The sequence below is a fragment of the Aetokthonos hydrillicola CCALA 1050 genome (assembly GCF_017591665.1).
Taxonomy (GTDB): domain Bacteria; phylum Cyanobacteriota; class Cyanobacteriia; order Cyanobacteriales; family Nostocaceae; genus Aetokthonos; species Aetokthonos hydrillicola.
This window is the reverse complement of record NZ_JAAKGC010000018.1, coordinates 57672-115342: the sequence shown is the minus strand read 5'-3', so window position 1 is coordinate 115342 and position 57671 is coordinate 57672. Positions and strand designations below refer to the sequence as shown.

At 41.0% G+C, this 57671-nt stretch carries 45 protein-coding genes (2 of these 45 cut by a window edge); 24 read left to right on the top strand and 21 right to left on the bottom strand.

The window, feature by feature from the left end; genetic code table 11:
- The 4 genes from G4P69_RS12020 to G4P69_RS12005 form a co-directional block, all read right to left on the bottom strand.
- Positions 1–130, bottom strand: the start of a protein-coding gene (locus tag G4P69_RS12020; RefSeq protein WP_208349974.1) for an SDR family oxidoreductase. It extends 620 nt beyond the left edge of the window; only the first 130 of its 750 coding nucleotides appear in the window; it begins with the start codon at positions 128–130; its stop codon lies off the left edge, out of view.
- Complete coding sequence (locus tag G4P69_RS12015; RefSeq protein ID WP_208344996.1) at positions 114–1157, bottom strand: SGNH/GDSL hydrolase family protein; 1044 nt, start codon at positions 1155–1157, stop codon at positions 114–116. Before G4P69_RS12015 ends, G4P69_RS12020 begins: the two co-directional genes overlap by 17 nt.
- Positions 1158–1222: 65 nt before the next feature.
- On the bottom strand, positions 1223–2338 hold the full coding sequence (locus G4P69_RS12010) for a 3-oxoacyl-ACP synthase III family protein (RefSeq protein WP_208344995.1): 1116 nt from the start codon (positions 2336–2338) through the stop codon (positions 1223–1225).
- A 19-nt stretch (positions 2339–2357) separates the two neighbouring features.
- Entirely contained in the window at positions 2358–4175 is a 1818-nt protein-coding gene (locus G4P69_RS12005; protein WP_208349970.1) for a thiamine pyrophosphate-dependent enzyme, read from the bottom strand.
- Between the two features lie 1620 nt (positions 4176–5795).
- On the opposite strand from G4P69_RS12005, the gene G4P69_RS12000 reads away from it, so the two are divergent.
- Both G4P69_RS12000 and G4P69_RS11995 read left to right on the top strand, forming a co-directional pair.
- On the top strand, positions 5796–6362 hold the full coding sequence (locus tag G4P69_RS12000) for a hypothetical protein (RefSeq protein WP_208344993.1): 567 nt from the start codon (positions 5796–5798) through the stop codon (positions 6360–6362).
- 198 nt (positions 6363–6560) lie between these two features.
- Positions 6561–7226 carry a helix-turn-helix domain-containing protein gene (locus G4P69_RS11995; RefSeq protein ID WP_208344992.1) on the top strand — a complete coding sequence of 222 codons (666 nt, stop codon included), beginning with the start codon at positions 6561–6563 and terminating at the stop codon, positions 7224–7226.
- A 113-nt stretch (positions 7227–7339) separates the two neighbouring features.
- Here G4P69_RS11995 and G4P69_RS39920 read toward each other — a convergent pair whose 3' ends face one another.
- From G4P69_RS39920 to G4P69_RS11975, 4 genes are all read right to left on the bottom strand, one after another.
- Complete coding sequence (locus G4P69_RS39920; protein WP_208349968.1) at positions 7340–8776, bottom strand: ATP-binding protein; 1437 nt, start codon at positions 8774–8776, stop codon at positions 7340–7342.
- Between the two features lie 178 nt (positions 8777–8954).
- Entirely contained in the window at positions 8955–11606 is a 2652-nt protein-coding gene (locus G4P69_RS11985) for an MGH1-like glycoside hydrolase domain-containing protein (RefSeq protein ID WP_208349964.1), read from the bottom strand.
- Between the two features lie 74 nt (positions 11607–11680).
- A complete protein-coding gene (locus G4P69_RS11980; protein WP_208349962.1) occupies positions 11681–12454 on the bottom strand; it encodes a glucose 1-dehydrogenase in 774 nt (257 codons plus the stop codon).
- A gap of 42 nt (positions 12455–12496) precedes the next feature.
- Entirely contained in the window at positions 12497–13306 is an 810-nt protein-coding gene (locus G4P69_RS11975) for an MIP/aquaporin family protein (RefSeq protein WP_208349959.1), read from the bottom strand.
- Between the two features lie 1014 nt (positions 13307–14320).
- On the opposite strand from G4P69_RS11975, the gene G4P69_RS11970 reads away from it, so the two are divergent.
- The 14 genes from G4P69_RS11970 to G4P69_RS11905 all read left to right on the top strand — a co-directional run bounded on the left by G4P69_RS11970 (position 14321) and on the right by G4P69_RS11905 (position 28884).
- Positions 14321–15349 carry a Vgb family protein gene (locus G4P69_RS11970; RefSeq protein WP_208349957.1) on the top strand — a complete coding sequence of 343 codons (1029 nt, stop codon included), beginning with the start codon at positions 14321–14323 and terminating at the stop codon, positions 15347–15349.
- A gap of 702 nt (positions 15350–16051) precedes the next feature.
- A complete protein-coding gene (locus G4P69_RS11965; protein WP_208349955.1) occupies positions 16052–17608 on the top strand; it encodes an EthD domain-containing protein in 1557 nt (518 codons plus the stop codon).
- A gap of 1 nt (position 17609) precedes the next feature.
- Positions 17610–19592: an EthD domain-containing protein gene (locus G4P69_RS11960; RefSeq protein ID WP_208349946.1), complete on the top strand. Its 1983-nt coding sequence runs from the start codon at positions 17610–17612 to the stop codon at positions 19590–19592.
- A gap of 44 nt (positions 19593–19636) precedes the next feature.
- Positions 19637–20704, top strand: a complete 1068-nt coding sequence (locus tag G4P69_RS11955; protein ID WP_208345890.1) for an aldose 1-epimerase — start codon at positions 19637–19639, stop codon at positions 20702–20704.
- A gap of 120 nt (positions 20705–20824) precedes the next feature.
- On the top strand, positions 20825–21598 hold the full coding sequence (locus G4P69_RS11950) for an SDR family NAD(P)-dependent oxidoreductase (RefSeq protein ID WP_208344044.1): 774 nt from the start codon (positions 20825–20827) through the stop codon (positions 21596–21598).
- Positions 21599–21801: 203 nt separating this feature from the next.
- Positions 21802–22248 (top strand): VOC family protein, encoded by a 447-nt coding sequence (locus tag G4P69_RS11945; RefSeq protein WP_208344045.1) that lies wholly within the window; start codon positions 21802–21804, stop codon positions 22246–22248.
- A 53-nt stretch (positions 22249–22301) separates the two neighbouring features.
- Complete coding sequence (locus tag G4P69_RS11940; RefSeq protein ID WP_208344046.1) at positions 22302–22739, top strand: GlcG/HbpS family heme-binding protein; 438 nt, start codon at positions 22302–22304, stop codon at positions 22737–22739.
- 117 nt (positions 22740–22856) lie between these two features.
- The gene (locus G4P69_RS11935; protein ID WP_208344047.1) at positions 22857–23252 is read left to right on the top strand and encodes a nuclear transport factor 2 family protein; all 396 of its coding nucleotides are present in this window, start codon (positions 22857–22859) and stop codon (positions 23250–23252) included.
- A 97-nt stretch (positions 23253–23349) separates the two neighbouring features.
- Complete coding sequence (locus G4P69_RS11930; RefSeq protein WP_208344048.1) at positions 23350–24294, top strand: aromatic alcohol reductase; 945 nt, start codon at positions 23350–23352, stop codon at positions 24292–24294.
- 37 nt (positions 24295–24331) lie between these two features.
- A complete protein-coding gene (locus tag G4P69_RS11925) occupies positions 24332–24754 on the top strand; it encodes a nuclear transport factor 2 family protein (RefSeq protein ID WP_208344049.1) in 423 nt (140 codons plus the stop codon).
- A gap of 178 nt (positions 24755–24932) precedes the next feature.
- Positions 24933–25955 carry a Vgb family protein gene (locus G4P69_RS11920; RefSeq protein WP_208344050.1) on the top strand — a complete coding sequence of 341 codons (1023 nt, stop codon included), beginning with the start codon at positions 24933–24935 and terminating at the stop codon, positions 25953–25955.
- A gap of 95 nt (positions 25956–26050) precedes the next feature.
- Positions 26051–27076 (top strand): Vgb family protein, encoded by a 1026-nt coding sequence (locus G4P69_RS11915; protein WP_208344051.1) that lies wholly within the window; start codon positions 26051–26053, stop codon positions 27074–27076.
- Between the two features lie 61 nt (positions 27077–27137).
- On the top strand, positions 27138–27758 hold the full coding sequence (locus G4P69_RS11910; protein ID WP_208344052.1) for a DJ-1/PfpI family protein: 621 nt from the start codon (positions 27138–27140) through the stop codon (positions 27756–27758).
- A gap of 127 nt (positions 27759–27885) precedes the next feature.
- Positions 27886–28884 (top strand): Vgb family protein, encoded by a 999-nt coding sequence (locus G4P69_RS11905; RefSeq protein ID WP_208344053.1) that lies wholly within the window; start codon positions 27886–27888, stop codon positions 28882–28884.
- 184 nt (positions 28885–29068) lie between these two features.
- Here G4P69_RS11905 and G4P69_RS11900 read toward each other — a convergent pair whose 3' ends face one another.
- Entirely contained in the window at positions 29069–29374 is a 306-nt protein-coding gene (locus G4P69_RS11900) for an antibiotic biosynthesis monooxygenase family protein (protein ID WP_208344054.1), read from the bottom strand.
- Between the two features lie 300 nt (positions 29375–29674).
- On the opposite strand from G4P69_RS11900, the gene G4P69_RS11895 reads away from it, so the two are divergent.
- The 7 genes from G4P69_RS11895 (at position 29675) to G4P69_RS11865 (ending at position 37928) form a co-directional block, all read left to right on the top strand.
- Positions 29675–31417: a multicopper oxidase family protein gene (locus tag G4P69_RS11895; RefSeq protein WP_208344055.1), complete on the top strand. Its 1743-nt coding sequence runs from the start codon at positions 29675–29677 to the stop codon at positions 31415–31417.
- A 65-nt stretch (positions 31418–31482) separates the two neighbouring features.
- On the top strand, positions 31483–32535 hold the full coding sequence (locus G4P69_RS11890; RefSeq protein WP_243902559.1) for a hypothetical protein: 1053 nt from the start codon (positions 31483–31485) through the stop codon (positions 32533–32535).
- Positions 32536–32579: 44 nt separating this feature from the next.
- A complete protein-coding gene (locus tag G4P69_RS11885; protein WP_208344056.1) occupies positions 32580–34199 on the top strand; it encodes an FAD-dependent monooxygenase in 1620 nt (539 codons plus the stop codon).
- 27 nt (positions 34200–34226) lie between these two features.
- Complete coding sequence (locus G4P69_RS11880; protein ID WP_208344057.1) at positions 34227–35174, top strand: NADP-dependent oxidoreductase; 948 nt, start codon at positions 34227–34229, stop codon at positions 35172–35174.
- 15 nt (positions 35175–35189) lie between these two features.
- Positions 35190–35795 (top strand): isochorismatase family protein, encoded by a 606-nt coding sequence (locus tag G4P69_RS11875; RefSeq protein ID WP_208344058.1) that lies wholly within the window; start codon positions 35190–35192, stop codon positions 35793–35795.
- Between the two features lie 177 nt (positions 35796–35972).
- Positions 35973–36875 carry a nuclear transport factor 2 family protein gene (locus G4P69_RS11870; RefSeq protein ID WP_208344059.1) on the top strand — a complete coding sequence of 301 codons (903 nt, stop codon included), beginning with the start codon at positions 35973–35975 and terminating at the stop codon, positions 36873–36875.
- A gap of 117 nt (positions 36876–36992) precedes the next feature.
- Positions 36993–37928, top strand: a complete 936-nt coding sequence (locus G4P69_RS11865) for an aromatic alcohol reductase (RefSeq protein ID WP_208344060.1) — start codon at positions 36993–36995, stop codon at positions 37926–37928.
- Positions 37929–38038: 110 nt separating this feature from the next.
- Here the strand turns inward: G4P69_RS11865 and malQ are convergent, their stop codons facing one another.
- From malQ to dapF, 10 genes are all read right to left on the bottom strand, one after another.
- Positions 38039–39541, bottom strand: coding sequence for a 4-alpha-glucanotransferase (malQ, locus tag G4P69_RS11860; RefSeq protein WP_208344061.1), 1503 nt, complete (start codon positions 39539–39541; stop codon positions 38039–38041).
- A 129-nt stretch (positions 39542–39670) separates the two neighbouring features.
- Positions 39671–39964: a DUF1816 domain-containing protein gene (locus tag G4P69_RS11855; protein WP_208344062.1), complete on the bottom strand. Its 294-nt coding sequence runs from the start codon at positions 39962–39964 to the stop codon at positions 39671–39673.
- Positions 39965–40209: 245 nt separating this feature from the next.
- On the bottom strand, positions 40210–41271 hold the full coding sequence (locus tag G4P69_RS11850) for an SMP-30/gluconolactonase/LRE family protein (RefSeq protein WP_208349943.1): 1062 nt from the start codon (positions 41269–41271) through the stop codon (positions 40210–40212).
- A 67-nt stretch (positions 41272–41338) separates the two neighbouring features.
- Positions 41339–42835 carry a sensor histidine kinase gene (locus G4P69_RS11845; RefSeq protein WP_208345056.1) on the bottom strand — a complete coding sequence of 499 codons (1497 nt, stop codon included), beginning with the start codon at positions 42833–42835 and terminating at the stop codon, positions 41339–41341.
- 285 nt (positions 42836–43120) lie between these two features.
- Entirely contained in the window at positions 43121–44149 is a 1029-nt protein-coding gene (locus G4P69_RS11840) for a bestrophin family protein (protein ID WP_208345057.1), read from the bottom strand.
- A 26-nt stretch (positions 44150–44175) separates the two neighbouring features.
- Positions 44176–44850 (bottom strand): carbonic anhydrase, encoded by a 675-nt coding sequence (locus tag G4P69_RS11835; protein WP_208345058.1) that lies wholly within the window; start codon positions 44848–44850, stop codon positions 44176–44178.
- A gap of 74 nt (positions 44851–44924) precedes the next feature.
- Positions 44925–46586, bottom strand: coding sequence for an FAD-dependent oxidoreductase (locus tag G4P69_RS11830; RefSeq protein ID WP_208345059.1), 1662 nt, complete (start codon positions 46584–46586; stop codon positions 44925–44927).
- A gap of 191 nt (positions 46587–46777) precedes the next feature.
- Positions 46778–48949: an AGE family epimerase/isomerase gene (locus tag G4P69_RS11825; protein ID WP_208349940.1), complete on the bottom strand. Its 2172-nt coding sequence runs from the start codon at positions 48947–48949 to the stop codon at positions 46778–46780.
- 38 nt (positions 48950–48987) lie between these two features.
- Positions 48988–51108 (bottom strand): glycogen debranching protein GlgX, encoded by a 2121-nt coding sequence (gene glgX / locus G4P69_RS11820; protein WP_208349937.1) that lies wholly within the window; start codon positions 51106–51108, stop codon positions 48988–48990.
- Positions 51109–51817: 709 nt separating this feature from the next.
- Positions 51818–52660, bottom strand: a complete 843-nt coding sequence (dapF, locus tag G4P69_RS11815) for a diaminopimelate epimerase (protein ID WP_208345931.1) — start codon at positions 52658–52660, stop codon at positions 51818–51820.
- A gap of 84 nt (positions 52661–52744) precedes the next feature.
- Between dapF and G4P69_RS11810 the strand changes: the two genes are divergently transcribed.
- A complete protein-coding gene (locus G4P69_RS11810; protein WP_208345930.1) occupies positions 52745–52960 on the top strand; it encodes an Hfq-related RNA-binding protein in 216 nt (71 codons plus the stop codon).
- An 89-nt stretch (positions 52961–53049) separates the two neighbouring features.
- Here the strand turns inward: G4P69_RS11810 and G4P69_RS11805 are convergent, their stop codons facing one another.
- Together G4P69_RS11805 and G4P69_RS11800 are read right to left on the bottom strand one after the other, a co-directional pair.
- Complete coding sequence (locus tag G4P69_RS11805; RefSeq protein ID WP_208349934.1) at positions 53050–55446, bottom strand: two-partner secretion domain-containing protein; 2397 nt, start codon at positions 55444–55446, stop codon at positions 53050–53052.
- Between the two features lie 209 nt (positions 55447–55655).
- A protein-coding gene (locus G4P69_RS11800) for a cation:proton antiporter (protein WP_208349931.1) crosses the window boundary here: on the bottom strand, positions 55656–57671 show its 3' portion. The gene runs 321 nt beyond the window's last position; only the last 2016 of its 2337 coding nucleotides appear in the window; its start codon lies beyond the right edge, outside the window — the gene reads right to left on this strand; its stop codon occupies positions 55656–55658.

The window sequence follows — 57671 nt, the reverse complement described above, 5'->3', positions numbered from 1 at the left end:
CTTTGGTAACCCGACGACTGGCAAGCACAACCTTTGCTCCAGAACGTGCAAAAGCGATCGCAGTTGCCTGACCAATGCCTGATGAAGCACCAGTCACAAGTGCAACCTTTCCATCAAGTTGGCATTCCATAAGTGTGATCCTGACCGATTAGGTTCCTGTATTCAGGACTAACTTGTTGATACTTACGTTTCAGTAAAGAAACTACACCCAAAGCACCAAACAACAACATTCCAAATGCAGTAGACGCTTCAGGAACAGACACAGGCTGAACCACTGAAAAAGCAAACTCTCCAATTAGCTTATGAATGACTGTTGTTGGATGAACAGGATCCCAAAACAAAAATTTATTCGGGTCACAAGTTGATGGTTGTGTAGCAAGAACTACAGAGACGACAGAGAAGTCCTGTATACAATAACCGCTTACATTCGTGAAGCCGAATTCATCTGGAGCAGAAATGATCCGATTAAATAGGGAATTTAGATCAAGAGGGATGATGTTTACATCAGAACTCAACTTTTGGCTCAAAAAGTTCAAGGTAGCTGCCAAGTCAGAGTTGTATATACTGATATCAGCACTGAGTAAGTTCGAAATCTCACTGTCTGAGCGCGCAATTGGAAACATTCCTAAATCTGGCAGATTAGCTACCACGATATCTTTTGCACCGACAGCAGCAAGTGACGTCACTGCAGCTGATTCATTCGTTACTACTTGGAGAGTGTCGGGGACACCACCAAAAAAGGAATTCAAGTAATCGTTAGCACCAATCCACAGGATATAGAGGGCGTCTGAATCGGCAGAGGGATTTACTGCTATGAAGCTATTGATCTCCTGCTGCAATCCTGGTAAGCCACTCATACCGATATTCTCAAATCCCGTAGTTGCACCACCAAAGGCAAAGTTACTGTCCGAATTGAAAGTTAACCCTAGATCAGAGGCTAGATATTCCACCCAAACTGGACCATTGGAAAAACGTCCATTAAAGTATGGTGGACTTGGAGGAATAATTTGTGATGTAGTATTGTATACATTTCCAGTGTCAGAAAAGCTGTCACCAAAGATGTATATCTGATCATAATTTTTTGCTAAGACTTTCAATGGAAATATGAAAGACAACAAGACAAATAAAGTTGTTAGAATTCTTCTGTGGACCTGCATCGTCAACTTTGAAGTAAATTTTCAATCTGAGTATATACCCTTTCGGAAATAAATAAGATTCTTGATCAGTTTTTATTTAGAACGTCAAGTTCTTGGAGTGGGTCAGGACCTAATGCCACCTTACTCCAGCGCATCACGCTTGCAGAGGCAGCACCAGCTGTACCAAAGCCGTAAACAAGAACAAGGTCGTTTTCCTGAATTTTGCCCAAGCGTTCAGCATAATATAGATTCACTATGCTCAATACTGGTCCAATGTTTGCAAACTGTGGATAAAGGTCTATTGTACGCTTTGGGTCAATACCCAGTACCCGTATACAAAACCTTGCAAACCAAGCAGTGGGTGTGTTAAAGATAAAAAAGTTGATCTCCTCAAAAGTGACACCTGCGGCGCTAAGAGCACCTTCACAACATGTACGGAGGAACTGTACAGATGTTTCACGAGTCAGTTGGCCTGCATTTTTACTCACTTGCATATAAAGTCCTGGATTGCCTTCTCTGTCAGTTTTTAGTGTGGGGTAGATGAGATCGCATAATCGATCAGTATGAATGGTCTTAGTACCAAGAACACCCTGCTGTGATTCGAGCGGACTAATGACCAAAGCTCCAACGCCATCACTAAGAAACCACGAAGCCGTATCATCTTCCGCAACAAAGTGAGAGTAGCTACATGAGATCACTACCAATATGTTGCGATACTCTCCGGCTCGAACAAATGCACAAGCACTTTGCAATGCAACTAAAGTGCTACCACAAGTAGCATCGAGATTCCAAGCTGCACCCTGCAGCTGAAGCTGACGTGCAAGAAAAGCAGCATCACCAAGTCCAAGTTTTTCTGGCCAGACTGAAGCAACAATCATCAGATCAACGTCATCCAGAGAAAGCTTTGCAGCAGCAAGACCATCTTTGACTGTGCGACATTGCAGCATTAACTGCGACTCATTTGGAGCAAGTACCCAGCGTTGAATAGTCCCTCGGAAGGGATCTGTGAGATAAGGCATCATCTCTAAGTCAAACTCGTTGCTAGGGATAGATCCATCAAACGAAAACCACCTTGCCAAACTTTTTTGTTCTGCTTGAGCAATCAGATCAGGATATTTTTTTCTGTAATAGTCATTTGTACGTCTGATGCTTGGTAAGCTGATAGCAAGTGAGCGAATACCTACTGGGTAATGATGCGTCACAAACAATCTCCTTGGTTACTCAAAACTTGCCAGTATTCTGAGCAATTAAGTTTTCAATACGATCTTTGATTGGAATAGGCTCAGTGGCGTCGACGAGTACGTCAACGACGAATGGACCTGCTGCTGCCATTGCCTTCTTTAGTGCTGGCAGGATATCAGCCTCTGTTTCAACGCGAATGCCATCGGCTCCCATACCGTAGGCGATTTTGACAAAATTGGTCTGCGGAATCTCTGCGTCCATATCTTTAAACCCCTGCATTTTTGTGCCTTGAACACACATATTGTAAAGTCCGTTGTTGAGGACGATCCAAACGGCAGGAATTTGATATTTGACTGCTGTGCTTACCTCACTGTTCATTAGCATAGCACCATCACCCACAATAGCAACAACCTTACTATTACGGGCTAGTGCAGCACCTACAACGCCAGTAGTAATCTGCCCCATAGATGAGAAACCGCTACAATTTCGGTAACGATTCGGTTTAGTAAACTGCAGCATATAATTTCCCCAAGCAGATGCGCTGCTTGCTTCAGTCATTACTAATGCGTTACTTCCTTCAACTATCACCTGTTGAATCGCACCCATAAGAACTGCTGGACGTACTGATCTATTTGTACGTGGATTAATATTAATCACGTTTTGTTCGGGTTGAGGTAGCACCTGTTTCATAGTAAGATTTAAATGCTTCGGTGAGAAGTACTTTAACAAACCCATTACAAACAGTTTTATCTCAGACTGGATGGCAAATGTTTCGGCTGATGGATATGCAGTTCCTGGAACCTCTGGATCAAGATCAACATGCAAGAAGCCTCTACGGGGAACCATTACAGGCTTCCAAAGTGATGAGCGCTCGCCTAAGCGTGTTCCCAGAACAAGTGTGCGCAAAGGACGGTGCTGTTGCATGTACTTTACCACTGACTCATGTCCACCAAAGCCAGTGACTCCAACAAACTGAGGGTGATTTTCAGGAAAAATTCCTTTGCCACGGGGTGAACACATCACAGCAGCCCCTGTTCTTTCAGCAAGTTCACGAATCTCCTCTGCTGCAAAGCGTGCACCAAAGCCAACCCAAATAGCAAATGGTCCTTCAGATAGTAACCGTGTACATTCTGATATAGTTGTCTCACTAGCAGTTACAGGAGCAGTAGATATAATCTCTCGTGACAAAGATATCTTAAGTGGACTTGTTTGGATGGCTGTAGGAATACTAAGATGAGTAACAAAACCGCCTGGTCGTGTTAAGCCTCCTGCTAGCCTTCTATAAATTACTGGTAGCTCATCGCTAGATTCCAGAGTCGTAGCATAGTCGAATAGCGACCCTGATGAAAAAATTCCTTCAGGCATGGTGTATGTGCTAGTCTCTTGGCAAGCCCACCGTCCACGTTGTCCTGTTGAGGTAGACGCTGACAGGAAAATAACTTTTGCACCTTCCCATACAGCAGCAAATAATCCAGTGAGAGCATTCGTGATCCCTGGACCTGTTGTGGTGAATACTACGACTGGGCGATCGCTTGCAAAGTAAGCCTCAGTAGCTGCGAACGCCGCTCCTGCTTCATGACGAAAGTGAAGTACCTTTATTGAACTGTGTTGCAGTGCATGCCATAATGGTGCGATCGCACCTCCCGAAACACCAAACGCATATTCCACGCCTAGATCTTCCAGCATCTTGACAACTGCTTCAGCTACTGAAGCCGCTGTTATTTTCTGACTTGGTGTGAGATCCAATGGCTCTAAATTTAGTTGGACATCTGCAACAGGCGAAGGGATCAAATAAGAATCAGATCCTAATTTTTGAATCTTATTTTTTTTGTTGACAGGAAATGATTCAGTTTCCATAGAAAGGTACATACAGATATGTTTACGAAGAGCTTTAAATTGGTGTGAGATATTTAGACCATTGGAGAAAGCTTTAGAATTCAGGCATTTACAAAACTCTATAATGTGCTATATGTTGAACGATCTCTGTTTGACCGAGTGAAAGTTCCCTTAAAAAAGCTAAGCTTCTTCTCTTATTGATAGGTGCGGGATCTCATCAACTTAACTTATGAAATAAATGTGCGTAAAAGTACCAGAACTATCACTTATATCTTAACAACTAAATATTGATATGTTACACACAACATTGTAAACGTAAGCCATGTTATTACTATCTGGTAGAATTTTTGCAACTTTAATTGGTAAATTCAGCGAATAACTTAAAGACTGTGAGTAATAGTAAGATTTTTAGTTTGTGGTGAGTAACAATACTTCTGGCTTTGGAACTCTTTAAAACACCAGAAAAAGCGATTAGCTAAATTTAACACTTCCACGACTGAGAGAAATTAACTAAACCCTTACATTTCTAATTCTCAATGAAATTAAGTTTTCCTTAAGAACCTCAAGGGTTGAGCGGTCATAATATCTATAATATCACCATGCCTATACAACAGTGCCTAGTATCTGATTAAGACAACTATCTAATAAATGTTGGCTAAATGTCAGTGGGGCCTGGCTGAGTTGCTCACTAATCAACCCGAATTTCTCACAAACATTTAAATGAATGTTTCAAAATCCTTATGGTGCCTAGATTTGATCTCAAATACCCCATCGACGTACTGTCATAATTCACTCCAGATCTAAAAGACTCAAACTCGTACGAGATAAAGGTTTTGGTCATAACGACAGCGTTTGCTCAGTATACTGGAGCAAACTGGTTGCACGGTCTTAGATCTCGTCGCAACGCTTGTAAAAAATGCCGGAATCAGCGACGGTAAGGGAAGCCAACGTAGAGGAGTTAAGCATTTAGTACCATTGCTTATTAGTCTTTTCATGGCTTGTCAACTCAACTTAGCTACCTGTTATGACGGAGTTTCCCAATTTCGCTAAACTTTTGCAACTCAAGATAAACAACTTAAAGAAAAGTTAAGTTATTTTAAGTTTGATCTTCTCCTCCAGCACTATCTGGTTAGGGTTGCGCTTAGACTACAGTGCCTGACAAACTTTAGCACTCAGTGAAGGAAGCTTATCTGATTGGCGCGGGTAGTTCAGATAAGTTTTACTTTTACACTTGCTGTTTCTTGACAAGACTGTGATTACAGTTTTGCGTAAATTACGACAGCAAACACTTAAAGTTTTTTCTTAAGTTTTCTATCTTAACTTGTTAAACTCTGGTATGAAATAGAAAATCATTATAGATCAAGTACAGCAAAAACTCTGCTCCTTGATTCTATCAATGACTCTTTTACCACATTTTATCCTCCAGGTGGGAACTGGAGCTTTCGTAAAAACCTCAGGTGTGTCGTATATCTATAATTCTAAATTACAATATTTTTGTTTGATGAATCCGTTAGAATATGACTTATCTGTTAAAAGAGCATTGTAGCATCTTAGGTTAGGCATAACTAGGCTATAGCTCCCTTAAAAACTATATATCTAACGCCTTCAAAAAGGGCTGTTGTAGAGGCTCACAATTGATGAATGACAAGACTAACCAATTACTACAATGAGCTATGCGCTGATTATTCAAAACCAGGGCTAGTCTCTGATGAACAAGTGGTAAAACTACTCAACGACGCAGAGATATACATCTCTCAACAAGAACAAAATCTGCCTGAAATAACTTCTGAATATAGCACAGAACAAATACAGCAAGAAAACAAAGATTGGTGGCCAACCCACTGTGAAGCAATCAGACAAGGACGAGGAGATATTCTAAAAGCTGAATATAGAGACGATCTTGTCTTTTTCTCTACTGAAGGAATTTTTTACGGCAGGATTGCCACAGCAGATAGAGAAATTAATTTGTGGGCTATTCTTGCTCAGCCAGGCGTAACAACAGCTTGGCCAATTGTTCTGTTTAACGGAGAAGCAATATATACAGAATGGAATTGTTTTGATGATATGACCAAGGAGATTATTGCTAAAGGCAGCGAAACTATACTGCGTCGAGGACATAGAGGAGGATGCTACTTAAAATCTAAGCAACTTAACTTTTATCGGAATATTTTGGCGTCAGACGAATTACTACATTGGATCAGACGTTAACTAGAAATTTAGTAATAACCCGAAAATTTTTATAATCCTGATTCTCGGGAACACCAGTGACCTACGGTTTAAATACCTAAGGTTAAAACATCGCTCTTGAATTCTTGGTTCTGAAAAATGTTCTGTTTTCTCAACTATTAGTTAGGTACATCTGAGAGCAAGTACAGCCTATTTAACCCTATTAATGGGAGTAATGTGATGGATTCTAATTACTTACTAAACGGGATCAATTCTTATCAGGTTAACATAGCTATTGACAGGGGTATACTGGCGACATTTGAAAAATTCTTGCTTCAATCGCAACCTCTTCTGAGCAATGTTTTCCATTTTATTGAAAAAAACTATCAGCAATCAATCAGTCTTCGTGAAGTAGCCCAGGCGGTAGGTCGTTCGCCAGCTTATCTCACTGACCTTGTTAGGCGAGAAACCGGAAAGACCGTGCTTAATTGGATTATTGAGCGACGTATGGCAGAGGCGCGACGTTTACTTCTCGAAACTGAAGAATCAGTTGAGCGAATTTCTGAAGCAGTGGGGTATTTTGATAGACGTCATTTCAGCCGTCAGTTTCTTAAATTCCACAATGCAACTCCTCAAACTTGGCGAAGGACAAATCAAAGCAAAAGCATTCCTTTGTGGCAGATAGATCCACAAAAGTCTAGCTTAAACAATTTAATTGACCAGAAAGCCGCAACTGTTAGTCAAGTAGAAGTTCAACGACTACAAGCTTGTGTTCAAGAGATTGCAGCAATTCTTAATAAAAATAGTGTTACTGGTGAAGAACTCATCTTAGAAGGAGAAAATAGTTCTGTTGCAAAAGCTAGTGATGGTTCAATCAAAATCACCTTAGTATCAACGCTGTGCTGATATCCAAAACAATTCTAGTATAGGGCTACAAGAACAAAAGTTGCTTTTGCAACTTTTGTTCTTGTAGAAATATAAAAAATCAAAATCGAAAATTGCGTTGCTCCCAAAATAGATTAGTTTAAGGGCAATGCTATGGGTAGACGAACCTGAAAACGAGTATGACCAGGCTCTGAAAAGCAGCGGATGTCCCCGTTATGCTGACCAACTACAATACGATAGGCAATATCCAACCCTAACCCCGTCCCTGCACCGACATCTTTAGTTGTAAAAAATGGCTCAAAGATCTTGGACTGAATCTCAGGGGGAATGCCTGGACCATCATCTGCAATTTCAACTATGACATGATCTTTCTCGTTTGAAGTACGTATCCAAATCTTACCTCCCTCACCCACAGCATCAATCGCATTGTCAATTAGATTCGTCCATACCTGATTTAGAGCACTTCCATAAGCCAGAATGCATGGCACACGATGCGAGTACTGCCGTGTAACTATAATATTGCGTGATTGTAGCTTATAGTTCAAAACAGTCAGCGTATTATTGAGCCCTTCATGCAAATCTACATTCTGTATAAAATCGCGATCCATGAAAGAGTAAGCCTTCACAGCCTTAACTATTTCAAAGATGCGCTCAGTGCTCTGTTCTACTACACTCACTACACTTGCAACAGTCAGTGTTGCTTCTAGCCAAGCAAGCACATCACTCAATATTTCGGTTGATATGTGCTTACTAATTGCTTCTAATACACGGGTGTTAAGTCCACCTGCAACTAGAGTAGGAGCAAGTTTCCACCCATCAGCAACACTATGTAATTCCAGCCAATCTTTGAGATCTTCTTCATAATCCGTTTGGACTAAGGGTGAATCTAACTGCTTGGGTGTTGTGATATACTCAATGGCATGGCGCTTTAGTGTCAAGATGTACTCCAGTTGATCTAACGTTAGTTGTTGCTCAATATATCTGAGTGCTAGACCTTGTAAAACCTGTATTCTACGGCACAAATGCCTTACGTCTCGACGAGCAGCTGATGCTGGATTATTCAGTTCATGAGCAAGTCCAGCAGCTAATTTACCCAAGGCTTTGAGCTTTTCCTGTTGCTGAGATAACATTTGAAGCTCTTGTTTTTTAAGTAGTTCTGCTTGTCGTTTCACTTGTTGTGTTTTTTGAAACAGGTCAATAAACACTAAAGCTTTTGATTTTAAAATTATTGGTGAGATTGGCTCAATTAAATAGTCTACAGCACCAAGAGAATAACCTCTAAATATGAAGTTGTCGTTGGTAGTGAACGCTGTTAAGAAAATGATGGGAATGTGTTGTGATTCTTCTAATTCTCGAATCAACTCCGCCGTCTCAAAGCCATTAATACCTGACATCTCGACTTTGATTAGAATCAATGCAAATTCTTCGTTTACAACACATTTTAAAGCTTCTAGAACAGAATAAGCTTTTACGAGATTGTGCCCCAAACTGTCTAATACCGTCTCTAGAACCAGCAAATTCTTTGGCTGGTCGTCTACTACGAGGATATTTACTTGTGGTTCAAGCTGCATATGCTCACCCCAATGTAATTTTGCCTCCTCTCACCATCCTAAGAAAGCATAGGTTTACCTGTAAGTAATACCATAGCAACGTTAACGGTTGAGCGAGCTTTTTATGGATTTAAAAAAAAAATGTCAACGAAATTCACTCATATTTTACTTATAATTTATCATCCCCATTCGATTTGTTTTACAATAAATTCTCTGCACATTGCTGGATTAATTTAGCAACTAAACCTGTCCAACCAGTTTGATGACTAGCACCAATGCCAGCGCCATTTTCTCCATGAAAATATTCATTAAATAGAATTAAATCTTGCCAATGAGGGTCAGTTTGAAATTTTTCTGTCCCACCGTAAAAAGGTCGCCGACCAAAAGAATCTTTAAGAAAAATTTGCGTCAGCCTTTGAGCTAATTCAATTGATACTTCCTTGAGTGTCATCATTTGCCCAGAACTGGTCGGGCACTCAACTTTGAAATCGTCGCCAAAGTAATTATGGAAATTTTGTAGTGATTGCAACAGTAGATAATTAATAGGAAACCAAACTGGACCTCGCCAGTTAGAATTACCGCCAAACATCGCTGTGCTGGACTCCGCAGGTTCGTAATCTACTCGATACTGCTGTCCATCGACTGTTAAAATGTAAGGATTGGATTGATGAACCTTAGAAACAGAGCGAATACCATATGGACTGAGAAATTCTGTTGCGTCTAGCATCTTTTGCACGATGCGACGGAGTTTATCTGGAGGGGTAATTGCTAGCAGTCGGCGCTCACCAACACCTTGTTTCTCCATGCAAGCGATATTCTGTGTTAGATCGCGGCGGTTGCGAATAAACCATTCTGTTCGCTGCCTAAAACCTGGAAGCAGCTCCAAAGTTTCTGGTTCTAAAATACTAACAGCACACAATGGGATCAGCCCCACTAGCGATCGCACTTTCATTGGAAATTGATGACCATCTGGTGAATGCAGTGCATCATAGTAAAAGCCGTCATCTTCATCCCAGAGTGCTATTTCAGCATCACCAACACCGTTCATAGCATCAGCAATATATAGGAAATGCTCAAAAAACTTGCTGGCAATGTCTTCATAGGCAGAATTTTCTTTTGCTAACTCCAAAGCGATAGTCAGCATATCCAGACAATACATCGCCATCCAACTTGTGCCATCTGCTTGTTGCAGGTATCCACCAGTCGGCAGCTGATTACTACGGTCAAAGACACCAATATTATCCATACCCAGAAAGCCGCCCTGAAAAATATTTTTGCCAGAGAAGTCCTTCCGGTTAACCCACCAAGTAAAGTTCAGCAGTAATTTCTGGAAAACTTGTTCTAGAAACTTTTTATCTGCATGACCATAGATTTTTTGCTCAATCTGATAAACTTGCCATGCTGCCCAAGCATGAACAGGCGGATTGACATCGCCAAAAGCCCATTCATAGGCTGGTAGCTGACCATTAGGATGCATGTACCACTCCCTTGTCAAACGGCTGAGTTGCAGCTTGGCAAAGTCTGGATCAATCATAGCGAAGGGAATAACATGAAAAGCTAAATCCCAAGCTGCAAACCAAGGATATTCCCATTTATCGGGTATGGAGAGTATATCATCATTAAAAACATGAAACCATTCATGGTTTCTGCCCAAAAGACGTGATTGTGGTGGAGGCGGGGTAGCAGGATCTCCTTTAAGCCATTCTTGTATGACATAGTAGTAGAATTGTTTGCTCCACAACATACCAGCAAATGCCTGTCGTTGGACATTACGCTTGTCTTCCGCTATTGGAAACGGACAAATTCGGTGATAAAATTCATCCGCCTCTCGCTGACGTTGCTGCCAAACTATGTCGAATTCAGTCCCGAATGGTTCAGTTAAATTTTGCGAGTCACTTAACCGTAGTCTAACTATCTTGGTTTCGCCTGCACCAATTTGTAGTTCATAACGAGCCGAAGTCTTTGTACCAATTCGATTTGAATTGACATCTGCTTTTTGCCCGTTAACCACATAATTGTTGATTCCATCTTTGACATATGGCGAACAATTGTCTACTTGAAACAATCTTTTATTATTAGTTTCATTTTCAGTAAACAGTAGTTCTGGAGTTCCATTACAGTAAAGCCATCGAGTTCCTAAAGAAGGGTGATAAGCTTCAATGGTGTTCCAGTTAGAGTTAGATTGGCTAATTTTTAACCAAGGCTTGTGTTGATTAAAATCCCATGCCCAGGTATTACGAAACCAGAGCGTTGGTAGTAGATGCAGGGTTTTTGCTTCTGGTCCTCGGTTGACTGCACTGATTTGAATCAAAATGTCTTCAGGAGAAACCTTAGCATACTCAACAAATATGTCAAAGTAGCGATCATCAGCAAAGATACCTGTATCAATTAATTCAAATTCTAGACTTTGACGACCTCGACGGCGATTTTCTTCTACTAACTGAGTATAGGGGAAAGCAGCTTGGGGATATTTGTAAAGATATTTCATGTAGGAGTGGGTGGGGGTGTTGTCTAAATAGAAGTAATATTCTTTAACATCTTCCCCATGATTCCCTTCTGTCCCAGTTAGACCGAAAAGTCTCTCTTTAAGAATTGCATCCTCACCGTTCCATAAAGCAATAGCAAAACACAATCGCTGATGATTATCTGAAATTCCGGCAATTCCATCCTCTCCCCAACGGTAGGCACGCGAGCGAGCATGATCGTGAGGAAAGAAATCCCAAGCGGTACCATCAGGGCTATAGTCTTCGCGGACTGTTCCCCATTGGCGATCGCTTAGAAATGGACCCCATTTTTTCCAATATGCTCTGCGTTCGCGGTCTGCGGCTAATCTTGCTTCTTCTTCAGTCATAACAATTTCAGATTTTGGGTACGTCAGGGAGAGTAGGTTTTGTTCACTTAAACAGTAGCGTAAACACTAACTGTCTACTGCTCATGATAGTTCCGGCTTAGACCTCCGTCTACGTAGAAGGTTGCACCTGTAATATAGTCAGCATCCGACGATGCTAAGAAGGCAACTATGGGCGCGATATCCTCTGGCTTGCCTAAGCGACCTAGGGGAATGTTCTTCAGCACCCCTGCCAACTTTTGAGGATCATTTAATAGCTTAGTGTTGATTGGTGTCTCAATTGCTCCTGGTGCTACATTGTTGATTGTGATTCCTAAAGGACCAAGCTCAACTGCTAAGTTCCGCATCATCATTTTCACCCCACCCTTGCTTGCACAGTAGGAAGTGAAGTGCGGAAATGCCATTTCTTCATGAGTAGAGCTAATATTGATAATTTTCCCAGGTCGCTTGGCTTCGATTAAGTGTTGCACCATCGCTTGAGTGGCGAAAAACGTGCCTTTGAGGTTGAGGTTAAGAACTGCATCATAATCGGCTTCGGTAATATTCCAGAAATCAGCATTCTTGCCGTCGATGCCAGCGTTGTTCACCAGAATGTCTAACTTGCCAAAGTGTTCGATCCCAAAAGCGATAAGCTGATGGATGTCGCTAATAACGCTTAAGTCAGCTTTCACAATCAAACCTTTGCCTCCAAAAGCTTCCACTTTGGCAAGAGTTTCTTTAGCCCCTTCAGGATGAGAGCGATAGTCTATTACAACATCTGCACCCTCAGAAGCGAGGCGCACACCAATAGCTTGGCCAATCCCACTACTGCTACCAGTTACTAAAGCGACTTTACCTTCTAGTTTCTTCATTGATTTTCTCCTTTTATTTCTGGAAGTGATCAAAAAGTATGTTTAATACTGCTTCTTAAGATGCGGTACTTTAACATTTTTGAAGATACAACGGTAATTCGGAACGTGAAATAGTTTACCTGTGAGAACTTCGCGTTCACCCATACTCATAAGTTGAAAGACTCTTACAGCAATGAATGCTCCCAGTGGTGGTGCAATACAATAAAGCCACTGGTCTTGCCAAGACCATGATAAAAAAGCAGGCCCTATGCTACGTGCTGTATTGAGACTAGTACCTGAAATAGGTGCGCCTAACCACACCATAGTTGCCACTAAGAGCCACACCATAACTGGTGTCCAACGTAAAAGTTGAGGATGACTTAAGAAAATAAAAATCGACAGTATTAGCAAAAAAGTCATAAAAACTTCCGTCAAAAATACATACCAGATGTCATACCCTTGGCCAGGTAAAGTCATGCAATAATTGACAGTATTAAAGTATTTTCCCCATAATAATAACGCTAAAAATCCCCCAAGAATTGCACCGATAAATTGGCCAATAATGTATCCGATGAGATCTCGTTTATGCATTTTACCTTGTAACCAGAATGCCAAAGACAAGCAGGGATTTAAGTGGGCACCACTCAGTTTGCCCAATGGAGAAATAGCAAAAATAGAACCACTGCCAGCAAAGATTAAACCATTAATTAGTAAACGGGGACTTTCTGCGGGGATAAGACGCTCCATAGGCAATCCCTTGCCAAAATCAAAAGTGATTATACTAAACCCAATCAAGAGATTGAATGCAGTCCCCAGAAGTTCTGCACCGTATTCAGACCAATTTAGATTTTTCCAAGTTGTAAAATTATTCATAAATTTGAAATATTGTAAATGTGTTCAGCAAAATCAAACATGGTGTTAAAACTTATAAAATTTTCCTAATATACTGATCTTTTACACATAAAAAATAATTTTATATAATAAATATTTGTTTCATATTAATAAAAAAATATTTATTTTATTGATTATTCTTTTTATGGATTTTTTATATTCATATTAAAACTCGGCTAGTGAGCGAACTATTTTTATTAGCTTAGGAAGCGCGAAACAAAACTACAAGGGTTTATTTTTTGGCACAAGGTTGTATTGTTTTGGCCTAACGGGGCGACGAAACAGCTAAGATGAACCGAGAATAAGTGACTTAGCTTAGGCACTTGGCTGATAGAAAGGAGAGTTATTGCATTGTAATTCAATATCATTAAATGACTTGAGTAATAAATATTTGTGTCATCACAGTAAATTAATATTTTTTGTTATAAAATTCAATATAAATATTATCATAACGTCTTTCAATAAAACAAAATTTTTAAATCTTTCGATCTATTTTTATAGAGCTTTATATTTGATTGATTATCCATAATGGCCGTAAAATTATAAGTAATAGCAAATGCAATTTCATCCAGGATGTAACTAGAAATACTACCTGAATACGCAATATTTTTTCAAAATTATTTCTCACATTCTCTGTGTAAATTAAATGATGTTTATAAAGTCATATTTGATGCTTATTAGAGGATAAGCAAGAAGCTAATATCCAGAAAAAATTGTTCACCTGGTACAAAATCTAAAAAAATTACCACAAAAAACAACACTTATACAGAAAAAATAACCATTTACAGTGTGTTTTATTTATTGCAATATTTAAATCGTATTACGCAATCTTGTGTTATATTTTATGCTTGCAATTAACAGCATATAAGGCATTTTTATGCTATCAAATTTAGCACAGAGTACAGTGAAATCTCTATGATTTTTCTGTAGAAACTCACCGCCAAACACAAGAAAAATAAGCTTTTACTACACTCTATAATTAAACTCCAAATGTTAATGATGCGTAACTCGTTTAAATTCATCCCATTAGGGACTGTCATTGCACTTATTCACTTGACATCGCTGAAAGCTTTAGCCGATTTATATGTTAGCAATGTTGCCAACGAACCTTTAGATAAAAGCAACCCTGCGATTGTAAACTATGACCCGGTAAAAGATGCAATCACGGATAACTTTACCCCTGGCAAGAGCAGTATCCTCCGTTACGATGAAAAAACAGGTGAATTTTTGGGTACTTTTATTCCTCCAGGAATTATAGGTCTTAGTTCTGGTATCACTTTTGGAAGTGACGGTAACCTTTATGCCTGCGATCAAGCGAATGACAGAATATTACGATTCAATGGTAAAACTGGTGTATTGATTGATACGTACTTGCAATTTGGACCTGATGGACCGCACCGCCCGGAAGACATAGTATTCGGTCCTGATGGCGCGCTTTACATCAGCGGTTTAGGAGGTGGCGGTGTCCAACGATATGATCGCAAGACTCATGAACTCACCGTTCTAACTCAAACCAATTCAAAAGGTAAAAAATTATATGCTGGTGGGATAAATTTTGGGCCTGACGGCAACCTTTATATCAGTAGTGTATTCAATGATAATAGTATTATACGCTACAACATAGAAACTGGTGTGCAAGATACATTTGTCCCTCCTAACATTGCACAACCAGTACCCTCAGGCACAGTTTTTAGCCCCGATGGAGAGTACTTATACGATGGTACATTTATTGGTCCGTCAACTATTGAACGCTATGATAGTAAGACTGGCTCTTTAATTGGTGACTTTGTTAGCGCAAATAACAACGGTGGGTTACAGACATCGTCACGCCTTAAATTCGGATCTGATGGAAACTTGTATGTCAGTGACTATAGTGGCAGTAGTATACGCTCCTACGATGGTCAAACTGGTGCTTTCATTAGTGTATTCGTTTCCCCTGGTGTAGGTGGATTGCAACATCCTGGAGGAATAGCTTTCTTTACACCTCATGGTAACCACACTTCAAGGTGGCAAACCCATGAGTAACAACTTCAGCAGAAGTAGAAGCTCAATCTAATGGTCTATATGAGGATGAAATGTCTTTTGTCCTACGTGCGCTTTGCGCGAGAGCGTTACTGACAAACCAGGTCACCCGTACCCCTTCTTCTCCTGTTGGAAAAGGGGGTTTTCCCTCGTTAGGAGTTTGGCATCATCTGGCGTTGTCCACAATAAAATAAATCTCCGTCCAATTGATTCTGGCTTCTAATCTGTGAGTTCTGAACTCCTAATTTTAAGGTTTATAACAAACAAGACGTAGTGCAAGACAAGATTTAATCTCAGCAATCCTAAGCAAAACAAAGTAAACTTACTTCAAAAAAATGACCCTTGCCCTTATTTTTATTACTTCCTAAAATAATTAACAAAGGGTATAAATATACGATCAAAATGGTCAAATAAATTCTAATACCAAGTCCGTTTGAATAGTTAGAATTTCAAGTTATCTGCAAATTATCACCCCAAGTTTCACTATAAGTCTTTAACCCGAGACCGCACAAATCGTTTTAAAGGCTCAATATTTGTTATAAACCTCTGTCAACAATAGACAAATTAGAATAGAAAAATTTATATTTTTCTATTCCAATGCATGGCAAAAAAACAGATGAGTATTTTATTAAAATAACTCCTATGTTTAAGCCTGAGTAAGTTAATTTGACAGAAGAAAGTAGTAATCCGTCAAGGAGAACGGCAATGACACTGGTACAGAGAGAAGCCGATTACGCAACACGGGATCAAAAAGGCAAGGTAGTCTTCTACGTTCTCCTGTGGAAAAGAAAGGGAATATCCCTAGAACTGTTCAGTAACTACTGGAGAAATGTACATGGTCCAGTGTGTGCGCAGCTACCAGGTCAGCACCAATACTGGCAGTTCCATCTAGCACACAATGAAGGTGGTATATGGCCAACAATTGCTGGTATAGACAATACCACTCCATCAGAAGATCAGTTTGATGGAATTGCCGAACTCACCTTTGAAACAGAACAAGACCGTCAGAAATGGTTCAACTCTGCAACCATCCTGATGGATGATGAACACAACTTATTCAGTAAAGCTATTGGCTACAACACTAGCTTTGGTAACTCTCAAACATACGTGGATGGCATCGTTATAGGCGATCCTAACGGTGAACAAGATGCCATTAAATTCCACGTCATGGTTAAAAAAGCCGATGATGTGAGTATCCAAGAGTTTCGTGAATATTTGCAAACCAGTTTTGCCAATGCTGTTATCAACAATGATTCTGTTCTCAAATTCCGACTACATTTGTTTGAAGAAGTAGACAACTCGCGTCCTGATGCTGCTGGTGTCTCTCATTATGAACCCACAGAAAAACAGTACCAAGCTGCTTTTGAAATTGCTTTCGCCAATCCTTTAGCAATGGAAAGTTTCTTTGCTTCAACAGAATATGCCTTAGCTGTCAAAAACCTTGCCAAGTACGTCAAGCAACTTTTTCCATTTCCACAACTTGCTGCTTACACTTTTGTTTATAACAATCAAATGACTTTGGCAGGTCAACGAGGTTCTCAGGTGGCAGAACTTATTACCAAAACCGGTGCAATTAATCAACTTAAGGATCATCTAGCTTATCGTATGCTGAATCAACAAACTATTGCTTCTAACTCAAATGTTTTTCCTGATGTATCTGTAAACAGATTCCAAAATACCACAAACGTTGCAACTAAAAAACGAACTAATTACTACAAAGATTTATCAGCTGACTATTCACGACCAGGGCTTGTAAGTGCCTATGTAGGAAAAAAGCTGATTGAAGACGCCGAACGATTTTTAGCGCTTAAAGAAAAGACACTACCAGAAATAGGACCTAATTACACACTCGAGCAAATTGAAAAAGAAAACAAAGAATGGTGGCCAACTCATTGCGAAGCATTGAGACAAGGAAGAGGCGACATACTAACCGGTGAATACAGCGATAATCTCGTTTATTTGTGTCAAGATGGTCCATATTATGGCTTAGATCAACAAAAAGAAAGAGAGAAACATTGGTGGGCATTGATTGCACAGCCAGGAGTCACTATGTGCTGGCCAATCGTCATGTTTTATGGTGAAGTCACCTATTTTGAATGGAAATGTGTGGACGATGAAACGAATGAAACACTTGCTAAGGGATCTGTTACCTGGATTCGACGTGGACACAGAGGTGCCTGCTATCTGAAAACCGAGCAGCTAACCTTTTACCGTGATGTTTTTGCCCCAGAACAACTATTGAAGTTAATCACCACAGCCTAAAATGACAGAACATACAATTTATAAAAATGCAGTTTTAGATGACATAGAACTGCAAGAAGGTTTAAAAACTATCAACCCCAAGTTTGGAGACTTCGTTACTCGTGTAGCTGGTGAAGCATGGGGTCTACCGTTAATCGACCAAAAAACCAAAGCTCTCATTACAATCGCCATTGATGTTGCCAATCAAGATCATACAGGTCCTGGTAATCCTTTTGGTGCACATGTAAATATGGCTCTTAAGCAAGGAGCCACTCGTGAGGAAATAGAAGAACTTCTTTTATTCATGTGCGTTTATGCAGGCTTCAATAAAGTAGCCGGTTGTTTTGGTACATTGAATACAGTTTTTGAGCAAAGTGGAGTTGTTCAATCAGTAAAAGCAGCAAATTCACTAGCAACAAGAAAAATTGATTACGCAACACGGGACCAAAAAGGCAAGGTAGTCTTCTACGTTCTCCTGTGGAAAAGAAAGGGAATATCCCTAGAACTGTTCAGTAACTACTGGAGAAATGTACATGGTCCAGTGTGTGCGCAGCTACCAGGTCAGCACCAATACTGGCAGTTCCATCTAGCACACAATGAAGGTGGTATATGGCCAACAATTGCTGGTATAGACAATACCACTCCATCAGAAGATCAGTTTGATGGAATTGCCGAACTCACCTTTGAAACAGAACAAGACCGTCAGAAATGGTTCAACTCTGCAACCATCCTGATGGATGATGAACACAACTTATTCAGTAAAGCTATTGGCTATAACACTAGCTTTGGTAACTCTCAAACATACGTGGATGCCATCGTTATAGGCGATCCTAACGGTGAACAAGATGCCATTAAATTCCACGTCATGGTTAAAAAAGCCGATGATGTGAGTATCCAAGAGTTTCGCGAATATTTGCAAACCAGTTTTGCCAATGCTGTTATCAACAATGATTCTGTTCTCAAATTCCGGCTACATTTGTTTGAAGAAGTAGACAACTCGCGTCCTGATGCTGCTGGTGTCTCTCATTATGAACCCACAGAAAAACAATACCAAGCTGCTTTTGAAATTGCTTTCGCCAATCCTTTAGCAATGGAAAGTTTCTTTGCTTCAACAGAATATGCCTTAGCTGTCAAAAACCTTGCCAAGTACGTCAAGCAACTTTTTCCATTTCCACAACGTGCTGCTTACACTTTTGTTTATAACAATCAAATGACTTTGGCAGGTCAACGAGGTTCTCAGGTGGCAGAACTTATTACCAAAACTGGTGCAATTAATCAACTTAAGGATCAGATAGTTTCTCTTTTTGTTAAGAAACAGAAGGAATATGACATGAGCAATCAGGACATAACACAAGAATCACAATTGGCTATTTCAAATGGCTCAAACGGTTCAAATGGTTCGAATGGTTCAAACAAGTTTGCACAAGTCATATCTCTCAATGGGAGCAAACCTATCATAGAAAGACTCCCAGGAACAACATCAGACATGGTCAAGCGTTTGTTTGCAACAGGAGAATCTTTTGATTCTGAAGGATTTATCAGCTTTTTTACTGACACTCCAGTGTATCAATTTGGTAATTTCGAGCCATGTTTGACTAAAGCTGACATTAAGAAATCTACAGACGCCTTTTTCAGCCAAGTCTCAGCACTCTATCACAATATTAAGATGTTGTGGGAAGTAGGAGATGTAGTATTCGTAGAAATGGATGTTACTTACTGGCGTAAAGATGGTTCCGTAGTGACACTCCCTTGCTTCGATATCTTCCGTGTTGAGGGTGACAAATTCTCAGAACTACGGATTTTTATGGATGCCAATCCTGTGTCTAATGCAACTATTCCTGTCCCTGCTACTTCTTCTGTGCTAACGGTTAGACAAGGAAACAAACTGACTTCCCCCGACGTAATGAAGAAGTTTTTTGCCGAACATCCTGAAGGGAAAAAGCGAATTGACAGTGGATTTGCCCCTAAGTGGTCCATAAGTGGCCCCAAATGGTCAGTTCGCTGAATTTTATCAAGGTTACAAAGAGCAAACCGTATAGATCATAACTCATGTACACCTACGGAAGAAAACAGGGTTGTCGCATTAGTCTCGACTACACCTATAAGGGAATGCAGATTGCTTACCTTGAAAATGATCTTTTGAGAGTTGGTTTGCTACTGGAAAAAGGCGCGTCGATTTTTGACTTTACCTACAAGCCCTGCGACCTCGACTTCATGTGGCAATCTCCCATTGCCATGCAACGTCCCTTTGTAATTACCAGCGCATTACCTGAAGGCAGCTTCCATGATTACTACTATGGTGGTTGGCAGGAAGTACTGCCATCAGCTGGGTGGGCTAGTGAACCTTACATGGGTACTTATCAAGGCTTACATGGAGAGGTTGCTCAGTTGCCTTTCGAGGCGACCATCACTGAAAACACTCAAGCTCGAGTAGCTTTACGCACATATGCACGTCTCTACCGCTCACCTTTAGCGCTTGAACGTACAATGTCATTGCAGGAGGGTGTGGCTGCATTATTCATTGATGAACGTCTTTTCAACGAGTCAACAGGCCAATTTGCCATTATGTGGGGTCATCACCCTGCTATTGGAGAGCCTTTTCTGGATGACAGTTGTGTGGTTCACACCCCCGCCGCCAAGGTTGAAGTTATGGACTATCACCAAAACGGTTTATGGGAACCAGGTGGAGATTACGAATTTCCAAAGGTCAAGAATAGACGCACCTCCCAAATGCAAGATATCACCCGTGTTCTTTCTAAAGATACTCAGTCGGTAGATGTAGTCTTTTTCAAAGAATTGACCGAAGGTTGGTATGGTCTGACCAATCAGAGGCTGGGTGTAGGTTTCGGCATGGCTTGGGATAAGGAGTTATTTAAATCTCTTTGGATGTGGCAAGTTTATGGTGGTCATACTGATTATCCTTGGTATGGACGCACGTATAATTGTGCACTTGAACCTTTTACTAGTTACCCTCCTCATGGGATAAAAGCAGCCTTAGAAAATGGCACAGCAATAATAATGAATCCAGGAGAAGTTATTGAAACTAGACTAGTTGCTGTTGCTTATCAAGGAGAAGGTGTAAATCGGGTTACGCTCAATGGTGTTGTAGAAAAATAGCAACTAACTTATCAGCAGTTAATAGCTTGGGTGTAAGGATATCTCTTTTATTACTTGCGATTAAATACCTTTAGTTTAGGTTTGTTTATTTTACTAATTGAAGGCATAGGGGTATAAACTATGAGTCTCAAAGATAAAGTTGCCATCGTGACTGGTGGATCTAAGGGCATTGGTTGGGGAGTTGCTACAGTATTTGCCCAAAAAGGAGCAAAAGTTGCTGTTGTTGCTCGGGATGCGAAAGCAGGAGAGCAGACTGCTGAGGAGATTCGTCATAAAGGTGGTGAGGCAGTTTTCATTGCCTGTGATGTTTCGAGCGAAGACCAAGTCAAAGCAATGGTGCAAAAAACTATAGATACATTTGGTCAGATAGATATTCTAGTGAATAATGCTGGTGTTGGCACTTACAAGTCAGTACTAGATACAACTAGCGAGGAATGGGATCGTTGCTTATCTATCGATCTTAAAAGTGTATTTCTCTGCTCCAAGTATGTGATCCCTCATATGCAATCATTGGGCAAAGGTTCGATCATCAACATGTCATCCGTACACTCACGTGCTACGGTTAAATCGGTTGCACCATATGCAGCTTCTAAAGGTGGCATTACTGCTTTGACTCGCAATATGGCCCTTGACTACGCTCCAACCATTCGCGTTAACGCTATATCCCCTGGCTGGGTATTAACACCTTTGATTCAGAGCATCTTTAATAACCATAATGATCCACTTGAACAGCAACGTCAAGTCGAGCAAAGGCAAGTAATGAAGCGCATTGGTACTCCTGAAGATATCGGCTATGCGGCTGCTTTCTTAGTTAGCGACGAGGCTTCTTATATCACTGGTACAGAGCTTTTTGTAGATGGTGGTCTCACGGCTCAACTTGAAGAAGCTTGGTAGGGCTGGTACGACAGGCGCGGAAGTCATAAGTCAAAAAAATTGTCTTCTAGACTTTCGCGCTCTGTTTGAATCGTAGGTTTATTTATGACGATCTGTGCTAGGTAAGAGCTATTCACGCGCCCTCTGCACTAGTTGTCTCTATCATCTTAAGACGATGCTTCTATAGGTATCATATTTTCAATTGTTCATCAAGGGTCATGACAATGATAGAAAGCTTATTCCACTGCAATGTGAATGTGACGGATCTTGATCGTTCGTTACCTTTTTACCAATTACTTGGATTTCAGATCATCGTTGACTTCCGAGAAGGTATGAGTAGTCCAGAACTGGCAAAAGCCTTGGGGTTATCGCAGGCAGAATTAAGAGGGGTTCATTTGAGTGCAGGAGATAACCCAAACTTAACACGAATTGATCTTGTGGAATTTCAAAATCCTAAGACAGAAGGACAACCTTACCCTCATCTTCATCACACCGGGATTAATCGGATTTCTATTCGCACTAACAACATCAGCGAGACATATAAAAATTTGAAGGAAAAAGGAGTAAACTTTTTATCTGAACCAGTAACTTTACCTGGTACAAACTTCACCTTTGTCTGCTTTCCTGATCCAGATGGAACTATTCTTCAACTAGTTGAAGGTAGTTTATAAATAGTTCCATTAATTTAGCTATCTTTGAAGCTTAATAAGCATAATCTATAACTATGAGCAAATTTAATTCAGTGACATTGAACGATGCGCGACAAATTATTGCTGCTGCAGAAAAGAAGGCAATAAAAATTGGCCAACCCATGAATATTGCAGTTGCTGATGTTGGGGGACATCTGGTGTCTCACGTGCGTATGGACGGTGCTTGGCTTGGTAGTATTGATATTTCTATCAAAAAAGCTTTCACTGCTCGAGCTTTTGACATTGCCACCAAAGATTTAGCAGCATATGCTCAGTCTGGCAAAGAATTTTTTGGTATCCATGCTTCCAACGATGGCAAGGTTATGATTTTTGCAGGTGGTATCCCCTTGACACGAGACGGTGTAGTGGTTGGTGCTATAGGAGTTAGCGGCGGTTCGGGGGAACAAGATCACGCAGTGGCGGAAGCTGGAGTCGCAGCTTTTGAGGAATTGAACCAGTTAGTAAATCACTAGCAAGCCAGGTAATTCTAGTCTCACATCTGTTAAAGAATTTTTTTGAGGTAATACTGCCATCCTTGCTGGGAACATTTGGAATACCAAAAACTTTAACTCTAGAAGAAGAAGGAACTCATGAACGAGACACAGATTAAAGATTTCTTTAAATCAGTGGATGGACTCAATCTTGATGATATTCTTGCTCCTTTCACTGATGATGCTCGTCTTCAGTTCGGTAATGCCCCCGTTGCTGTTGGCAAAAATGCAATTCGCTCAGCATTAAAGGAGTTCTTTTCATCGATCCGAACCATGCATCATGAGATTATAGGCGTATGGACAGGGTATTGGGAAGAAGGGAAGGTATTGAGTGTTGAACTAGCAATTACGTATATACTCCCAAATGGGACACGCTTAACTGTTCCCTGCAATAGCACTATACGCCTGACAAGCACTCAGCAAATCCAAGACTACCGAATCTTTATTGACATTTCACCGATTAGTACATTACAAAGCACAGCAATTTGTATTTAACAAGAGATCACGATTCATGATTAGTAGTTATTCACTACTAATTATGATTGACGGATTTCTTTATGACTCCATTTGTTAAAAACAAAGGACACAATACATGATCTTTCAGAAAACGGTTCTCCTTGCTGGTGCAACAGGCTTGTTGGGAAGTAAAATCGCCTCCGCTTTGGCAAAAAAAGAAAATTTGCAAGTTCGAGCTTTAGTCAGAAATCTGAAGATAAATGACAATAAAAAGAAGCAACAAATTGATAGACTAGAAAGCCTGAATATCAAGCTTGTGGAGGCAGATCTTAATGACCCAACAAGCTTGGAAAAAGCTTGTGTAGGGGTTAACACTATTGTCTCAGCTTTAAGTGGCTGGGAAGATGTTGTGGTTACAGGGCAGATAAATCTCTTAAACGCAGCTAAAAGAGTAGGTGTCTCCCATTTCATACCATCAGACTACACATATGATTATTCAAACCTTCAATTAGGAGACAACTACTTATCCGATTTTCGGATAAAAGTAGCCCAGGCGGTTAGGGAAAGTGGTGTCAACTACACTTTCATCATGAATGGGATATTCGCAGAAGTTTTACTGTCACCTTTTTTTGAAGTTTTTGATTTTAAAACTAATACTGCTCAGTATTGGGGTAACGGTGACACCAAGTTTGACGTGACAACCATAGATGACACCGCACTCTATACTGCTGAGGCAGTAGTTGATCCGAGAGCCGTCAACACTAATTTCCAAGTTGCAGGAGATGTGGTGACGATGAAGGAAGCGATCGCAGCGGGTGAGGAGGTCAGACGCCAAAAACTAACTGTGCGCTCCAAAGGGAGTGTCGATGATTTGAAAGTTTTGATAGAGGACATGAAAGCCAAGGGTGCTAATCCTTTCACGGTTATTCCTGCCCAATATCAATGGGGAATGGTATCAGGTAAAGTCAAGCTTCAAAACCTTGTTAATAACCGCTATCCCCATATTAAGCCAAAATCTCTAAGGGAGTATCTTGCAGAATCTGAACAAGAAAGCTTTGAACTAAGCTTTGCTCGTTCTTAAAGTATCAACTAATTTTAAGGTAAAGGAGAACAAGAAAATGACAGCTTTAAATCAAGTTAGCAAATCAGTAAATCAAGAACAGGTAGAAAAGTCTCGGAAGTTGCAAACAGTTGAAACTCTCTTTGGCGCGATGCAAAGGGAAGATTGGGCAACATTAAAGTCTTGCTTAACCGATGATGTCTTCTATCGAGTCGGTTCATCTGAACCTATCCACGGTTCTGAAAATGTCGTTAGTTTCTTAACTGACATGTATAAAGTAGCTAAGTTTCAATATCCGGATGTACGGCAAGTTTTAGAGCCAGAAGGTCAAGTGATTTTTGAAATGGAATCAAACTACTTACGGCTTAAAGATCAGAAGCCAATTCATTTTGCTTGCACAGATATTCTCCGAATGGAGAACGACGAAAAAGTTCGCGAATGGCGAGTTTATGTAGACATATCTCCCATGTATGCAGAGTAATGCATTTGTGCAAAGTTATTGTGATTAGAGATTTAGAGGTAAGTCTCACCTAATCAGCTAGGGGCAGAATAGCAACAGCCTGCCCCCAATAAGTTCACTAAGTGCATAAATCTAATATTTGGTAGATTAAAACTACTTTTTTGGCTAGCGGCAAATTTGAAACACAAAGATCAAAACAATGCTTAATTTCTACAAAATAGGTTTGTCGCTGACAGTTGTTGTTGTTACGAGCTTAACTGCTCTCAAAGCACAAGCAGCTTTACTTGTTAGTAGCGGTAAAACTGGGAGTATACTGCGATACGATGAAAAGACAGGTAAGTTCATTGACATTTTTGTGGCTCCTGGAACTGGTGGGCTTAAAAGGCCTACGGGCTTAACTATTGGCCCCGACCACAATCTCTATGTTAGTAGCGTTGATCTCAACAATCCTGCTAACGATAGTATTCTACGGTTTGACGGAAAAACAGGTCGCTTCATTGATGTATTTGTTGCTCCAGGGTCTGGGGGCTTAGAACACCCCTCAAGCTTGACTTTTGGTCCAGATCGCAACCTATATGTCAGCACCTTAGCTGGCAAGGGGGTTCTGCGCTACAACGGGCGTAACGGCACCTTCATTGATACTTTTGTTTCCTCTAACGGAGGCACATTAAATTTCCCCAGTTTGGTTTTTGGTCCTGACAAAAATCTTTACGTTACCAACTCATCTGGACATGAAGTTCTGCGCTACAACGGGCAGAACGGCACCTTCCTGGGAGTCTTTGTGTCATCCAGCAATAGTATGTTAAAAGTCCCAGGAGGCTTAACCTTTGGTCCGGACAAGAACCTTTACGTTGGAGACTTTTCTACAGATAGTGGAATTCGTCGCTACAACGGAAAGACGGGTGCTTTTATTGATACGTTTATACCAGCAGGTAGTGGTGGCCTAAACTTGCCATCATTAGGTTTGGTTTTTGGACCCGACAAAGATTTTTACGTTACTAGCTACGGAAGTAATAGTGTACCGCGTTACAACGGGGAAACCGGCGCTTTCAAGAGTATCTTTGTTGCTCCAGGTAGTGGTGGGCTAAACCAACCTGAATCTCTAGTCTTTTCATCGGAATCTGATTCTGAGTTGGAAACTTATTCCGGGTTAGGTACGTTAGGCGTTGGAGCTTGCCTTGGTGCATGCTTGGTATACCAACGTAAAAGGAAAGAGCATTGATGAGCGAAGTAATGCGATCGCAATTCCTAACTGCCAAAGTCCTGTGTGATTCTCTGAAAACTATAGCAACGTAGAAACTTAATTACTGGTGTACAATGTTACAAGCATTATCTAAAGTCGTTGGTCTAACAACTATTACAGCAGTTCTGGCTTTTAGCACCTTAACAGCTGAGGCAGCTGTGCTTGTTAGTAGCCGCTTTACTGACAGCATCAAAGCCTATGATGAAAAAGGTAAATTTATTGAAGATTTTGTAAAACCTGGTAGTGGTGGATTGGTTCAGCCGGATGGTTTAGCACTTGGACCTGATGGTAACCTCTACGTTTCTAACTATGGTGGCGGTGGTATTTTACGTTACAATGGAAAAACGGGTAAATTCCTCGATGTCTTTATTCCCGAAGGTAGAGGTGGGCTAAGCGGTCCTACAGGTTTAGCATTTGGACCTGACCACAACGTCTACGTTAGTAGCATTAGTGGTGGAACCTTAAGCTTTGATGGGCGAACTGGTGCCTTGCGTAAAGTCTTCTCATCTCCTCCTGGACAGCAGTCAGAAACCTTAGGTTTGGCATTTGATCCAGATAACAAAACCCTTTACGTCAGTAGTCGTAACAACAACAATGTCCTGCGTTACAATATCAAAACTGGCAAATTAATTGGCACTTTCATTACCCCTGGTTCTGGTGGACTGGATTTGCCAGCAGGTTTGACTTTTGGACCAGACGGTAACTTCTACGTCGCTAGCTTTAACAACAATACTATCCTGCGCTATAACGGAAAAACAGGTGAATTCATTGATGTATTCATCCCTTCAGGTAGTGGTGGGCTAGAAAATCCTGTCGCTATTAAGTTTGGACCGGACGGCAACTTCTACGTTAACAGTTTAGGTAGCAACGCTGTCTTACGTTATGATGGCAAAACTGGTGAGTTCATTGACGCAACCGTACCTCCAAACACCGGTGGACTTCAATCTCCCAACTTTGGCTTAGTCTTTTCCCTCTATCCTCCAAGCCTTGAGTCAAAAAATCCAGAAGCTCCTGTTGCTGGATTAGGTTTATTAGCGATCGCTGGATTAAGTGTAGGGTCAGTTTCAATCCTGAAAAAACACCAATTACCTAAAAAATAACCCTACGTTAATGCGAAGAAATGCTTTTATTCACCTTATGAAAAGGAGTCAGTTGTAAACCATGGTAGCATCCTCTAAGGGAAAAATTGGTGTACTCATTGAAGAACATTTTGATCAAACTGAATATCGTCGATTCAATGAGTACTTTCCTCAAAAAGGTTATGAAGTAGAATACATTTCTCATTTGTGGGGAAATCCTCAATTAAGATTTGGCTCAAATCCAGATAACGATGAAGTTGAAGAACATGTAATTGTCACAAAGGAAGTTAGCGACGCCAATCCATCTGACTATAAAGGTATCATTGCTATCGGTGCTTATGCCACAGATCGTCTGCGATATCAAGTCTCTGTAAAGAAAGGTCAGAAAAACCAAGCTCCTGCGGTCGTCTTTCTCAGAAAAGCTCTGAATACAGAAGGTTTAAAAGTAGGAACAATATGTCATGGTTTATGGCTTTTCTGTGCTGATTCAGATTTAGTGAAAGGACGCAAAGTCACTTGTGCCCACAATATTATCTGCGATGTTGAGAATGCTGGGGCCGAAGTGATCTATGAAAATGATGGCACCGCTGATTTAGTTATTGATGGTAACCTGATTACAGGAAAACATCCTGCAGTAGTAGATCAATTTATGGATGCTTTTGCAGAAGAGATTGAAAAGCAAGAGAAACTTCAGAAAGTATGATGCTAAATTGCTGTCGTTGATAACTTCCCGGTGTATATACACCGGGATTCTTTTCAGCTAGTAACATCTAGTAGAAGTTTTCTGCTTTTTTCTTATAGATAAGCTCTTCAACATCAAAACATAACAGATGAGTCAAATCAGTAACTTTTTTAAAATTCTCTCTTTGACAGTATTAGTCCTGGTAGTAGGTTTTACTACTTTAAAAGCCCAAGCTGCTCTACTTGTCAGCAGTCGCTTCAGCAATAGCATCAAGATCTACGACGAACAAGGTAACTTTATTAGAGATTTTGTTCCACCTGGTAGTGGTGGGCTTAATGACGCAGACGGTTTGGCTATTGGTCCAGACGGCAACCTCTACGTCGCTAGCTACTTAGGAGGTAGTATCCTTCGTTACAATGGTAAAAATGGTAAGTTTATTGATACTTTCGTGCCAGCAGGATCTGGTGTTCCAGGTACACCTGGGCTTCAACGCCCCACGGCTTTAACATTTGGACCAAACGGCAATCTCTACGTCAGCAACTATCTCAGTGAAAGTCCTAACGAGCCAGAAGTGTCTGTCAGTCCTAACGATAATGTACTAGAATTTGACGGAAAAACAGGAGCTTTCATACAAGCTTTTCTACCCCCTATCGATCAGAGTCCATCAGAAGGACCTCTAGCTTTAACCTTTGGACCAGACGGTTACCTTTACGTAACAGCCTCCAAACTAAATAGTGTGCTGCGTTATAACCCTACTAATGGGGCATTTATTGACAGCTTTATTCCTAGTGGTAGTGCTGGGCTGGCTAATCCTACAGGTTTAGCATTCGGCAAAAATGGTAATCTCTACGTTAGTAACTTCGGTGGAAATAATATCTTGGAATTCGACGGTCAGACTGGTACCTTTGTTAAAGCCTTTACCACTACTAATACGGAGGAGATGAGTGGCCCCTCGTCAGTGGTTTTTGGACCAGACAATAATCTCTATGTCACGGGTTTAATTACAAAGAATGTTGTACGTTATGACGGTACCACTGGTGAAAGTCTTGGTGAATTCGTGCCTGCAGGTAAAGGTGGACTAGATGGTACTAACTTAGGCTTAGTTTTTGACCAAAAAAGCTGCTCCGTAAAAGGAGGTCGTAAATAACTTTGCACAGTCAGAAACTTAGCTTTTTGCTTAAGTCAAGAGCGATAGCCGCCCCCTACACCGATTGAGAACAATACGGTGTAGGGTTTTAAAGGGAAATTAGTAACCCATAAATATAGTTTTGTCGAAAAATTAAGTTACACTCCCTTAGCCCTAGAAGATAGCGAAAAAACTCGAAAAATTTTCAATACTGCACTTCCACTTTATAAAGAGCTGGATGAGCTTGAGATATTAACGCAATCTGTGCCCACCAATCTTGAAGTTTTGGATTTGAATCTATTGCTTGCTGCCAATTTTGTTGACTTTCCCAGTGGGCAATATTGATAAATGCAAACTCTGCGTTTGGATCAAGACTGCGGTGCAGTTTAGTATCAATAAAACCTGGTTCCTTCTTCATCAAATGAGCGGTCTCATTCCACAATCGAATAAATTCGTCTTCTTTACCCAGTGATACAGTAAACACGTTAATTAATGTGATTGGGGATTGCATAAACTTTATAGTTAGAAACATCATTACTATATTAAACATGAGCAGACAAAAGCAAACGAAAATTTAAATTTTTTTCCTAACCAAAAGAAAGCAACCTTAATCCAAAAAATTGACCCTTGTTGGTGTATTTCATACTTTTTAGACTGATGACAGTAACAGGACTTACGCAAAAATTGCAAAAAATCCTGATTAATCAAATCTCTAACAATTTGTAAAGCTTGCCGTGCCTAAGTCCTAACTCATTAAGTATCTCTAAACTCTCATTTATATTTACTTACCCATCTCAAAAAGAAGATAGTTATGTTAACTAGAAGGCAATTTGTCATGGCAACTGCGGGAGCAGGACTAACGTTTTTGGGTTCTTCAATACTGAAGGCAAATAGAACCAGTGCTGAATCTCCGCAAATTACAAAATTTACTGAGCCTTTACCCGTTCCGTTTGCAGGCTCGCCACCAAGCACTTTGACGATCACAAGAAATTCATACTCGTTTCACAGCAATTTAGGGGAAGGACCCACCTTAGGTTATGGCGGTTCTCGGATTCTTGGTCCTACAATCGAAGCCACGAGGGGTACACCACTTAGTATCAACGTGGTCAATAACATCGTCGGAGGTCATCCGTTGTTGTCAGCAATTGACACGGAGTTACATGGTGTACAGGAGTCTGACAAAACGAACCCACGGGTATCATTACACCTCCATGGTAGTAATACCGAACCGAAAAGTGATGGCTACCCGGAAGATACATTTACTCCAGGGCAGTCCTATGTGTACAACTTCAACAATAACCAAGAAGCGGCAACGCTCTGGTATCACGACCATGCACTTGGAATAACAGGCTTGAATGTCTTGGCTGGTCTTGCTGGATTCTATCTACTTAGAGACGTTGACGATCCGGCTGGCGGCAAGGGACCACTTGGACTTCCCGCAGGAGCACCGTACGAAGTGCCACTTGTATTGCAGGATCGTTTATTGAATGCAGATGGCTCAATATTCCATCCCAGCCAACCCCCCTGGGTCATAGAGTATGTTGCTGATGTCGCTACTGTCAACGGCAAAGCTTGGCCGAATCTTAATGTTGATCGTACTCTATACCGATTCCGGATTATCAATGGCTCAAGTGCACGAACCTACAACCTCAAGCTATCCTCAAAACAACCGATAATTCAAATTGGCACTGACCAAGGATTACTCAACTCTCCAGTTTATTTGTCTAGTCTTTTGATGGGTCCAGGTGAGCGAGCTGATATACTCATTGATTTTTCTAGTAGTTTGCCAGGAGACAAGATTATCTTACAAAATGATGCTGTTTCGCCATATCCATATGGTAGAGCGAACGCATTATTAAATAATCCCCAAGTGCCTGAAATGATGCAGTTTACTGTAAACGCAGGTGCTCCAAATCCCAAGCCAATCCCTCAGATTCTACGGCTCCACAAACCTTTGATCAAACCGGTTGCTGTTGAACCGGTGCGCCAACGCTTCTTAACGCTGGTAGAACTCGACCCTACCCCAAATGCATTACCAGTTGTACTACTGCTGAACTACGTTTACTGGGATGAAGCCCTCAAAAATCCAGAGTTGATGGAGCGACCAAAGGTAGACACTGTAGAACAGTGGAACATCATCAATCTTCAGCCAGTAGCTCACCCAATGCACTTGCATCTTGTACCTTTTCAGATCCTCAACCGACAAAAGATTAATGCTGCTCAGTATTTGAAGGCATATCTTGCCAACGGTTCTCGAAAAGTCATTATAGATCATACAGCGGGTGGATCAACAGTACCAGCTAGCTATCCACCACCTGATCCCACACCTTATTTAATTGGTCCGGCAACACCACCAGCGCCGAATGAGGCTGGATGGAAGGATACGGTGTTAGTCAACCCCTATGAGATTATTCGCCTCATTGTTCCGTTTGGTGCGCAAGCAGCAGAAAACTTACCTTTTGGAAACTCATTTACAGGTACTTATGTGTGGCACTGCCATATGCTTGGACATGAGGACAATGAAATGATGTTGCCTTATGAAGTCGTCTCGTAGAAGCTATCACAAGCAGATGAGCCCCAAACACATTAATTAAACATTGAGCTTCCAAGAGCATTGCTATGACAGAACTTTCTACACCAAATTTCCATAATTCTGGTTCAGTTCCGATGACTGTGACAAAAGATCAAATTGTTGATCCGCTCAACGGAAATGGACTAAATCACTCTTTTACTGGTAGATCAAGTTTACCATCTGGTGTTAATACTGTAACGGATCAATTGGAAAGTGAAAAAGCGAACTTTTACACTTTCTCAGGTCTCCATAGTGGTGATTTATTTATTGCAAAAGTATACTCTAGCTCATCCGACCCACTTTTAGGAGAACTCAACGATTCTGGTAAGATTATAGCATTCAACGATGATCAATCAGATAGTAATGTTCTACCAATACTAACTGGAATAGTACCAGAAAATGGCACTTTAAACTTAGTAGTGTCTGGAGCCCGTGATGTTAACCTTGCAGGTGATCACTTCCAATCTGGTTCATATATATTGTCAGTAGAGGAATTTTCTCTTCCCCAATCTTTTACAAACTCAGTACTTACCAACGGTAACTTTGAAGCTGGCAATTTTACTGGATGGACAACTCTTGGCTCTACTAAAATTGAAAACGGAGAATTTGGTGGCGCTTTAACCAACGAAACCTACCAATCTTTACTAACAACTGGTGGTCAATCATTTGATGACTCAATCATAGAAAAATTCTTAGGATTAAATGCTGGGGGCTTGAATAACCTAGAAAAAGGTGCTACTGCAGGTTCTGCTATTCAACAAACATTCACAGCTAAAGCTGGAGATGTTTTAACGTTTGATTATAATTTCCTTACAAACGAGGTGTTACCACCAGTCAATTTTTCAGATTTTGGCTTTGTTTCAATTAGTTCTCAGTCAGATCACTCAAAAGATTTCATCTCAGAGCTTGCTAATGCAACTACTTCACAATTGACAACTTCCCAAACACAGTTTTTTGGAGAAACTGGCTTTAAATCTTTTTCGTATACGGTACCAGAAGATGGTACTTACACTTTGGGAATTGGAGTTTCAGATGTAGGAGATACTACCGGCACCTCTGGATTATTAATTGACAATGTCAAACTTACCTCCGTAGTGTAAAGTTATTTGTGTTCTAAAAGCACGTTCTTGGAAACTTTAATTTTATGGCTTTTCCTTCTCTAGATGTCTTGATCATTGGTGCGGGACCAGTTGGTATGGTAACCGCTGCAGAGCTAACTCGTTATGGTATCTCTGTACGAATCGTTGATAAACGAGCCAAACCTGTTGAACACTCTCATGCCAGTATTGTTCATGCACGGACTCTAGAAGTTTTAGAGGCCATGGGAATTGTGGAAGGTTGGCTTGAAAACGGTTACCCATTTCGCAAGACAACATTTTTTGCATTTGGTAAAAAGCTTGGACAATTGCTAATTGAGGGAGTTGATAGTCCCTATCCAGTTCCACGAGATATTGGACAAAATATCACGGAACATTTGTTGATTGAACATCTTAATCAAGTTGGTGTTAAGATTGAGAGACCTGTGGAGGCAATTGAATTTATTCAAGATGACGAAAAAGTAACGGTTACATTGCTACATCCAGACAATCACCAAGAGGTTGTGGAAGCTAAATGGGTTGTCAGTGCTGAAGGTTCGGGAAGTATAGTCCGTAAAAAACTCAACATCGAGTTTGAGGGAGAGCGTTATGAAGGACAGGAGTTTGTGCAGACTGATGCTCGAATTCGGTGGTCATATCCGGTTGGTGAAGGATACATGTTCATTAACAAGGATCGCTTCCTAGGGCTATTTCCATTTGACAGTGAAGGATTTTACCGCATCCTGTGCGCACGTCCTGATCAAAACCCACAGAACAAAAGCGATCCGACTCTCGAAGAAATGCAACAAATTGTCCGAGAAATTGCTGATAAAAACGCTGAACTTTCTGAACCAAAGTGGCTGAACCGTTTCCGTACACAGCATCGTAAAGCAGCACGCTTCAGGGAAGGACGAGCATTTTTAGCTGGTGATGCTGGACATGTACATGTACCTGTTGGTGGGCAAGGTATGAATACAGGAATTCAGGATGCCTTCAACTTAAGTTGGAAACTTGCGTATGTTATACGAGGACTCGCTCAGCCACACCTATTAGATACTTATAATACCGAGCGGCAACCTGTTGCTAAAGCATTGTTGGAAACAACTGATAGCGGTTTCCGCTTGATGGTTGAACCAAACAATATCACGGAATTGGCATTACAGTTTCTCGGTCCAGTGGTGTTTCGTACGGATATGGTGACACATCACATTAGGGATATAGTTGAAGAAGTTACAATTTCGTATAAAAAAGGTACAATTAGTGAGGACTACGGTGGTAGTCATGGTCCACAGGCGGGCGATCGCGCTCCTGATGCGACTGTAGTTAGATTGAGTGATTGTGCAACTGTAAGACTATTTCAAGTGCTGCAAGGTACACAATGGAATTTGCTACTGTTTGCTGGCAAAAAGCCTAGTGCAAGCACAGATACTCAACTCAAGAATTTGGCAAATACAATCGTATCTAAGTACCCCCAGACTGTGCGAACACACTATGTGACTACTATTCCAGTAGAGCCACAATCTGAGTTCTCTGTCTTAGTAGATCGTTTGGAATATCTACATGATAAATATGGTGCAGAGCAAGCCTGTTTATATTTGATTCGTCCTGACTGGTACATTGGGTTTCGGGCAGGTTTATCTGACTATAACAAGCTACTGGACTATCTTGCCAAATTACTTAAAGCTTAAGGCATCTTAAAGGCTAGGAATTAACAAATGGAAACAATGAAAGCTGTACAAATTCATTCCTATGGTGGACCAGAAGTGCTAGTTTACGAAGAGGTTCCCCGCCCTGAGCCATCATCAAAAGAAGTACTGATTCGGGTTCAGGCAGCCAGTGTGAATCCACTGGATTGGAAAATTCGCCAAGGGTACATGCAAGACATGATGCCAGTTTCGCTGCCATTAATTTTAGGTTTAGATATTGCTGGTGTAGTAGAAGCGATTGGCTCAGATGTAAATACTATATCAGTTGGGCAAGATGTTTATGCAGCGGTGTCAGATATGCTTCACTTTGGTGGATATGCTGACTACGCGGTGCGGAGTGTAGAATACGTTGCGCCAAAACCGAAAACTCTTGATTATATACAAGCTGCATCTGTTCCTGTCGTGGCTGCGACTGCATGGCAAGGGTTGTTCGATGTGGGAAACCTAGCACAAGAACAGAAAGTTTTGGTTCATGCTGCTGCAGGTGGTGTAGGGATGTTTGCGGTGCAGTTGGCTAAAGTTCACGGGGCGTATGTAATTGGTACAGCTTCTACTCGCAACATTGACTTTGTGAAAAGCTTGGGTGCAGATGAAGTGATTGATTATACAACTACACCCTTTGAGAAAGTTGTCCGTGATGTAGATATTGTATTAGATACATTGGGAGGAGACACACAGGCAAGATCCTGGGGAGTCCTCAAACCGGGGGGAATTCTTGTCGCGACAGCGACTTTTCCTTCCCAAGAAGTGGCGGCTCAACACAGTGTTCGTGCTGCAATGGTGTTGGTGAACCCTACAGCTACAGTACTGACAAAAATAGCTGAATTAATTGATGCTGGAAAGCTCAGAACTTTAGTAGATACAGTGCTACCTTTAGCTGAAGCACGTCGAGCACACGAGTTAAGTCAGCAAGGACATACACGTGGCAAGATTATTTTGGAAGTTCAGCCATCATGACAACGAGAAAATAGAATGTCCTATCTCAAGATTAACAATGAACCCATAACACGTGATAATGCTGTTATGGTTTTCATTGATTTACAGTTCGGTGCTTTAAGTACGATCCAATCAATGGATCAACAGGAACTAAAAGCAAATGCGATCGCCCTCGCCAAAATTTGTAAAATTCTGAATTTACCAGTTATTTTTGCGGCTGCGGATATTCCTGGACATAGTGGCACATTTCTTCCTGAATTAACTGAATTGCTACCTAATGCTATTTATATCCGGCATGCTACAAATAACTCGTGGGAAACACCAGAATTTGTGCAAGCTATTGAGCGAACTGAACGTAAATATTTGATCATGACTGGACTCGCCACTGATGTTGGGCTTTGTTTACCAGCCATTTCTGCTGTTGCCGTAGGGTACACTGTGTATGCAATTATTGACGTTTCTGGAACGCTCAATGCCCGAATCGAGCAAGCAGCGTGGCTACGAATGATGCAAGCAGGGGTGATTTTAACTTCCTGGACGGCCTTTACTGGAGAGATTCAACGAAGTTATACTCGTGAGCCAGGTGCCGAGCTAAGGGCTGTGATAGCAGAACATTGGAAGTTCCACAATGGACCTTTTTGATCATTCAATAAAAACAAATTCAGGACGAGTCAGTTCGGGTTCTGCTGGAGGATCTACCTCCTCAGAAATGTGGTGTTGAGGAGCCAGCGCTGTGGGTGAGTTTCTAATCAGTACTTTAAATATCACATAGTTTGACAATTTGTAATTACAAATTGTCAAATATCAGGAGGAAAATAGATGGTTTCAAACTCTATATTAGCAAAACCTGTTTCCAAAAAAGACATTGTGATCCAGATGGAAGCGACTGCTGGTCAACGTGATTGGGAGAATCTTAAGACGTTCTTTACTGAGGATGTGTTCTACAAGGTTGGTGCATCCACGGAGATGAGAGGCGTTCAGGATGTCATAGATTACGTCAGCTGGCTTTTTTCTAACGTTGCGCCCAGAATACCCTTTTACTTTCGAGGTATTTGGGAAATCGAAGATACCGTGATCATAGAAATGGATGCCACATTTACTCGTGTTAGTGATGGTAAACCTATTAGCTTTCCTTGCGTTGATATAATGCGGTTTGAAGGCAACAAAATTCGGGAGTGGCGAGTATACCCAGATCAAACAGAGCTTTGGTTATCTGATAAAACACAGCAACAAAGATTACTTAAAAGAGTCTCAACTTCGACGACAAAATTGCCACCTTTGAAATATAATTTGTTAAACTCTCAATTAACAGTACCCGTTTCTCAACTAGAGATAGTGACGGAGATAGATAAAGCAATCTTTAACAAAGATTGGGAATACTTTAAAAGGTTCTTTACTGATGATGTTTTGTTCAAAGTTGGTGCTTCTCAAGATATCAAAGGATATCAGGGTATCGCAGATTATTTGAGTTGGCTTTATTCTCTAACTCTCCCTCAGCTACCGTTTACATTCAGAGGAACTTGGGAATTAGAAAATGTAGTGATCCGAGAAATGGATGTTAAAGTAATTCTCAACAACGACGGCAAAGTTATCAGCTTTCCCTGTGCAGACATCTTGAGATTTGAGGACAACAAGATTCGGGAATGGCGGAGCTACCCAGACCATTCAGAACTTTGGTTGACTGAAAAAGTAAAGAAGCATGGTCCAAAAACATATCACTAACTGAACAGGGAGTGAAATGGTAAGTACAGGCTCATTAATATAGAATCTCCCCCTTCCTGGCAAATCCAAGGCAGGATTCTTCAATTACTTACATGTAGCAGAAACAGGAAATTTATAATGGACTCAAAACCCACTGTATTAATCGCTGGTATCAGCGGCGTGCTTGGCACCAAAATTGCGACAGCAATACTGGATAAAGGTGAGATGAATGTTAAAGGATTAGTTCGCGGTACTAGTGACAACTATAAGCGGCAACACCTAGATGCTTTGCAAGCAAAAGGAGTTGTTTTTGTTGAGGGAGATCTGTCTGATCAGTCGAGTCTGAACAACGCCTGTGAAGGAGTTGAAGTGATTGTCTCGGCAATTAAGGGAAGCCCAAGCAAAACAACTGGCTTATACCGAGAAGACATCGTGCTTTCGGGTCAATTAAACCTACTAGAAGCTGCGATAACCAAGGGCGTGAAACGATTTGTCCCTTCTGACTACTCTGTTGATTACTCCAAAATAGATTTGGGAAAAAACCACAATCTTAACTTCCGTATTCTGTTTGCTGAGGCTTTAAAACAAAGTGGACTTGGATATACATTCGTTCTTAACGGTGCTTTTACAGAAGTACAATTCTCGCCGTTTGGAAAACTATTTGATTTTAAAGCAGGAACTTTTAGCTACTGGGGTGATGGTCACCAAGCGTGTGATTTCACAACCTATGATGATACAGCGAAGTATACTGCTGAGGCAATTTCTGACCCTCAAATGCTTAATTCAACATTGAAAGTTGCTAGCGATGTCCTCACTCTGAAACAACTACTTGCTACCTATGAGGAAGTAAGCGGCAAAAAACTTGTTGAGAAATCTTTAGGTACCGTCGAGGATTTGGAAGCATGGATTGCAAAGGCAAAACAGAAGGCTTCTTCTCCTTTTGAGTACCTTGCTGAGCAGTATCATTGGGCACTAGTATCAGGCAAAGGCAAACTTAACAAACTTGACAATTCTCGTTACCCCCACATTCAACCCACTACTATCAAACAATTTATCAGCCAAGGTAATTTATAGCGGTGTCTTGCCTACAACCTTTTCAGTAAAAAAGACGCACTCGCGAAAGCGAGTGCGTGTAAAATATGCGGAGAACACTCAATATTTCCATGTGTTCTGGTTGTCAAGCTCTAGGCGCGACCATAAATTTCAGTCATACTTCTAAGGCGATCGCAACACTCTTGCGTTAAATCACCAGATTGATATCGCCAACCCCAGTTTCCGAAATTTTTACCTGGAAAATTCATCCGAGCTTCAGTACCCAGTCCCAAAACATCTTGTAGAGGAATAATCGCCTGATTCGCTACAGAACTAAGTGCTAACTGTATCAAGTCCCAATGAATCTCTAACTCACGGGTACAATTCAAATACTTCAAGACTTCTTCTTGTGTTTGGGGTTTTAATTGATTAAACCAGCCAACAGTTGTGTCATTGTCATGCGTCCCTGTGTAAACTACACAGTTAGACTGATAATTAAATGGTAAAAAGCGTTTGTCAGCTTGTAAGCCTTCGCCAAAGGCAAACTGCAAGATTTTCATACCAGGAAATTCAAATCTATCTCGTAGAGCGTACACTTCCGGTGTAATTTCTCCCAAATCCTCAGCTATGATTGGCAAATTCCCTAACTTTTCTTTAAGTAGCTCAAAGAACGCTACGCCAGGAGCTTCAATCCACTCACCATTGATAGCAGTTGTTTCGCCCTGCTTTACTGCCCAGTATGCTTGAAAACCTCGAAAGTGATCGATCCGAATCAAGTCTACATAATTAAGCATCGTCTGGAAGCGTTGCACCCACCACTTAAAGTTATCTTGCTCTAGCTGCTTCCAGTCATACACTGGATTTCCCCACAGTTGTCCAGTGGTGCTGAAGTAGTCTGGTGGCGTTCCAGCCATTAGAGCAGGTTCACCGGTTTGTTTGTCAAGGCAAAAGTTTTCAGGATGCGCCCAAACATCAGAGCTATCATGAGCTACATAAATTGCAATATCTCCTATAATTTGGATGCCACGCTGATTGGCATAGCGCTTCAGATCTGACCACTGGCAAAAAAACTCGAACTGTAGATACTGATAGTAAAAAATTTCGTCTACTAGAAGGCTCTGCCATTGCTTAATAGCTTCTGGCTTGCGTTGGGCTATCTCAGGTTCCCAAGCATTCCAATTAGCGCCGTTATGAGCATCTTTAAGCGCCATAAACAACGCATAGTCATCTAGCCAGTATGCTTGACTGTCACAAAACTCTGAAAATTCTTGTTGCTGAAATGATGTTGCATTTGCTTTGAAGTTGTCGCAAGCTTTTTGAAGCATTGGCATCTTCGTTGCAATAACTCGTGAAAAATCTACTGTTTCATTTAAAAACTGTGGTAAATTAGTAAAATCTGCCTGAGCTAGAAAGCCCTTTTTGTATAAAAGTTCCGGGCTAATTAGTAGCGGATTCCCTGCCATAGCTGAATAAGACGCATATGGAGAATTGCTATTCCCAGTAGGTCCTAACGGTAAAACCTGCCAAAGTTTCTGTTTACTTTCTGTTAAAAAGTCAATAAAACCATAGGCTTGAAATCCGAAGTCACCAATGCCGAACTGATTAGGAAAGGACGTAGGGTGTAGCAAAATACCACTAGCTCTAGAAAAAAGCATAATGATCCTCTAAAAAATACAAATCAAAAACGAAATACCTCGTTACTCTTAACAGAAGCTTAATGAATTGTAGGCGCAGAAAAATAAATAATTTTCTCTATAAGCTACTTACATTTAAGCCAAGAGCATCTATATTTTCTGGTTGTTTGTCACTAATAAATTTAGCTGTTCCTCTTCATTAAAGACTGTCAACACATCTGGATTACAGTATTTAATATTGACTACAATTTCCTCAGCCGCTTCGCTTTCAAGATCTTCAACATAGCCATACTGAGCCGTTTTTGCTTCTTGTAAGTGCTGAAAAGGGCCAAAATAGTAGATACAGTGAGGCTTAGCTGTGCTAATCTCTATCCACCAATGGTTATCTGACTTTAGCAAGAAGAAGTCTAAAAATTCTTTTTTGATTTTGTAGATTAGTGTCATAAATTTCACTAGATTTTTAGTGTAAATGCTAGTGACATCAAGTTTTAGGAATTATAGTAAATTCCTGTACATCTACATTCTATGCCACAGTTTAATAAAACATTACGCTAGTTGTTTTATTAAAGAATAATAGATGAACTTGATATGATTTTTGTTGGCACATTCTAATTTTAGAATATGCCAATAGAAACACAATGGTTTAATTTTTGTAGTGGGTCTCTATTATTTATCATAAACATTGATGCTTAAAAATTTACTTCATTTAAATTAGAGGTTACTCTTTGTTTGGTGGGACGAATATCTAATCCAGGCACATCAAGATTTAGGCGCTGAATTGCTCCATAACCAGCTTCTGTCTTTATGCCACCAGTCACGAAAAGTTGATCTAACTTTGAACCACCAAAAGCAACATTGCTGGTGGTGAGGTTGCCGGTGGAATAACGTCGTATGAGCTTTCCTTCAGGATTGAGGACTTCGACTTGTCCCATACCATAGTGAGCTACATAGAGATTCCCCATCTGATCTAGACACATTCCGTCAGGCTTATGATCTATTTGATCTCCCTGCTTTACAGGGAGATTGCTAAACACTTTTTGAGACCCCACTTTTCCTGGCGACAGCACATCGTAAACTAAAACTCGGTTTTTATTGCTTTCCGCAACAAACAGTTGCTTTCCATTCGGGGTTAGAACAATCCCATTGGCAAAGGCTATTCCAGTAGCGACAGAGTTGATTTTTCCTGTAGAATCTACGTAGTAAACAGAGCCATTCGGAGTCTCGGTGCTGCCAGAGTCAGTAAAGTAAAAACCGTCTCTTGTATCGAGAGTAAGATCGTTGGGATATATTAAGGGCTTACCCTTAAATTCTTTTGCAACTACTTTAAGAAGCTTACCATTAGCATCTAGCTGCACAACCGAGTTTTTGGCAGCCACAATATGCGTACCATCAGGCATGATCTTGTGACCATTCGCACCAGGAACTCTCGCCCAAATTCGAGGACGAGAGCCGTCGGGAGCTAAAACTGTGATTGTTCCAGCCTTGGTTTGAGAAAAGAAGAGGTTATTCTGATCGTCAAAAACAACTCCTTCGCTGTATTTATCACTTTGCAAAACTTGTATCGGTGCCACGACATACGCTGGCGGCAATATCGGCTGAGACAATGTAGTTGAAGCAGCTACATCTGTGAGTTGTGGAGTTTTTAGAGACGAGGTATATGTGACTTGTGGGTTGCCATTACGACAAGAAACTAGGAGCGAAAGTTGTCCTAAAGTAAAAAGAAGCTTAAAAAATTTTCGCGTCAGAATCATAGAAAAACCTCGTCATGAGTTACAGTTTGGTTGCTTGGTAAGCACCATAGCACTAGGTTTTATGAAATCAAAACATTTCAGCCATGTGATCATTCCAAACATTTTGTAACGAAGTGTGTGCAGATCGCATACCTGAGTGTTCCCTTGGCAGAATCTGGCATTCAGTTGTTGTTTGGGTAAAAACTATCGGCAAAATAACCTGAAACCGGGTGTTTCCTGGTTCAGAAGACAAGCGGATGTCACCTTTATGCTTCTCAACAATGCGGTAACTGATGACTAAACCCAAACCAGTTCCCTTCCCGACACCTTTAGTGGTAAAGAACGGCTCAAAGATACGATCCTGAATCTCTGCGGGAATACCAGGACCATTGTCGGCAACTTCCACGAGCATACAGCAATCATTTTCTCTTGCTGTACGGATCTTGATTTCCCCTTGTCCATCCATTGCATCAATAGCATTGTCAATCAAGTTAGTCCACACTTGGTTGAGTTCGCTACCATAGGTGTGGATTCGTGGTAAGCTTCTGTCATAATTGCGTATCAGAGTGATACCATGTTTGAGCTTATGACCGAGAATAGTTAGAGTACTTTCAATTCCTTGGTGTATGTCTACTTGTTGTAACTGAGCCTGATGCATATAGGAGTACTCTTTGATTGCTTTGACAAGCTCAGAAATGCGCCCAGAGCTTTTGTCGATCTCGTCTAACAATTCTACCCCTGTTAGTAATGCCTCAGTCCAAGTTAGCATTTCGCTAAGTGGAGATTGACTATCCATCTGTTCGACGATATTATCTAGCGTTTTAGTGTCTAGTCCTGCCCAAACTAAAGTAGGAGCCATTTTCCAAGGCTCAGGTACGTGATGTAAGTCTAGCCAAGTTGCCACCTCTTCCTCTTGGTCACTTTGCCCTAACGGATCTAGGTAGAAAGAGCTTTTTGTATGGATGATCGCATTGTGTACCAAGTTATTAACAAACAACATTTGCTCTCTAGTCATGTGCTTTTGATTGAGTTCCAGAGAGAGAGCAGGTAACTGTTGAAAAATTTCTTGCAAGTGCCTCGTGCCTCGGGAGACTGCTGAAGCTGGATTATTAAGCTCATGAGCAACACCAGCGGCTAATGTACCGAGCGCAATCAGCTTTTCGTGGTGTTGTGACATTGATTGTAGAATTTCCACCCGTTGGGCAGTTATAATCAGTAGCTCACGTGTAATAGAAGGACAAATTGTGAGCATTTCCCAAAAAGTATCTATGCTCCACGCCAAAAGATAGCTTGCTTTGACAGCACGCATACTAACGCGAAAGTTAGGTATATCTAATAAGATTAATTCATGGCCGGTATATGCTCCAGGTTCAAATTTCATCACATGCTTTTCTGTATTGCCAATCTTTTTTGTAGATTCAATTTCACCTTCGACTAGCACATAGAAATGTTTGAGCAGTTCTCCCTCAAAAGCCATGTATTCTCCAGCAACCAGCCGGAGATCTTGACTACGTTCAGATAACCATTCCAATTGTTCATTTGTCAATCGTGCAAAAAGCGACACTTGGCGCAAAGCGTCTAACATAATTACACCTATAGTTTCATCAGATTAATAGTGAATAACGCGGATAACGAAAATGATCAAACCTTGTTCTTACGTCTTAAGAAGGCAGAAGTACGCTTGTCTTTTGGCAGCTATGTATCGCCATAAATGAATTTAGGGACTTCAAACCCTGATAGGCTCGGTTACATACATCCTTAGATATTTTCCCTTCTGACTTGTAAGAGGGAGATCTTAGCAGGGAGCAGGGAATATTCCTCTTTCATGCCTGGCGGTGAAATTTTTTTCATCGGGACTGCCTTCTGTCATCTACCCTGTGACTTTCTTCAGTGAATTCATCTCTATGTTTTCATGGGAAGCAATCTTAATTAACTCTTCAACATTGCGTTGCATGGTACTGCAAATCGCATTTAATGGTAGGTCATTTGGATCATGACCAAAAGGTTCTTCTATTTCGGAGCCAATGTGTTCAATACTCAAAAATGTGAAACTTACAAAGGCTATAATTAAAGCAGTCCACCACGTTGAATAACTAACTATCTCCAACGGCAGTATTAAGCAATAGATGAATATGAGTAGCCTAAGTTTAATGACATATATCAAGGGCATTGGTGTTTTTAGAATTCGTTCACAACCACCCAAAATATCTATCATTGAATTTATCAAATTATGCAAGCTATTTAGCTGATAAATGTTTAGGTAATCACGTTCATACTGAAACTGTAAATAATTTCTGATCCAGAAAGCAATTTGTAGTGGAGGATGGTTCACTTCCTCGAGAATACAATACTGATTTTCGGAAACTAATAATCGTAATTGCTCATCCAAGCACTCTCCCCTAAGATGTAACTTCATTGCAACTGTAAAAGCAATTACTAGGTGAAGTATTGCTTCTTTGTTAGCTCTATCTATAAGTGAGTATGCTTTAACAGCGACATAAATCTCTTGAGTTAAATTCCGGACTGTATTAACTAAAGCTCCCCAGAGCTTACGACCTTCCCAAAATCGTTCATGAGCTGAATTCGTTCGGAAAACCAATAACAAAGATAAACCAACATTGAAACTTAAGATAGCACTTGTGAGAACACGCTTATCTTGTGGAAACGCTATGGGAAAATGGAGGTAGTAGAGTAAGGAGATTAAGAAACCGTATATACCAAAAAGGATCACCCAGGGCAAAATAATTGGAATAATTGAACTCTCTAGCCGTAGAATGACGAGAAACCAGTGAATTTTCTCTCCTGTATAAAGTTGATACTTTCCTCCGAACGAATTCTTCGCTATCTTGACAAACTTTTTACAAGTTTGGATTGTTTTATTAATTCTTAAGCGTTTCATTATGATAGGCTTTTATTCTAAAAACTCTATTGTCTAGGCTGCATACTAGCTAGCGGGTTAGGTATGGGAAACGAACCTTCGATAGGCACAAATGAACTTTTAGTAGCGTTGTAAGCATGGACTGTTCCTGTTTCAATCTCATAAATCCATGCGTGAAGATAGAGTTGACCTGCATGAAGTTTTGAGTGAACGATTGGGTAAGTTTCTAAGTTTTGGATCTGAACTAAGATGTTCTCCTCAATTGTAATTTTTAAAAGTTCATCATCTTTGTAATCTTTGTAGTTATCTTGTACAAGACGTCGGGTTGTTTGCGCATATTTCTTTAACCAGTCGTAAACTAAAGGCATATTTTCAGTTAGAGAACCTAGTTGTAGCAACCCTTTCATAGCACCGCAATGAGAATGACCACAGATAATAATATCTTTGACACCCAAAGCATGTACGGCATATTCTATGGCGGCACCTTCACCGCTTATCATTGTTCCATAGGGAGGAATAATATTACCAACATTACGAAGAATAAAGAGTTGACCCGGTTCAGTTTGAGTTAGTAGATTTGGATCAATTCTAGAATCAGAGCAGGTGATAAATAGAACTTCAGGATGTTGGCTTTGAGAAAGCCGCTCAAATAGCTCTAGGTGTGAGCAAAAATAGCTATTATGAAATTGACTGAGACCTCTAATTATTGTGTTGATCGACATTGATTAATTTCTCCTTAGCAACTTTTTAATTCGACATAGCTTTTAAATTGCACAGCCCGAAATGTCTAACATAATTACACCTTACTAAGATATTGATGGATTAACTGAACAGCGATCGCACCTTCTCCAACTGCTGAAGCAACACGCTTCACCGAGCCGTAACGGACATCTCCAGCTACAAAAATTCCTGGTACACTCGATTCCAGTAACAAAGGTTGACGCTCCAACGGCCATCCTTTGGGATATCGTCCATCATGTATCAAGTTCGAGCCAGTGAAAATAAAGCCTTGTTCATCTCTCTCCACAATGTTAGCCAGCCACTCAGTGTGTGGTCTTGCTCCAATTAAGATAAACAATACTCTTGCAGGAACAGTTTCCTTAACGCCTGTTTGATTATTCATGATGGTAATTTCCTCCAAATTAGTCTCACCATGAACATCGACAATTTCGGAGTACGGTTTCACTGTAATATTCTCTGTTTCCAAGATTTGATCTATTAAATACTTCGACATGCTTTTAGCCAGTGAGTCACTGCGCAGTAGCATAGTCACATGGCGAGCGTACTTAGCGAGGTAAACTGCGGCCTGTCCAGCAGAGTTCGCTCCACCAACGATATAAACATCTTCATTCAAGCAAGAAAGCGCTTCCGATATTGCCGCGCCGTAGTAGATACCGCATCCAGTCAGTTTATCGATATTGGGTACGTTAAGCTTGTGATAAGAAACACCAGTTGCAATCAGTAGAGCATGGCAGCTTAACTCTGACCCATCTACCAACTTCACAATTCGATATGCATCCTGTAAAAAAATACTAGTCACCTCTTGCGGTGCGATGATTTCTACGCCGAACCGTTTAGCTTGAGTGACGGCACGACGAGCTAAGTCTGCTCCACTAAGTCCAGAGGGAAAGCCTAAATAGTTCTCAATTCGAGAACTTGTTCCTGCTTGCCCTCCAGGAGCCTCTCTTTCAACCAACGTTGTGCGTAAACCTTCTGAAGCTCCATAAACTGCTGCAGCCAAACCAGCCGGTCCACCACCGACAATCACCAAATCATAAAATGGCATTTCGGGACGCGTCTTTAACCCGATTTTCTCAGCTATCTGGATGAGTGTTGGTTGTGTAAGGTATGAACCATTGGGGAAAATCACTAGTGGCAAGTCGGAAATGTGAGTTCCAGTGTAACTCATCAATTGCTGTGCCTCTTGCTCTTTTTCAATATCCAGTAGTAGATATGGTATATGGTTGCGAGCTAAGAAGTCCTTGATTTGATGTGACTTAGGTGACCATCTAGAACAAATGATACGGATTCCTTGAAACGGTGGATTAAATGATATTAGCCAGTCTTCTAGCAAATCGTTGAGAACAGGGTAAAGAAGTTCTTGAGGTGGATCCCACGGTTTTAGCAGATAATAATCCAACCTTGCTTTATTGATCGCAGAAATTGCCGCTTCGGTATCTGCATAAGCTGTTAGCAAAACCCGTTTCGTCTGTGGAAAGATTTGCATAGCGTGTTCTAGGAACTGCACACCTGTCATCTGTGGCATGCGTTGATCTACTAGACATAGTGCTACCGACCCATTACGTACTTTTATCTGTTCTAGTACCTGTAAAGCTTTTGCACCGGAGTCTGCTGGCAAAATTCTAAAGCGATCGCCATACTCCTGACGGAGATCTCGTTCTATAACTCGTAGAACTCCGGGGTCATCGTCAACTGTAAGTAGTACAGGATTAGCCACAATAGCTCCTTAGTCCTTATTATATGTATTATTTTATACTTTTTGCAAAAATAGATAATTTTGTAACAGTATGATCAAACATCCTAAGTAGTCAAAAACGAGCTTTTAGGTATTTTAGATGAATGGGGCGGGCAAGAAGCCCAACCCACAAAAATCCAAATTTAAGACTACCAAAAAGTTCTTAACAGAACCTAAACGGTAACAGCCTCAACACTTTCATACTCATCCAATACAATCACACCGTCGCAGAATGCACTCGTCTTAAGGAACTGTTTTACGTTCTCTTGAGCGCCAACGATATAGATATCAACCCCAGAACCCAGTTTTTGCTTAGTAAAAATAAGCGATCTCAGCCCAGCAGTAGTAATACATTCCAGATCTTCTAAAAACAATACAAGACGTTTGATTGGTTTTTCTGTCGCTTTAATTAGTACGTCCTGAAAATGTTCTACTGCACTGGCATCAAGTAAACCTCTCAAGGAGATTTTGGCAATACCATTGGCGACTTCAAGTAAAGTTGCGTCGAAAGACACTTGAGTTGGCAGAAGTCTTACTCGAACTTTCAAATCGTCTTGAGTAGATGGTAGTTTAACTGTAAGATTTGTTGGATCAAAGTTCGTGTACTTCTGCCCGTTAATCCAAACATCACTAATCTTTACGCTGCCTGGTGGTAAGATATCTGGCGCAACTTGTAGGATATTGTCCTTAAAGCCGCCTGGTTTCGGCTTGAAGTATAAATCCATTGGCTGCTTAGTAATTAAGAGATTAGTATACACACAAGCTAGATAGGCAAGTTCAAAAGAGTGGTAACCGCTCATTGAGTGACTGCCCTTACCCCGCTCAGTTCCTAACAAATAAGGCAAGCCACTTGCGAGAACGTTGAAGTAAACACCGCCACCTGCGTAATCGAGGAACCACGCATTATAGAATGCTGATGCTTCACGTGCCAGGCGCTGATAGTCAGCTTTGTCAAGTGAGCCATTTAGGATAAGGTAGGCTAATATAGCTTGTTCTTGCTGCCACCAAGCTTTGCGGTTATGCCAAACAAAACGGTGCACCTCTTGTCCTGGTTTAAGGATGCGTTCCACAACATCTAACCACCCTCCACGTTGTTGATCGCTACCAACTGCAGGCATAATTTCTGCAATCTTTTCAGCTAGAGCAACATACTTTTCTTTTGGTTTTAGGTTGTTCATCCGCATCAGATTCCAAGCAATTTTGAGGTTATGACCAACAACTGCTCGATTCTGCTGCCATCCCCAGGTTGTGTCGTGACTCCAATCTTCATAAAAACGTTCCTGAACAAATGGGCTATGTTCATAATCAGGGAAACGCTTTTCAATGGTGTCAAAAGTGTACTCAAGGAACTTAGCGTGTTTTTCCTCACCAGTTGCTAGCCACAAATTAATCAAGTAGGCTGGAGCATGGTCACCTACTGAATTCCAGTTCTTCTTTGCACGGTTGTGGCCTAAGCTTTCAGCATGAGCGCTTAAAGTAATTGGGTCAATATGGGAGAAAAATCCGCCAAAATCTGATTTGTCTAAGAAATAGCGGTTAAATAGATTGATGGTCAAGTCAATATCGTTCAAAATCCCTGGATCGCCAGTTACTCGATAGGTTTGAGTAGGACCAGCTAGCGCATAAATTTGCTCATAAGCTGGAATGGCATCATAATCATCCCCAAATTCTGAAGAGAATATTTTCTGCTCACTACCATCTGGCTTTACATCAACAGCGTGATACCAATAGCAAATACCTTCGCCCTCATCCAGAAAACGCATGTGATCGCGCAGGTATTCGGTACCTTTTTCTGCTGCTTCTAGATAGCGATCATCCCCAGTCATCATGTAAGCGGTAGCAAAACCGTAAACTAGACGGGAGATAGTATCAGTCTCTTGACGACTACTATCTTCTTTAGAACCAACCAAACCCAGACCAGTACGATACTTTCGATAGTCAATTTCGCCATCTTCAAACTGAGCTTTCAGATAAAAATTGGCGAGGCTTCGGATTTGCTTAAGCCACCAGTCTTGCTTTTCAAAAAGATACTCATTTTCTTTTCTACCTAAGAAGACTATATGCTTAGCTTCAAAATTGTATTTGTCAGCTTCAGGATAAAAAATACCGTACGCAAAAAGATAGCGATTTGGAACGAGCATTGAACTAATCTGGCCGGTGCAATCAAAGTAAGGCTCATCAAGATTGCGCAGCAGCTCAGCATAAGTCATTGAAGTTAGTGCCACTTCAAATTCTCTGCTGTCTGATGTTTTGAGAGTGAAAGTCCCAAAATCTCCCTTTTTTGGATCAAAATCCACAACATAGCCAGCAATTAAGTCAGAAAATGGAAAGCCTAGCTTATTCATTGCATTTACTCCAGAAGTGTGAATTTATTTACTGGAAACTACTTGGAAATAAGAACGACAACACTACGATCTTTAACAAGATAGACATTACCTGGAACTAATGTCTCCTGACCCTTTTCAACAATATCCATAGGAGAAGGTTGAGCAGTATCTATGGCTGTGTACCATCTCCTACCTTCAATAGGAGGAATTTCAAATTCAAGACTTTCCCAGTACATATTGAGCATGATATGAATATCGGCTGCTCCCTCAAAGCCGCCCAAGGTAAATGCAATAACTCTTGCATGAGGATCATGCCAACCAGAACTGAAAAGTCGGCACCCATGCCAAGAAATATCTGCTAGACCCCGCTCGTTAACTTCACCAGTGAAAAAGTCACGACGATGTAGAGTTGAATGACAGTAACACTTACGGAAATTGATCATTAACTTAAAGAACCTGAAAATTTCAGAATTCTTTTCGAGAAGATTCCAATCAAACCAACTAATCTCGTTATCTTGACAATAGGCGTTGTTGTTGCCTTTTTGAGTCCGTCTGACTTCATCACCAGCAACAAACATTGGTACACCTTGAGAGAGCAATAGAATAGCTGTAAAGTTCTTAATTTGTTGCTTGCGGAATGCATCAATTTCTGGGTTATCAGTCTCTCCTTCAACTCCACAATTCCAGCTCAAATTATCATTGATTCCGTCCCGATTATCTTCACCATTTGCCTCATTGTGCTTATGGTTGTAGGACACCAAATCATTAAGAGTGAAGCCGTCGTGGCAAGTGATGAAGTTGATACTATTAATTGGTAAATGTCCCCTTGCTTCGTACAGATCTGCGCTGCCAGACATCCGCCAAGCAACTGCTCCAACCATTCCTGGATCTCCCTTAACAAAACGGCGAATATCGTCGCGGAAACGTCCATTCCATTCTGCCCAACGATATCCAGGGAAGTAACCAATTTGATAAAGCCCCGCAGCATCCCAAGCTTCAGCAATAATTTTTGTGTCAGCTAAAGTTTCGGATGTTTCAATATGCCACACTACTGGTGGATGAGCCATTGGAACCCCGTCTTGACCACGCGATAGGATAGAGCCTTCATCAAAACGGAAGCCATCAACGTGCATCTCCTTAACCCAAAATTCCAGGCAATCCAAAATCAACTTTTCCACCATAGGGTGGTTGCAGTTGACAGTATTTCCACACCCGGAATAATCCATATAATACTGTTTATCAAAAGGTACTAAGTGATAGAATATACTATTCATAAGACCTTTGAAGTTGATAATGGGTCCTTCATGGTTTCCCTCGTCGGTATGGTTAAATACCACATCCAGAATGACCTCAATACCAGCTTTGTGTAATGCCTTGACCATATCTCGGAATTCTCTGATTTGATTTCCTGCATCAGGGAAAACACAATATGAGCCTTCAGGAGCAAAGTAGCTATGAGGGTTGTATCCCCAGTAGTCTCTCAGCTGACTACCATTTACTTCTCGGACAACGTTCTTTTCATCAAAATCAAATATTGGCAAGAGTTCAACAGCAGTTATTCCCAAATCTTGCAAGTAAGGGATTTTCTCAATGATTGCAGAAAAAGTTCCAGGGTTTTTAGAACCAGAAGAAAGTGACCTAGTAAATCCGCCAACATGTACCTCATAAATGATCGTTTCGCTCATTGGGCGGTTAATAGGACGATCTCCTTCCCAGTCATAATCCGATATATCAATCACTACACTCCGCATTGAAGTGGCTACATTGTCTTTTGAGCCTAAAGCATCAATGCGCTGCCAAAGGGTGTTGGTATTTCCTTTAGCGTAGGGGTCAATCAGCACTTTATTTTTGTTAAAGCGGTGTCCAGAGCCATGTAAATCCCGAGGGCCATCAACTCGATAGGCATAGTAAGCTCCGGGTTTTAATCCTCTCACAAAAACATGCCAATAATGGAAAGTTTTATTTGTTCTTGGATTTAACCGAATAACCTGTGTAGGCCATGGATCATTATCGTATTCAAATAGTAAGAGTTCAACTGATTGAGCGTGTTCTGCAAAGATTGAGAAATTTACACCATCTGTTTTTGGTGTGGCACCTAAAGGATGTGGACATCCGGATTCTAATTCGTAAATAGTTTTTGTTGGTGCAACCTGATGTGTAGCTATAGTTAAAGTCATTTTCCCTATTCTATCGTTACGACATTTCCTGAGTTGTGTATTCCAATCCTGCCCAATGTCTTATAGTGCATAAAGGGTTTGATAATTCTTTTAAAAGTTTTGACAAACAGTTATCAATAAACCTTGATGTACTTTAGTTATAAAGAAAGACTAGAATAAGTACAACGTGTTTCTAATACGACAGTCAGTTATAAGACTCTGATTTAATGTTTGGGAAGTTAGAACTTAACCTCCATTCTTTCCTATTCCCTATTTGTGCCAGTAAGTCGAAGAATCAAACAGTACTGCTACAGTTATAAGCATAATTTCAGATACACCTCCTTCGCCGCTAACTTAGAGTATTGAAAAAATTTATTCACTGTTAACTGGCTTGTATTTCCCAAGTTTAAGGAGTACAAAACTCTACTGTAAGGGTGTAACTTTCGGGATAAGTTTGTATTCTTTCGGATTGTTATTAACTGTTAATTTAGTCTTGATGAAGCATTATTTTGATAAAGATATTATTTGCAATTTTTAGCTTCATCGATTCGTTGTTGATTAAAATGAAGAAGCATACTTGAACATCTTATATAATAATTCAGAACTGACACTAATAGTTAGTTAATTAAAAGCAGGTAAGCCAGAAGCTCTTGATAAGAAATTTTTATCAAAAAGCCTTCTGTAGATATTCTTGATCACCCTGAAATAAATTAGAATTGATAATGTTAATCTAGCTAATGTCACCTGTAAAAACTTGCTCAGCAGGACCAGTCATATAGATATGCTGATCTATTGGCGACCATTCAATTTGCAAACAACCACCCGGAAGTTCGACAGTCGCAGAGCGATCACATCTACCAGTTAGCACCCCAGCGACGACAGACGCACAAGCACCTGTCCCGCAAGCTAACGTGATCCCAGCACCACGTTCCCACACTCGCATTTTCACATAGTTGGGACGTACAACTTCAATAAATTCGGTATTTGTCCGTTGAGGAAAAGCTTGGTGGTGTTCAAATTGTGGACCAATTACGTCTAGCGGAATTGAAGCCACATCTTCCACAAAAGTGATACAGTGAGGATTACCCATACTTACACAAGTGACTTCCCACGAAGTATTTCCTACCTGTAGCGGTTGATTAATCACTTTTTCGTTAGCCGGACAAAGAGTCGTAGGTATTTCTGAGGCAAGGAGCTTCGGGGTTCCCATATCCACCTTAACTTGATCATCCGACATGATTTGGGGCGTCATCACACCAGCCAAGGTATGGATACGATATATGATCGGGAATTCTCCCCTACCTTCTAACTCAGCTAAAAAAGCAGCTAAACAGCGAATACCGTTGCCACACATTTCCGGTTCTGAGCCATCAGAATTAAAAATCCGCATAGTATAATCAGTACCATCTTGTCCTGGCAAGGCAAAAATAATACCATCTGCACCAATACCAAAGTGGCGATCGCACAACTTCACTGCTTGCTCTGGAGTCAGCACTGGCTCAGATGAAGAACGATTATCAATAAGAATGAAGTCGTTGCCTAAACCGTGATACTTAGTAAATTTGATTGCCATTTTTCCAAGGATGAATTATCAAGGAGTTGTTAGTAGTCACTTGTAAAAATACCACTAACCACCTACATAACATCATTACCCAAAATGCCTACAACTGAATTTGATATATCACTGCCTAGCATACGACAAATGCAAAACCTGATTAAACAAGCCGCGCCAACAGAACTAAAACTCATAACAGGCGATATCATCACTGGAAGAATTCTATGGCAAGATCAATACTGTGTGTGCCTTGTAGATGAAAATAGCGAACAAACGACAGTATGGAAACAGGCGATCGCTTACATTAAAGCGAAATAGGGAGCAGGGGGCAGGGAGCAGGGAGCAGAGGGGCAGGGGAGGAATTTAACGAAGTCCCCAATGCCCAATGCCCAATGCCCCGTGCCCCATTAACGTGTAGGACAACTACCAGATGCAGATCCGGAATTAGTAGCATTGGTAACAGAGGAAATTAGGGTTACTTCTCCCTTACCATTAAATACCCAACCAGTCGCGGGTATAATAGCACTAGATTTAGTGTTAAGTTCTGGTTTCGCAGTGTTTGTTATAGGTTGACGCTGCGGCGTTGTGTTTCCTAGTAAGCGAGTATCTGTCCAAACAGCATCACCTGTCAGAGGATCGTAAGGGGTGGGGGGTAAGCCGCCGCGTCCAGTGATAATGAAACTACTACCACCTGCTATTTCATTAAAGGCACTACAGCTAGAAGAAACTAGCTCTGGGGTATCCTCCGCAATTGTGGGGAAGGTAACTAAACCACGACTAGGGTCAATATCAGGTGTGTTAACATTTACCTGACCGCTTAAAGAAGGGTTTTGCTGAGAAACTGCTGTGATATCATTAGTCGGAAGTTGACGTGGGTCTAAATCTCCTGGGCGCAACCTTTCTAGATCCTGTAGACTAAGTGGTGAAATCCCGAAAATCCCCGTAGTAGTGATGTTAATCTTACCACCGGAACCGTTGAAAGCATTAGCAGTGATATCACTATTTTCTCCAGGTATGGCAAGAATGAAAGGAGTATTTATGTTAATGTTGCCACCATTGCCAGCTAATCCAGCACTTCCCGCAGTTGAAGAAATCTCGCTGTGATTCCGTAATAGCAAAAAATTATTCACTTGCAGAGTAATATCTCCACCTTCACCTGAAAAGGTTTCAGCAGAAATTGTTCCTTGGTTATTTAAGTGTGTAGTTTGAGCAGTAATTTTTAAACTACCTGCACCTTGAGCATCTTGAGCATTGGTTCTGCTACTAACAGCAATTGCTCCACCATTATTGACGGTCAACTGCCTGGTATTAACTGTTAAATTCCCCCCTTTTCCTGTCGTTGAGATGAGAGGGGCGGAAGAGGGAGATCGCAGTACATCTGCTGGATCGCCAACTTCTGCAACTAATCTGCTACGCAACTCACCAGTTGTTGATGCACCACTTACTTCTATCGAATCAGAAGCGTTGACAGTAACATTACCTCCGTTACCTGTACCAAAAGTAGAAGCTGATACTTCTGCACCATTTTGGATCATTAATTGCTTTGTATTAATAGTTAAGTTACCTGCGTTTCCACTACCACGAGTCTGAACAGACAAGCCACTAGAACGTAAACCTCCAGGTGATATACCTGTACCTATCAGTTGTACATTCTCAGAAGCATTGATATTAATATTACCTCCCGAACCGTTGGTGGTATTACTTGCTGATATACGTGCACCATTTTCAACCAATAACCGTCTGGTATTTACGGTAAGCTGTCCTCGAATTTGTCCACCTTCTCGATTATCAGTAGATAAAGAGCTAGGATTTGAACGATTGTCTCCAGGATTATCTGCTGTTGAACCGCTTACTTGCACCATTTGAGAAGCACTAACAGTTAAGGTTCCGCCCGTTCCCGATCTCAAGGTAGTAGCTTGAATTTGGGAACCACCCGTTACAGTCAACTGTCTGCTTTGAACTTGGATATCACCACCACTCTCTCCACTAGCATCAACCGCAGTTGCACGAGATAGTTGAATATCTTTAAAACTTGATATATTCTCATAGCCTAAGGAAAAACCTTTGTTGATGGGAGTTAAACTGACTACACCAGGTTCACCAACACTACCCAATTCAATTCTTCCCCCAGCTGTCTTAAGCGTTCCACCCTCAAAGGTGACATCACCACCCACTAAAGCTAAAGTCTGATTAGGATCTACCCGTAAACCAATATTAGTATCAATAATAGCTGAGTTCGCATTCCTTAGACCCCGACCATTTCCCTGTACCAAAATTCTTCCTGGGTTGTCCCCAAACTGTAAACCAGTTGGAACGTTTATTGATAGTAGGGGAGTTGTTTGGGAAGCTGTTGCACTGAATTTCTTCCCGTCAGCAAAGTTTATACTACTTGCTGTACTTGCCACAAACGAACCCACATTTAAACGAGCATTTACGCCAAAGATAATCCCGTTAGGATTGATCAAAAAGAGGTTAGCTTTACCATTAGTGCGCAAAACACCATCGATATTCGATATCGAACCACCAGTTACGCGACTAATAACATTCTGAATATTAAGAGCATTATTGAAAAAAGCAGTTGTATTCGTAGGGACAGAAAACTGTTGAAAACTGTGGAACAGATTACGTCCAGCAGTTGTTCCGCCACTGATATTGAAGATGCGATTATTTAATGTGACGTTGGAATTATTAGGTAAAGTTCTATCAGGAGTAATTTGCGCATTAGCAGAATTTGCAGAGAATGCGTAAGCACCACCGATGATCATCTTCAATAAACAGTGCCAACGAGTACCCATCCGAAACATTAGTTTCTCCGACTCTTGAAATCTTAGGGGAGCAGAATTACTAATCAGTAAACTAACATTTAACGGTGAATACCGGGCTCTTTTATAATATCCTCTACTTTCTTGACAAAACTTTATTTATCTAAATATAACGGGCAATGGGCATAGGAGGCTTTGCTGGCTGTAGTTTTAACACTGATCAATCACGACTTAAAGTTAATAATTCTGGACTAATCCAGTAAACTATCCATTGGCAGAAAATCTTTGAGAGCTTCGGCTTCACCAGCTTTTATGACTGGAATTGATAGTGGTTCTTCGGTTGTAGTATCAAGTAACTTTTGTAGCTGATCTAAAGAAGATAAGCTGCCACACAACAGCATTTGATCGCGGACTTGCAAGTCTGTACTTTTATCAGGAAGGCGAATAAACTTGCCATCTCGTCTAATTGCCTGTACCTGTACTCCGTATTGATTGTGAAGATCCAATTCACCAAGGGTTTTATCAACCATAGGAGATTCAGTATTAACTTGTATCCACTGACAGGCGGTGTTTGCTCCTGGCACAGCAGCTTTACCTAATGCAAATTCATCCAATGCTGCCAATTCGTCATTCGATCCTACTACCAGTAAGCGATCGCCTTCTTCCAACCTAGTGCTAGTATCAGGATAATCGAGTTCTTCACCTCCAGCACGGCGGATTGCCATCAAACTCACCCCTATTAAGTAGCGCATATCTGCTTCTTCCAGCGTCATACCAATCAAGGGAGAACCAGAAGGTAAAGGATACCATCGGCTATTCATCTCTTGACTCACTTGCTGTAAATTGCGGGAAACTTCAGAGGGTGATTGCTCAGGGCGGAGATCTAGATAATGGCGATCGCGGATTTGTTGCATTTCTCGCTGCACGACTTCTCGAGACAAGCCAAGGTCTGTTAAGATGTAAGTCGTCATTTCCAAACTAGCCTCAAACTCTGGTTGCACAACTTCCCTTGCTCCGAGTTGGTAAAGTGATTCAATATGCCTATTACGCTCAGCACGAACAACGACATTTAAATCAGGAAACAATTCTAAGGCGCGTTTGAGACAAACACGGGTACTCATAGCATCGGGAAGTGCGATCGCCATACTCCGTGCATTACTTGCCCCAGCGGTTTCTAGAACGTGAAAACTTACACAATTGCCGTAGACATAAGGAATCTTAGCATCCCGCAACTGCTGAACTCTACTTTCTAATTGATCAATCACCACCACAGGTAAGTTGTGTTGTTGCAATAACTTGACCAAATTTCGTCCCACTCGCCCATAGCCACAAACCACCACATGATCTTTCAAGGGAATGTCTGCAGCTACTTCCAGCGCTTTTCCCTCCCCAAAATATGGTTTCAGCCAAGGCATAGACTCTAACCAATCAAAGACAATTGGTACTAAACGCAACACAAAAGGAGTGATCACTAATGTGACTGCTGTCGTTCCTAAAATCAATAGATATATTTGTCGTGAAACTAGTCCTAGTGCTTGCCCTTCACTGGCAAGAACAAAAGAAAATTCCCCAATCTGAGCTAGTCCCAACCCTGCAATTAATGCAGTTTTTAACGGGTAGCGAAACAATTTCACCAGTGGCGTGATAATCACAAACTTACCCACAAATACCAGCGCCACCAACCCTAGAATTAATTCTAAATTATTCCACAAAAACACGGGATCGATTAACATGCCTATAGAGGCAAAGAATAAGCTGGCAAATATATCCCGTATCGACTCCACATAAGTTAGGGTTTGATCAGCGTACTCCACCTCTGAAATCATCAAACCGGCGACAAACGCCCCCATCTCAATCGATAGCCCCAAATATTCTGTCAATAAGGCTATGCCTAAACAAAGTGCCACCACACCCAATAAAAATAACTCTTGGCTTTCAGTGCGCGCTAGTAGTCTTAATAAAGGTGGTATAAGCCAAATCCCTGCTGCAACTGCACCTGCGGCAAATAACCCAATTCGCACGAGTGCTGTTAGTACCGCTATGGCAATTGCTTCTCCTGGTTGGTGAAGGGCTGGCAAGACTGCTAGCATTAACCCTAGCGCCAAATCCTGCACAACCAAAATCCCTAACATCACCTGTCCGTGAAGCGTTTCTGTTTCGTTCCGTTCCATCAAGCACTTAAGCACAACTGCTGTGGAAGACAACGACAAAATTCCCCCTAAAAACACACCCTTGGCGGGTAACGTTCCCCAAGCTCCTGTTAACCC

Bases quoted from the DNA above. Each gene is read 5' to 3' on its own strand.
- G4P69_RS11980 (WP_208349962.1), bottom strand. From the start codon at position 12,454: ATGAAGAAACTAGAAGGTAAAGTCGCTTTAGTAACTGGTAGCAGTAGT.
- G4P69_RS11880 (WP_208344057.1), top strand. From the start codon at position 34,227: ATGGAAACAATGAAAGCTGTACAAATTCATTCCTATGGTGGACCAGAA.
- G4P69_RS11870 (WP_208344059.1), top strand. From the start codon at position 35,973: ATGGTTTCAAACTCTATATTAGCAAAACCTGTTTCCAAAAAAGACATT.
- G4P69_RS11805 (WP_208349934.1), bottom strand. From the start codon at position 55,446: ATGTTTCGGATGGGTACTCGTTGGCACTGTTTATTGAAGATGATCATC.
- G4P69_RS39920 (WP_208349968.1), bottom strand. From the start codon at position 8,776: ATGCAGCTTGAACCACAAGTAAATATCCTCGTAGTAGACGACCAGCCA.
- dapF (WP_208345931.1), bottom strand. From the start codon at position 52,660: ATGGCAATCAAATTTACTAAGTATCACGGTTTAGGCAACGACTTCATT.
- G4P69_RS11855 (WP_208344062.1), bottom strand. From the start codon at position 39,964: ATGACACTAATCTACAAAATCAAAAAAGAATTTTTAGACTTCTTCTTG.
- G4P69_RS12015 (WP_208344996.1), bottom strand. From the start codon at position 1,157: ATGCAGGTCCACAGAAGAATTCTAACAACTTTATTTGTCTTGTTGTCT.
- G4P69_RS11810 (WP_208345930.1), top strand. From the start codon at position 52,745: ATGCCTACAACTGAATTTGATATATCACTGCCTAGCATACGACAAATG.
- G4P69_RS11945 (WP_208344045.1), top strand. From the start codon at position 21,802: ATGATAGAAAGCTTATTCCACTGCAATGTGAATGTGACGGATCTTGAT.
- G4P69_RS11950 (WP_208344044.1), top strand. From the start codon at position 20,825: ATGAGTCTCAAAGATAAAGTTGCCATCGTGACTGGTGGATCTAAGGGC.
- G4P69_RS11905 (WP_208344053.1), top strand. From the start codon at position 27,886: ATGAGTCAAATCAGTAACTTTTTTAAAATTCTCTCTTTGACAGTATTA.
- G4P69_RS11825 (WP_208349940.1), bottom strand. From the start codon at position 48,949: ATGAATAAGCTAGGCTTTCCATTTTCTGACTTAATTGCTGGCTATGTT.
- G4P69_RS11835 (WP_208345058.1), bottom strand. From the start codon at position 44,850: ATGTCGATCAACACAATAATTAGAGGTCTCAGTCAATTTCATAATAGC.
- G4P69_RS11940 (WP_208344046.1), top strand. From the start codon at position 22,302: ATGAGCAAATTTAATTCAGTGACATTGAACGATGCGCGACAAATTATT.
- G4P69_RS11890 (WP_243902559.1), top strand. From the start codon at position 31,483: ATGACAGAACTTTCTACACCAAATTTCCATAATTCTGGTTCAGTTCCG.
- G4P69_RS12005 (WP_208349970.1), bottom strand. From the start codon at position 4,175: ATGGAAACTGAATCATTTCCTGTCAACAAAAAAAATAAGATTCAAAAA.
- G4P69_RS11970 (WP_208349957.1), top strand. From the start codon at position 14,321: ATGATGCGTAACTCGTTTAAATTCATCCCATTAGGGACTGTCATTGCA.
- G4P69_RS12000 (WP_208344993.1), top strand. From the start codon at position 5,796: ATGACAAGACTAACCAATTACTACAATGAGCTATGCGCTGATTATTCA.
- G4P69_RS11995 (WP_208344992.1), top strand. From the start codon at position 6,561: ATGGATTCTAATTACTTACTAAACGGGATCAATTCTTATCAGGTTAAC.
- G4P69_RS11895 (WP_208344055.1), top strand. From the start codon at position 29,675: ATGTTAACTAGAAGGCAATTTGTCATGGCAACTGCGGGAGCAGGACTA.
- G4P69_RS11910 (WP_208344052.1), top strand. From the start codon at position 27,138: ATGGTAGCATCCTCTAAGGGAAAAATTGGTGTACTCATTGAAGAACAT.
- G4P69_RS11965 (WP_208349955.1), top strand. From the start codon at position 16,052: ATGACACTGGTACAGAGAGAAGCCGATTACGCAACACGGGATCAAAAA.
- G4P69_RS11875 (WP_208344058.1), top strand. From the start codon at position 35,190: ATGTCCTATCTCAAGATTAACAATGAACCCATAACACGTGATAATGCT.
- G4P69_RS11955 (WP_208345890.1), top strand. From the start codon at position 19,637: ATGTACACCTACGGAAGAAAACAGGGTTGTCGCATTAGTCTCGACTAC.
- G4P69_RS11920 (WP_208344050.1), top strand. From the start codon at position 24,933: ATGCTTAATTTCTACAAAATAGGTTTGTCGCTGACAGTTGTTGTTGTT.
- G4P69_RS11885 (WP_208344056.1), top strand. From the start codon at position 32,580: ATGGCTTTTCCTTCTCTAGATGTCTTGATCATTGGTGCGGGACCAGTT.
- G4P69_RS11845 (WP_208345056.1), bottom strand. From the start codon at position 42,835: ATGTTAGACGCTTTGCGCCAAGTGTCGCTTTTTGCACGATTGACAAAT.
- G4P69_RS11925 (WP_208344049.1), top strand. From the start codon at position 24,332: ATGACAGCTTTAAATCAAGTTAGCAAATCAGTAAATCAAGAACAGGTA.
- G4P69_RS11850 (WP_208349943.1), bottom strand. From the start codon at position 41,271: ATGATTCTGACGCGAAAATTTTTTAAGCTTCTTTTTACTTTAGGACAA.
- G4P69_RS11930 (WP_208344048.1), top strand. From the start codon at position 23,350: ATGATCTTTCAGAAAACGGTTCTCCTTGCTGGTGCAACAGGCTTGTTG.
- G4P69_RS11865 (WP_208344060.1), top strand. From the start codon at position 36,993: ATGGACTCAAAACCCACTGTATTAATCGCTGGTATCAGCGGCGTGCTT.
- malQ (WP_208344061.1), bottom strand. From the start codon at position 39,541: ATGCTTTTTTCTAGAGCTAGTGGTATTTTGCTACACCCTACGTCCTTT.
- G4P69_RS11915 (WP_208344051.1), top strand. From the start codon at position 26,051: ATGTTACAAGCATTATCTAAAGTCGTTGGTCTAACAACTATTACAGCA.
- G4P69_RS11975 (WP_208349959.1), bottom strand. From the start codon at position 13,306: ATGAATAATTTTACAACTTGGAAAAATCTAAATTGGTCTGAATACGGT.
- G4P69_RS11935 (WP_208344047.1), top strand. From the start codon at position 22,857: ATGAACGAGACACAGATTAAAGATTTCTTTAAATCAGTGGATGGACTC.
- G4P69_RS11840 (WP_208345057.1), bottom strand. From the start codon at position 44,149: ATGAAACGCTTAAGAATTAATAAAACAATCCAAACTTGTAAAAAGTTT.
- G4P69_RS11985 (WP_208349964.1), bottom strand. From the start codon at position 11,606: ATGACTGAAGAAGAAGCAAGATTAGCCGCAGACCGCGAACGCAGAGCA.
- glgX (WP_208349937.1), bottom strand. From the start codon at position 51,108: ATGACTTTAACTATAGCTACACATCAGGTTGCACCAACAAAAACTATT.
- G4P69_RS11960 (WP_208349946.1), top strand. From the start codon at position 17,610: ATGACAGAACATACAATTTATAAAAATGCAGTTTTAGATGACATAGAA.
- G4P69_RS11900 (WP_208344054.1), bottom strand. From the start codon at position 29,374: ATGCAATCCCCAATCACATTAATTAACGTGTTTACTGTATCACTGGGT.